General features: G+C 60.6%; 33 protein-coding genes and 8 pseudogenes. 5 read left to right on the top strand and 36 right to left on the bottom strand.

All coding sequences use genetic code 11. The features are described from left to right. Positions 1-132: 132 nt before the first annotated feature. Positions 133-723: pseudogene (locus tag ACESMT_RS18080) on the bottom strand (IS5 family transposase); the annotation flags it as partial. Here ACESMT_RS18080 and ACESMT_RS18085 point away from each other — a divergent pair. Beyond that, positions 723-899 (top strand): annotated as a pseudogene (locus tag ACESMT_RS18085) (transposase domain-containing protein); the annotation flags it as partial. The pseudogenes ACESMT_RS18080 and ACESMT_RS18085 overlap by 1 nt on opposite strands. Positions 900-1211: 312 nt before the next feature. On the opposite strand, the gene ACESMT_RS18090 reads toward ACESMT_RS18085, so the two are convergent. From ACESMT_RS18090 to avs1c, 14 genes and pseudogenes are all read right to left on the bottom strand, one after another. Continuing rightward, positions 1212-2216 (bottom strand): phosphotransferase family protein, encoded by a 1005-nt coding sequence (locus ACESMT_RS18090; RefSeq protein ID WP_372827988.1) that lies wholly within the window; start codon positions 2214-2216, stop codon positions 1212-1214. Positions 2217-2247: 31 nt separating this feature from the next. Continuing rightward, positions 2248-3588, bottom strand: coding sequence for a phosphopyruvate hydratase (gene eno, locus ACESMT_RS18095; protein ID WP_372827989.1), 1341 nt, complete (start codon positions 3586-3588; stop codon positions 2248-2250). Beyond that, positions 3585-4505, bottom strand: a complete 921-nt coding sequence (locus tag ACESMT_RS18100) for a ketopantoate reductase family protein (RefSeq protein ID WP_372827990.1) — start codon at positions 4503-4505, stop codon at positions 3585-3587. Before ACESMT_RS18100 ends, eno begins: the two co-directional genes overlap by 4 nt. A gap of 190 nt (positions 4506-4695) precedes the next feature. Further along, a pseudogene (locus ACESMT_RS18105) lies at positions 4696-4866 on the bottom strand (aldehyde dehydrogenase family protein); the annotation flags it as partial. Between the two features lie 36 nt (positions 4867-4902). Further along, positions 4903-6429 (bottom strand): AMP-binding protein, encoded by a 1527-nt coding sequence (locus tag ACESMT_RS18110; RefSeq protein ID WP_372827991.1) that lies wholly within the window; start codon positions 6427-6429, stop codon positions 4903-4905. 20 nt (positions 6430-6449) lie between these two features. Then, positions 6450-7463, bottom strand: a complete 1014-nt coding sequence (locus tag ACESMT_RS18115) for an NAD(P)-dependent alcohol dehydrogenase (protein ID WP_372827992.1) — start codon at positions 7461-7463, stop codon at positions 6450-6452. Next, complete coding sequence (locus tag ACESMT_RS18120; RefSeq protein WP_372827993.1) at positions 7463-8677, bottom strand: acyl-CoA dehydrogenase family protein; 1215 nt, start codon at positions 8675-8677, stop codon at positions 7463-7465. The genes ACESMT_RS18115 and ACESMT_RS18120 overlap by 1 nt, the downstream gene beginning before the upstream one ends. Then, positions 8670-9656 (bottom strand): branched-chain amino acid ABC transporter permease, encoded by a 987-nt coding sequence (locus ACESMT_RS18125; protein ID WP_372827994.1) that lies wholly within the window; start codon positions 9654-9656, stop codon positions 8670-8672. Before ACESMT_RS18125 ends, ACESMT_RS18120 begins: the two co-directional genes overlap by 8 nt. Next, positions 9653-10510 carry a branched-chain amino acid ABC transporter permease gene (locus ACESMT_RS18130; RefSeq protein ID WP_372827995.1) on the bottom strand — a complete coding sequence of 286 codons (858 nt, stop codon included), beginning with the start codon at positions 10508-10510 and terminating at the stop codon, positions 9653-9655. Before ACESMT_RS18130 ends, ACESMT_RS18125 begins: the two co-directional genes overlap by 4 nt. 48 nt (positions 10511-10558) lie before the next feature. Beyond that, the gene (locus tag ACESMT_RS18135; RefSeq protein WP_372827996.1) at positions 10559-11785 is read right to left on the bottom strand and encodes an ABC transporter substrate-binding protein; all 1227 of its coding nucleotides are present in this window, start codon (positions 11783-11785) and stop codon (positions 10559-10561) included. A 49-nt stretch (positions 11786-11834) separates the two neighbouring features. Further along, a complete protein-coding gene (locus tag ACESMT_RS18140) occupies positions 11835-12536 on the bottom strand; it encodes an ABC transporter ATP-binding protein (RefSeq protein WP_372827997.1) in 702 nt (233 codons plus the stop codon). Next, positions 12536-13303: an ABC transporter ATP-binding protein gene (locus ACESMT_RS18145; protein ID WP_372827998.1), complete on the bottom strand. Its 768-nt coding sequence runs from the start codon at positions 13301-13303 to the stop codon at positions 12536-12538. The genes ACESMT_RS18140 and ACESMT_RS18145 overlap by 1 nt, the downstream gene beginning before the upstream one ends. Before the next feature lie 215 nt (positions 13304-13518). Beyond that, entirely contained in the window at positions 13519-14169 is a 651-nt protein-coding gene (locus ACESMT_RS18150) for a TetR/AcrR family transcriptional regulator (RefSeq protein WP_372827999.1), read from the bottom strand. Between the two features lie 611 nt (positions 14170-14780). Beyond that, positions 14781-15032: an AVAST type 1 anti-phage system protein Avs1c gene (avs1c, locus tag ACESMT_RS18155; protein ID WP_372828000.1), complete on the bottom strand. Its 252-nt coding sequence runs from the start codon at positions 15030-15032 to the stop codon at positions 14781-14783. Positions 15033-15483: 451 nt separating this feature from the next. On the opposite strand from avs1c, the pseudogene ACESMT_RS18160 reads away from it, so the two are divergent. Then, positions 15484-16179: pseudogene (locus tag ACESMT_RS18160) on the top strand (IS5 family transposase); the annotation flags it as partial. On the opposite strand, the pseudogene ACESMT_RS18165 reads toward ACESMT_RS18160, so the two are convergent. From ACESMT_RS18165 to ACESMT_RS18255, 19 genes and pseudogenes are all read right to left on the bottom strand, one after another. Beyond that, positions 16164-16544 (bottom strand): annotated as a pseudogene (locus ACESMT_RS18165) (transposase); the annotation flags it as partial. The pseudogenes ACESMT_RS18160 and ACESMT_RS18165 sit on opposite strands and share 16 nt — an antisense overlap. Positions 16545-16600: 56 nt before the next feature. Beyond that, positions 16601-18011: pseudogene (locus tag ACESMT_RS18170) on the bottom strand (IS701 family transposase). A gap of 235 nt (positions 18012-18246) precedes the next feature. After that, positions 18247-19032 (bottom strand): enoyl-CoA hydratase/isomerase family protein, encoded by a 786-nt coding sequence (locus ACESMT_RS18175; protein ID WP_372828001.1) that lies wholly within the window; start codon positions 19030-19032, stop codon positions 18247-18249. 37 nt (positions 19033-19069) lie between these two features. Next, positions 19070-19675: a 2-hydroxychromene-2-carboxylate isomerase gene (locus ACESMT_RS18180; RefSeq protein WP_372828002.1), complete on the bottom strand. Its 606-nt coding sequence runs from the start codon at positions 19673-19675 to the stop codon at positions 19070-19072. 30 nt (positions 19676-19705) lie between these two features. Further along, a complete protein-coding gene (locus ACESMT_RS18185) occupies positions 19706-20689 on the bottom strand; it encodes an NAD(P)H-dependent flavin oxidoreductase (protein WP_372828003.1) in 984 nt (327 codons plus the stop codon). Positions 20690-20701: 12 nt separating this feature from the next. Further along, positions 20702-22366, bottom strand: coding sequence for an AMP-binding protein (locus ACESMT_RS18190; RefSeq protein ID WP_372828004.1), 1665 nt, complete (start codon positions 22364-22366; stop codon positions 20702-20704). Positions 22367-22395: 29 nt separating this feature from the next. Continuing rightward, positions 22396-24003: an acyl-CoA carboxylase subunit beta gene (locus ACESMT_RS18195; RefSeq protein WP_372828005.1), complete on the bottom strand. Its 1608-nt coding sequence runs from the start codon at positions 24001-24003 to the stop codon at positions 22396-22398. After that, complete coding sequence (locus ACESMT_RS18200) at positions 24000-24512, bottom strand: acetyl-CoA carboxylase biotin carboxyl carrier protein subunit (protein WP_372828006.1); 513 nt, start codon at positions 24510-24512, stop codon at positions 24000-24002. The genes ACESMT_RS18195 and ACESMT_RS18200 overlap by 4 nt, the downstream gene beginning before the upstream one ends. After that, a complete protein-coding gene (locus tag ACESMT_RS18205; RefSeq protein ID WP_372828007.1) occupies positions 24500-25972 on the bottom strand; it encodes an acetyl/propionyl/methylcrotonyl-CoA carboxylase subunit alpha in 1473 nt (490 codons plus the stop codon). The genes ACESMT_RS18200 and ACESMT_RS18205 overlap by 13 nt, the downstream gene beginning before the upstream one ends. Then, positions 25956-26771, bottom strand: coding sequence for a TetR/AcrR family transcriptional regulator (locus tag ACESMT_RS18210; RefSeq protein ID WP_372828008.1), 816 nt, complete (start codon positions 26769-26771; stop codon positions 25956-25958). The genes ACESMT_RS18205 and ACESMT_RS18210 overlap by 17 nt, the downstream gene beginning before the upstream one ends. Then, positions 26768-28576 (bottom strand): acyclic terpene utilization AtuA family protein, encoded by a 1809-nt coding sequence (locus tag ACESMT_RS18215; RefSeq protein WP_372828009.1) that lies wholly within the window; start codon positions 28574-28576, stop codon positions 26768-26770. Before ACESMT_RS18215 ends, ACESMT_RS18210 begins: the two co-directional genes overlap by 4 nt. Before the next feature lie 19 nt (positions 28577-28595). Beyond that, entirely contained in the window at positions 28596-29387 is a 792-nt protein-coding gene (locus ACESMT_RS18220) for an enoyl-CoA hydratase-related protein (RefSeq protein WP_372828010.1), read from the bottom strand. A 2-nt stretch (positions 29388-29389) separates the two neighbouring features. After that, entirely contained in the window at positions 29390-30343 is a 954-nt protein-coding gene (locus ACESMT_RS18225) for an SDR family oxidoreductase (RefSeq protein ID WP_372828011.1), read from the bottom strand. A gap of 15 nt (positions 30344-30358) precedes the next feature. Then, positions 30359-31561 carry an ABC transporter substrate-binding protein gene (locus ACESMT_RS18230; protein ID WP_372828012.1) on the bottom strand — a complete coding sequence of 401 codons (1203 nt, stop codon included), beginning with the start codon at positions 31559-31561 and terminating at the stop codon, positions 30359-30361. Positions 31562-31637: 76 nt separating this feature from the next. Then, a complete protein-coding gene (locus ACESMT_RS18235) occupies positions 31638-32684 on the bottom strand; it encodes a branched-chain amino acid ABC transporter permease (protein ID WP_372828013.1) in 1047 nt (348 codons plus the stop codon). After that, positions 32684-33556: a branched-chain amino acid ABC transporter permease gene (locus ACESMT_RS18240; RefSeq protein WP_372828014.1), complete on the bottom strand. Its 873-nt coding sequence runs from the start codon at positions 33554-33556 to the stop codon at positions 32684-32686. The genes ACESMT_RS18235 and ACESMT_RS18240 overlap by 1 nt, the downstream gene beginning before the upstream one ends. Then, positions 33553-35454, bottom strand: a complete 1902-nt coding sequence (locus tag ACESMT_RS18245) for a long-chain fatty acid--CoA ligase (protein WP_372828015.1) — start codon at positions 35452-35454, stop codon at positions 33553-33555. The genes ACESMT_RS18240 and ACESMT_RS18245 overlap by 4 nt, the downstream gene beginning before the upstream one ends. Beyond that, on the bottom strand, positions 35451-36257 hold the full coding sequence (locus ACESMT_RS18250) for an ABC transporter ATP-binding protein (protein WP_372828016.1): 807 nt from the start codon (positions 36255-36257) through the stop codon (positions 35451-35453). The genes ACESMT_RS18245 and ACESMT_RS18250 overlap by 4 nt, the downstream gene beginning before the upstream one ends. Further along, the gene (locus ACESMT_RS18255; RefSeq protein ID WP_372828017.1) at positions 36254-37045 is read right to left on the bottom strand and encodes an ABC transporter ATP-binding protein; all 792 of its coding nucleotides are present in this window, start codon (positions 37043-37045) and stop codon (positions 36254-36256) included. Before ACESMT_RS18255 ends, ACESMT_RS18250 begins: the two co-directional genes overlap by 4 nt. A gap of 140 nt (positions 37046-37185) precedes the next feature. Between ACESMT_RS18255 and ACESMT_RS18260 the strand changes: the two genes are divergently transcribed. The 3 genes from ACESMT_RS18260 to ACESMT_RS18270 are packed head-to-tail and all read left to right on the top strand — an operon-like array spanning position 37186 to position 39431. Then, positions 37186-37380, top strand: coding sequence for a hypothetical protein (locus ACESMT_RS18260; protein WP_372828018.1), 195 nt, complete (start codon positions 37186-37188; stop codon positions 37378-37380). Further along, the gene (locus ACESMT_RS18265; RefSeq protein ID WP_372828019.1) at positions 37377-38162 is read left to right on the top strand and encodes an enoyl-CoA hydratase/isomerase family protein; all 786 of its coding nucleotides are present in this window, start codon (positions 37377-37379) and stop codon (positions 38160-38162) included. The genes ACESMT_RS18260 and ACESMT_RS18265 overlap by 4 nt, the downstream gene beginning before the upstream one ends. Positions 38163-38213: 51 nt before the next feature. Next, on the top strand, positions 38214-39431 hold the full coding sequence (locus ACESMT_RS18270) for an acyl-CoA dehydrogenase family protein (RefSeq protein ID WP_372828020.1): 1218 nt from the start codon (positions 38214-38216) through the stop codon (positions 39429-39431). Positions 39432-39838: 407 nt separating this feature from the next. Here the strand turns inward: ACESMT_RS18270 and ACESMT_RS18275 are convergent. Both ACESMT_RS18275 and ACESMT_RS18280 read right to left on the bottom strand, forming a co-directional pair. Further along, positions 39839-41121 (bottom strand): annotated as a pseudogene (locus ACESMT_RS18275) (Y-family DNA polymerase). Positions 41122-41141: 20 nt separating this feature from the next. Continuing rightward, positions 41142-41226 (bottom strand): annotated as a pseudogene (locus ACESMT_RS18280) (IS6 family transposase); the annotation flags it as partial.

Genomic DNA, 41226 nt, shown 5'->3' on the forward strand with positions numbered 1-41226 from the left:
ACGCTGAATAAGCCCCGTTTTTGAAACGGCACTTTTCGGTATGGCCCATCGATTGAAGATTTTTGCCCGAGTTGGACCAGATTTGCGGCTCTGAGAGCCGCATTGCCGGGCTTCTTCGCCCACTTTGCACCTTCATGGACGCACCTGTGCCAAGAGCCTTTGTCGGCCCAGGTAGATATTGGCCAGCGCCAACGCAGTAAATGCCCGCGTTGCATTCTTGGCCAGCCCCCGGTAGCGCACCTTGCCAAAGCCCCACAGCCGCTTGACCACACCAAAGACATGCTCCACCCGAGCACGGATGCTGGACTTGGTGCGGTTCTTCGCCTTGGCCACTTCGTCGATCTCGCCTTTGCGCTTGACTCGCTGATTGGTGAAGTCTTTGGCCTTGGCCGCCTTACTGTGAATCAACGCCTTCTGGCTGGCATAGGCCGAGTCGCCATAGACGCGTTGCTCGTTGCCGTGCAGCAGGTCCGGCAAAGGATGTTTGTCGTGCACGTTGGCTGCAGTCACCACGGCGCTGTGGGCCAGCCCGCTTTGGCTGTCTACGCCGATATGCAGCTTCATGCCAAAGTACCACTGCTTGCCTTTGCGCGTCTGGTGCATCTCGGGGTCGCGCGCCTTGTCTGCGTTCTTCGTGGAGCTGGGCGCGCCGATGATGGTGGCGTCCACGATGGTGCCGGTGTTGACCTTGAAGCCCCGGGCCTGCAGCTCATGGCCCACCTTCGGTGGCCGGAGCCAACGCCAGTGGCAACCTGTACTCGTTGCTGCAGACCTGCCTGGCCAATGGCATTAACGGCTACTGGTATCTACGCACGCTGCTCACTGCGCTGCCAACGGCGCAGACAGCCGATGATTACGAGGCCTTGCTGCCTTGGCGTATCAAACTACCCAGCCGCTAGGCCTGCCGCCCATCCCAATCCGATTCGCGGCATCGCCGCAAGGAACGCAGTCTATTGAGCGCTTACGAAATGTCCTCGGACTCCAAGCCACTTGCTTTGAGTTCGCTGCCCACCACGTGCCGGAGGCTGTACGCGGTGATCGACGTCCTGTTTTTGGCCATGCTCGCCTCGCTGCGGCTGTAATGGCATTGCTGTACGCAGCTGCCAGCGGTTCTGTCGCATTAAGCATTTTTCGTTTTCGCGACACACCAGGGGTAGCGAATTCGCAAGGTTGAGACGCTACAGGTATTTGGTCGATTTTGGGAAATTTGCTTAATGCGACTCAACCGCCTTGCTCCAGGCCTGTGCCACATCCGCCAGACCTTGCGGACTGGCCGCCACCAGCGGTCTGGCAACGCGGCGCACCAGATCCCTGGTGTGGTCATCGCGCACATATTCCACCGGCGACTTGCCATCCACGCGCGCCAGCAGCAGCGCCGGCAACAAGGCGGCCGCGCGTGCCTCGATGTCGGCGCGCGGTTCCCACTGCACGGCAGCCAGATAGCTTGCCGCGAAGGCCTCGAACGCGGCCAGATACTGCGCGCGCAGTTCCGGATGCACCAGGCACTTGAGCAGCAGATGGTTGAGGCAGAAGGCGATGTCGAAGGCCGGGTCGCCGTACCAGGCGCACTCGGCGTCGAGCAGGATGGGCGAGGCCGGGCCAAGCAGAATGTTTTTCGGACTCACGTCGCCGTGCACCAGCGCGATCTGCGCAGCGCCGGTGCGCTCGGCCAGCGCATTCAAGCGTTCGGCCAGATCGGGGTGCCGGCGTCCGGTGGCCACCAGATAGGGCTCCAACCGCAAGGCGAAGAAGTTGTCGCGCGTGGCGAATTCGCGCGCTACTGCCGGGTCGCCAGCACTGGCGTTGTGCACCGCGACCACGATGCGGGCCACCGCTGCGGCGGTGGCGGAATCGACTTGGCCGGCCATCAGTTGCGCCTTCCACACCGGATGCCGCTCCGGGGCGAGAAATTCCATTGCGAACAGGCCGGCGCTGGCGTCGTGCGCCACCGGCTTGGGCACGGCCTGCGGCACATGGCGTGCGGCGAACTGCAACCATTTCCATTCAAAGGCATTGCGCTCGGTCGGTGCGAACCAGTCGGCCGCCACCTTGAGCTTCGGTAACGCGCGCTTTATGCAGAGTGTGCGCGTCGGCAGATCGACGCGCCAGATGTCAGACGATACGCCGCCGGCCAGCGGCGTCCAGCGCGCATCCTCGCGCGAGGCGGCCAGCCCCTGGCCGAGCAGAAAGTCCTCCAGTTCGGGCGCGGGCTTCATGCCTTGCTGCCGCGCCAGGATACCAATCCCTTCATGGAGAAACCTGCGCGTTGCGCGCTGTGGTATTCGCCTTGGGAACGGCCCAGCGGCTCATGCCGGCAAAGCGTGCGCCGCTCATCTCCTCGATACGCAGCAACTGGTTGTACTTGGCCAGGCGGTCGGAACAGCGCAGCGAGCCGATCTTGATCTGGCCGGCGCCGGTGCCTACCGCGAGGTCGGCCAGGAAGTCGTCCTCGGTCTCGCCCGAACGCGCCGACACCACTGGCGCGTAGCCGGCGCGGCGCGCCAGCGCCAGTACGTCCAGCGTGCCGGTGAGCGTGCCGTTCTGGTTGAGTTTGATCAGCACGCTGTTGGCCGCGTGCGCCTCGATGCCGCGCTGCAGCCGCGCCAGATTGGTGGTGAAGAAATCGTCACCGACCAGTTGCACGCGGCTGCCGAGTTCAGAAGTGAGCGTGGTCCAGTCGCCCCAGGCATTTTCGTCCAGCGCGTCCTCCACTGAGACCACCGGGAACTCGTCCACCCACGAACGCACCATGTCCATCATCGCGCGCGCACTGGCCTGTCGTCCCTCACGTGCAAGTCTGTAACTGCCATCCGGCCCTTTGAGCGAGCTGGCCGCCACGTCGATGGCGATCACGATGTCCTCGCCCGGGCGCAGGCCAGCGCGCTCGGTGGCCTCAACCATCAATTGCAGCGCTTCGCGCCCGGTTGCGAAACCCGGGCTCAGGCCCCCCTCGTCGGCCAGCAGCGTGGGCAAGCCGCGTTCGGCCATCACGTCGGTGGCGGCGCTGCGGATCCGTGCGATGTGATGCAGCGCTTCCTCGGTGTTGCGGGCGCTGGCGGGAATGGCGAGAAAGTCCTGCACGTCCATGCCGCGCCCGGCATGCAGGCCGCCGCTCAGGATGTTGACCATAGGCATGGGCATCAGCAGCTCGCCCGTCCCGCCAGTTTCGCCGCTGAGCTCGGCGATGCGCCGGTACAGCGGCTGCTTGCACGCGGCAGCGGCCGCGCGGCAGGCGGCGAGCGAAACCCCCAGCACCGCGTTGGCGCCCAGGCGGCTGAGTTGCTCGCTCCCATCGAGCGCGCGCAGCCGCTCGTCCAGGCCGCGCTGGTCGGCAGCATCCACGCCCTGCAATGCGCGCGCGATCTCGCCGTTGACGTTGGCCACCGCCTGGCGCACGCCAAGGCCCCGGTACTGCGCGGGATCGCCGTCGCGCAACTCGTGCGCCTCGGCCGCGCCGGTGGAGGCACCCGACGGCACCGAGGCGCGGCCCATGACGCCGCCAGAGAGATGCACATCGACCTCGACGGTGGGGCGCCCGCGCGAGTCGAGAATCTGACGCGCGTGCAGCGATTGGATGGTGGTTGTCATGGTTGTTGTATCTCAAATTTCTTGGGTATCTGTTTGCTTTCCAGCGTTTTCACCAGGGCGAGCAGCATGCGGTTCGCCGGCGTCGGGATACCCAGCTGATCGCCCTTGCGCACCACATGGCCGTTGAGGTAGTCAATCTCGCTGCGCTTGCCGCGCGCCAGGTCTTGCGCGGTGGAGGAATACTGCGTGGCCATCGCGCGCGCAATCGCCTGCACGGCGCCCCAGGCATCACCCGGCACCTGCACGCCGCAGGCCTGCGCCACGGCCAGGCATTCATCCACCACGTCGCGCATCACGGCTTCGATGCCCTGCCCCTGCACCAGGCGACCGTAGGGGAGCTGCGTGATGGCCGAGAGCGCGTTGTAGGCGCAGTTGATGATCAGCTTGACCCACAGCGCGCCGGCCACGTTGTCGGAAATCTGCACCGGCACGCCAGCGCGGGCGAACTCGGCCACCAGCGCCTCGCTGCGCAGTGAAGGGCCGATCACCAGCTCGCCACGCCCGTTGTGCTTCACATGGCCGGGCCCGGCCATGCCGGTGGCGACGTACACCACCGTGGGCACCACGGTCTGCGCCAGCACCGCTTGCGCGCGCTCGGCGTTGTCGACACCGTTTTGCAAACTCAGCACCACGGCATCGGCGTCGAGATGCGGCGCGATGGCGGTCGCGGCACTTTCGGTGTCGGTGGATTTGACGCAAAACAGCACGCACTGCGTGCCGCGCACGGCAGCCGGGTCGCTACTGGCTTGCAACGCCACGTGTTCCGTGAAGGTCTGCGTGTCGAGCAGCAGGCCATGCTGCTGCACCGCCTCCACATGCTGCGGCCGCGCGATCAGCATCACTTCATGGCCGGCGCGCGCCAGCATGCCGCCGTAGAAGCAACCGACCGCCCCCGCCCCCATGACTGCGAATTTCATTCACTCACTCCAAGCCAATACAAGTCTGTGTGCCCTCGTCATCATGAACGATTTGAGCAAACAATCAAAAGATTTCAATTATTGCGGAGGGAAGCAGGCTACTGCCAAGCACCAGGCCTCCAGCAATAGTCCACTTGCGGACACGCACGTAAACCTCTCGTCAGCATGAACGGTATCACCATGGGCAAACTCAGACGTTCATCACCGCCACCGAGCGCACGTTGAGAAAGGCCTCCAGCGCTTCGTGTCCGCCTTCGGAGCCGTAGCCTGAGTCCTTGATGCCGCCGAACGGCATTTCGGCCGAAGGCATGGCGGGCATATTGATCCACAGCATGCCGACTTCGACGCGGCGCGCCAGCAGATCGATTTTCAGAAATCGGTCATTATGGAAAGCTTTTCATAACAACCAGTATCGGTCGCGCAATTGCTTCTTGTAGAGCTTTCCAGTGGGGTGGCGCGGCAACTGCGGATCAAAGTCCACGCTGCGCGGGCACTTGAAGCTGGCCAAGTGGGAGCGGCAGTAATCGATTAGCTCCTGCGCGAGGGCCGGTCCAGCGTCTTGCGGATCGACCAGCTGGACCACCGCCCTGACCTCCTCACCAAAATCTTCATTGGGTACGCCCACCACGGCGACATCCATCACCTTCGGGTGGCCGATCAGGATGTTTTCCGCTTCCTGAGGATAGATGTTGACACCCCCAGAGATGATCATGAAGTCGCGCCGGTCCAGCAGGTACAGGTAGCCGTCCTGGTCCATTCGCCCGATGTCGCCGAGCGTGGTCCAGCCCTGGGCGTTGCGGGTGTGTGCTGTGCGCTCGGTGTCGTTGTGGTAACTGAAAGTCGGTCCGTCCGAGAAATACACTAGACCCGACTCGCCTGCAGGCAGTTCTTGGCCGTCTTCATCGCAAATGTGGAGCTGCCCCTGTGTGGCGCGGCCGACCGAGCCCTGGTGTAGCAGCCACTCCTGCGGCGTGATCGAGCAAAAGCCGTTGTTCTCAGTGCCGGCGTAGTATTCCGTCAGGATCGGTCCCCACCAGTCCATCATCCGCAGTTTGACTTCTATCGGGCAAGGCGCGGCCGCGTGCACGGCCACCTTCATTGTCGATACGTCGAACTGCTCGCGCAGTTTGGTTGGCAGTTTGAGAATACGCACGAACATGGTCGGCACCCATTGGCTATGGGTCAATCGGTGGTTCTGGATCAGCGCCAGTGCGCGCTGTGCGTCGAAGCTTTCCATGACCATCACCATGCCACCGAGTTTGATCACCGTCATGCTGTGGCGCAGCGGCGCGGCATGGTACAGCGGCGCCGGGGACAGGTAGCGGCAATCCGGCCCATAACCGAACAAAGGCTGCAGCAGATTGACCAGCATGGTGCGCCCACCAGCACGCTGGCGTTGCATCGGCCACTTCACGCCCTTGGGCCGGCCGGTCGTGCCAGACGAGTACAGCATGTCCAGGCCCTGCAGCGGATCATCTTGCGGCAGATCATTTGCCTGGTCCACCCGCTGCGTCCATGACGGCAGGTCAGACAATGACAGGTCAACCTCGAAGCATTGCAGTTGAGCGGGCAACTGGTCCAGAAACTGCGCGTCGACGCAGGCAACGTCGCACGAAATCAGCAGCACTTTGGCGCCGCAGTCGGCCACAATGTGCGCGACCTCGGCCGCGGTGAGCCTGGTGCTGATGGTGGTGTAGTAGACGCCTGCGCGGTCCATGCCGAAGCAGGCTTCCAAAAAACGGCGGCTGTTATTCATCAACAGCGCAACGTGCTCTCCAGGCGCAACGCCACACTCGCGCAACACCCGGGCCACCTGATTGGCCCGCTGCTCGAGCTGGCCAAAGCTGACCTGCTCGCCGCTCTCGGCCATCATGAAGGCGATCTTGTCCGGGTCCGTGCCCGGACTGTCCAAGGGAAGCATCATGCTGCGCGTTCCGCCGTCCATCAGTGCGCCAGGCAGACTTTGCCGAACTGCACGCCACTCTTGAGGTAAGCCATGGCTTCCTTGAGTTCGGCAAACTCAAACACTCGGTCCACGATCGGCTGGACCTGGTGCTGCTCCATGGCGCGCAGCATGGCTTCAAATCCGTCGCGGTGGCCCACGGTCACGCCCTGCAGGCGCACCTGCCGGGTGATGATGTGACCCAGCGAGGTCGCCATCGTCGAGCCCGACAAAATGCCGATCATCGCAATGGTGCCGCCAGGACGGATGCAGCGCAGCGACTGGGGTAGGGTTTTTTCCCCGCCAAGTTCGACGATCAAGTCGTAGCCGCGACCGCCGGTGAACTCTCGTGTGGCCTTGGCCCATTCGGGCACGGTGCGGTAATTAAGCACTGCGTCCGCACCGAGCTTTTTCACCTTGTCCATGCGCTCTTCACTGGAGGTGATCACCGTCACGTGGGCACCCAGCAGCTTGGCAAACTGCAAGGCAAACAGCGCCACGCCGCCGCAGCCCTGCACCAACACGCGGTCGCCAAGGCGGCAGCCACCGGCCGAGGTCAAAGCGCTCCAGGCGGTGAGCGCCGCGCAAGGCAGGCTGGCGGCCTGGGTGTCCGACAGATGGGCCGGCACTTTGACAACGCCCTGCTCGGACAGGCACATCAGCTCGGTCATGGTCCCGTCAACCGGTCCGCCAAGGGATTGCGTAAGCCGCTCCAGATCGGGCTCACCCCCAGTCCAGCTTTGGAAGTAGGTCGGGCAGACGCGGTCGCCCACCGCCACACGGCTCACGCCCGCACCAACGGCGTCAACCACGCCCACACCGTCAGACACGGGAATCAGCGGCAGCGTGCCAGTGTAGCTGCCATAACCGCGCTCCGGCACCACAAGATCGCGGTAATTGAGCGATGAGGCCTTCATCCGCACCAGCACCTGACCTGGCCCGGCTACAGGCTCTGGCCTGGACGAGAGCTTTAGATGCTCCATGCCCCAATCGCCTTCTATTTGAAATACCCGCATTACTGATCCTTTGTCTGTTGTGTTGAATGTATGGTCAGGCCCACGGCAGTGTCAGCCTGCCCCTGGACATCGCGCGCGATGCGCTCAAGCAGCATCTCGGTCGAGCCATCGACTAGGGTCGCCACCTGCGCCGCTGCCAGATGTCGCGTCAGCGGGTGTTGCTCACTGAGGCCCTGCGCGCCCATGGCATGCAGCAACTCGGCCAAATGGCGCTGGGCCATTCGCGTGGCAAACACCTTGGCCTTGGCTGCGGCCACTTGGGCGCGCAAATGGTCCCCATCATCGACCAAGACGCTCGCATGGTCCACCAGCAAGTTGGCGGCCTCCAGGTCGATGGCCGCGTCAGCCAGGCGCCAGCGCCAGCCCTGGTGCGCGTGCAAGCTGGCGCCAAAAGTCTGTCTGAAAACGCCGTACTCACTGGCCAAGGCTAACGCCCGATCTACCATGCCACAGCACATTGCCGCCACATAGACACGTGCGCCGTTGATTGAATTGAGAATGTCCTTGAAGGCCACGCCGGGCGCTGCCAGCATGTCCTGTCCGTCACACTGATATTGCGCCAGCTTGAAGCTGCCGCTTCCAATGCTGGAAACTGGTCCCTGCGGTGGTTGCGCCGCGCGCTCGAAGCCAGTTGCCTGTGCATCCACTACGAAAGCGGCGATACCGGCCGCGCCGCCGCCCGGCTGGGTCTGTGCATAAACGATTAGAACGTCCGCATGGACGGCATTGGTGATCCAGCTCTTGGCCCCATCGAGCCGCCAGCCGCCGTCCACCGCCTGCGCCTGGGTGAGCATGGCAGCGGCGTCTGAACCGGCTTGAGGTTCAGTCAACGCCGTGCAACCAGTCATCTCACCAGTGAGCAACCGGGGTACCCAGCGGCTTATGTGATCAGAACAGCCCATGCGTGCCAAGTGCTCCACTACGTTGTGGCTGTTGACCACGGCCATCGCGACGCCAAAATCCGCAGCAGCGAGCAGCCTTGTCAGTTTGACTTTGCTGCTGAAAGGCAAGCCGAGCCCGCCCAAACTGCGCGGTATCTGCACGCCAATCAGGCCCAGGCGCCCAGCCTCGCGCATCAGCGCCTGACTGCTGGCGCCCTGTCGGCTTCGCTCACTTGCCTTTGGCTCCACATGCTCATCGACAAAGGTGCGCGCTCGCTTCAACAAAGCAGCTTCGGCCGACGCAAGGTCGGCGTCGGCAAGGCCTTCAGCCACGGCGTAGCCCCAGTGCACCAGCCAGACGCAGCCACAGCCCATGGAAGACCGGCACAAGCCCACGTGGCAGGAAAATGGTTGCAAGTACCAGAATGAGCCCGTACGTCACCAGCCTGTAGCTGTCCGCAATGCGCAGGTACTCCGGCAGGAAAGTGATGGCAAAGGCGCCGACTACTGGGCCGGCCAGCGTGCCACTTCCACCCAGAATCACCGCTAAAATCGCGTTGAGCGACTGGTCCACGCTGAATGGCTCGGGATTAAGAAAGCCGATGTAGTGGGCATACAGCGCGCCAGCCAGACCCGCCAGCGCGGCACTGACTACGAAGGCCAGCAGCTTGTAGCGAAAGGTGCGCACGCCAATCGCTTCGCTGAGGCTTTCATTCTGGCGAATTGACAGCAAAATCCGGCCCACCCGCGAGTGCAGTATGAGCGCGCACAGGCCGGTACTGAGCGCAGCCATTAGAAGTGCCAGCAAATAATAGTTGGTGTTACTGCGGCCTTCAAAATTGAACGTCCAACCCAGCAGAGAAAGCTCGGACGGGCGCGGTATGTTCGAAATGCCGGCCTCCCCGCCCGTCAGTGAACTGTAGGTCAGCAGCACCGTAAAAATCACCATGTTGTAGGCCAAGGTGACAATGGCAAAGTAGTGTCCCTTCACCCGCAGGCTGGGGTAGCCCACCAGCACAGAAACAAGCCCGGTGAACAGTGGTGCCAGCCACATCGTCATCCAGACCGACCAACCGAACTTGACCGTAAGCAGTGTAGAAAAATAAGCGCCTATCCCCATGAAACCAGCCTGCGCAATCGAGACATAGCCGACCAATCCCTGAATCAAGTTCTGGCCTTGCGCGAGCACAATCCAGACCAACGCAAGAATGATAAGGTGGATAAAGTACGGAACCTTGATCAACGCAGGCATAGCTGCTGCGACCAGGATCAACACCACCCAAGCGGTCAGGTGTGTGAGAAGTTTTTTCACCGTTTGCCCAGCAGGCCTTCAGGCCTAAATAACAGCACCACGATCATCACCAAAAAGGCAATGACATCCTTGTAGGCCGACGAGATGAAGCCAGCGGCCATGGACTCGCTCACCCCCAGGATCAACCCCCCCACGATGGCCCCGGGTATGGAGCCAAGCCCGCCCAGGATCAGCACCGCAAAACCCTTGACCGCCAGCCCTTCGCCAACGCCGGGTGCTATGGCCAACAAAGCACCGATAAGCGCACCAGCGGCCACGCCCAGAGACGAAGAAATACCGAACACCACCAGCGAGACCAGGTTGACGTTGACACCCATCAGAACGGCTGCTTGGCGGTTTTGGGCAACCGCACGTATTGACTTGCCGGTCTTGGTGCGGCTCATCAGCAACGCGATCACGCCAACCAGCGCGCAGGCCGTGAGAATCACCAAAAGGCGCAGTTCAGCCACCGCTACGCCACCCACATTGAATACGCTGCGGTAAGGCGTCTGGATCACCACCTGATCTGCGCCGAAGGTCAACAGATTCAAGCCTTCGATCATCATGGTCAGACCCAGCGCAATGATGAAGGCGTTAATGTGCGGCGCATCGCGCACCGGCCGGTAGGCTAGCCGCTCGATCAGCAAGCCGACCACCGCGCCAGCCACCATGGCCAGCGCCATGGCCGCGAAAAACGGCAGGCCGAACCGCTCAACGAAGGTGAATGTCAGGTAGCCGCCGAACATCGCCACCGAGCCGTGCGCGAAATGCGCGATGCCAAGAATGCCGAACACCACCGTCAGGCCCAGCGCGATCAGCACATAGACCGAGCCGATGGCCAAGCCGTTGATGCCTTGTTGAAGAACTTCGATCATGGTCCGTCCTGGTGTTAAGTGCACCGCGCTTCGCGCGGTGCCTTCGCCTTATTTGTAGAGACTGCGCAGGAAGGTGGAATAGGCCACAGTGTCCGAAGGCAACTCGGCGACATACACCCACTTGCCCTTTTGCCACTGGAATGCGCCGTTGGAGGTGTAGGCCTGGCCATTGACATCGAACATGGTGCCGTTGGTGGGCAGGTACTTCATCACCGCCTCCTTGGGAATGGCCAGCTTCCGAATGGCTGCGGCCACCTTCTTCGCATCGCCTGCGCCACCGGCCGCTTCAATGGCGTTCTTCAGCACATAGACCTGGTCATATGCATACGGCGAGCTTGGGGCTGGCGCGCTGCCGTATTTCTTGGTGTAGTTGGCGACGTAGGTCTTGGCATTGGCGTCCAGGGCTTCGACAGTCAATTCAGTCGGGCGCAGGTCCCAGACGCCTTCCATCTGCTCGCTTGACGCCACGCGCAGAAACTGCTCTTCGCTGCCACTGGTAAAGCCATAGCGCGGCATCTTCATGCCCAGCTCGATGGCCTGGCGGTAAACAAAGGCAGCGGGCTCGACATAGCCGAGCACTAGCAGAGCGTCGGGATTGAGCGCCCGCACCTTTGTTAGCTGGGGCGTCATGTCCCGGTCTTTAAGAGCAAAAGTTTCCTTGGCAACGATCTTGCCACCGGCCTTGACCAGCTCGCGTTCGAAAGCTTCAAGGTATTGACCGTAAAACGACACTTCCAGCGAGCCGATCACGGCGATGTTACGAGCTCCGCGCTTGGCAACAAAGACACCGGCAGCTGCGCCTGTGAAGTCTGCTGGTGGACGGGTGCGGAATAGGTTGGGAATGCCCTTGGCGGTGATGGCGCGCTCGGCGGCATTGCCCACCAACATCACGGCATCTTCCTTATCAATGAACGATGCCACTGCGCTGGTCGGCCCAGAGCAGCAAAAGCCCAGCAGGTACTTGGCACCATCGCGGTCGATCAGCTTGCGCACGCTGTTGGTTGCCTCGGTCGGGTTCGCTTTGTCGTCGTAGTCGACGACCTTGATCCTGTAGGTGTCGCCCCCGGCCTTGATGCCACCCTTGGCATTGATGTCGTCTGCCGCCATCTTCACCGCATTGGCCTGCGGCAAGCCATAGACCGCGCCCGGCCCGGTCAGTGCGTCATTCACACCCAGCACCAGCACTTTGTCGGCCGCGTGTGCGGACCAGACCATACCCAAGCCCATTGCGGCAGACGCCGCCACCATCACCACTCGCCTGTTGAACCGTTTCATACTTGTCTCCTGTTGATTGACTGACAAAAATTGATTACTCTGGCTGCGCTCAATAGCCCAAGTAAGCGCGGCTGACTTCGGGGTGGTCCTGAAGTTCCTTGCCCGTTCCGTGCAGCACGATCTCTCCGGCTTCGAACACATAGGCCCGATCGGACAGTCGAAGTGCCATAGCGGCGTTTTGCTCGACCAGCAAGATCGTGGTGCCACGAGCCTTGATGCGGGCAATGGTCTGCTCGACCTCGGCGACGATCTTGGGCGCCAGGCCTAGCGAAGGTTCGTCAAAAATGCACAGCCGCGGGCGCGACATCAGCGCCCGCGCAATGGCCAACATCTCTTGCTCGCCGCCCGACAGCGTGCCCGCGCGCTGGCGCGCCCGCTGGCGCAGCACCGGAAACAGGTCCAGCATTTCGTCCAGATCAGCGCGCTGTTCACTATCGCGTCGGGTGTGCGCGCCCATCTCCAGGTTCTCGACCACCGACATCTCGGCAAACACCTGACGCCCTTCCGGACACATGGTGATGCCGCGCTGCACGATCTTGTGACCGGGCAACCCGTCGATGCGCTGGCCCTCAAACTTGATGGTGCCGCCGCGCACCTCGTTGAGACCGCAGATGCACTTGAGGGTGGTGCTTTTGCCGGCTCCATTGGCGCCCACCAGGGCCACGCACTCGGCGGCGTTAACTTCCAGCGTGATGCCATGCAGAACATCGACCTTGCCGTAACCGGCCCGCAACTGGCTGACTTTGAGCATCAGTGTGCCCCTCCCAGATAGGCGTCGATCACCACCGGATTAGTCCGAATTTCCGCTGGCGTACCCTCTGCAATCTTCTGCCCGAAGTTGAGCACCACGATACGCTCGCACACCTCCATGATTAAGCCCATGTGGTGTTCGATCACAAGCACCGCCACGCCGCGCGCCTGAATGCGCTTTATCAGGCCGGTGAGCTCCTTGCGCTCCTTGGCCACCATACCGGCAGCTGGCTCGTCCAGAAGCACCAGCGCGGGCTCACTCGCTAAGGCAGTGGCGATCATCAACAGTCGCTGCTGCACCGATGACAGTGACGACGCCAGCTCCTGCGCGACATCGCCCAGGCCGACAAATGCCAGAATCTCATCGGCCCGCTCCTGCTGGAGCGTCTCTTCCCTGCGCGCGGCCGGCAGCCGGAACACCGCCGCCCAGGGCGCGCTGCGAAAGCGGCTGTGGCAGGCCGCCAGCACCTGGTTGTGCACGCTGAATTCAGGAAACAGGCTCGTGGTCTGAAAAGTGCGGGCCAGCCCCAACGGCACCCTGGCGCTGATGGGCAGGTCGTTAACACTTTGCCCGTCGAATTCGATCGCGCCGCAGCTGACAGGCAAGGTGCCCGAGATCAAGTTGACCGAGGTGGATTTGCCCGACCCATTGGGCCCGATCAGGCCCAGCACCTGACCGCGCTGCACACTGAAGCTCAGGCCGCGCACCGCCTGCACGCCGCCAAAGTTCTTGCCAACCTCGCGCAGTTGCAACAAAGGCGCGCTCATGCCTGTTGCTCCATGCTGCCGCCGCAAACGGAGCGCTCGCCGGCGCCATCGGCCATCGGAGCACCGCCGATCTCGCGAGGTTCAGGGGCAGGCGACTGGGACGGGCGACTTGCGAATCGACCGGGTACGTTCGAGGAATTCATGCGCTCATTGTTCACGTAGACCGGTCGTCTATAAAATAGGTGTTTACCCCCGATGCTTCTATTCAGCGGCCGTCAGACCGCGATTTTGGCGAAGTACAGGTCGACGAAGTGGTCGATAGGGGCGAGGCTGCGCATCAGCTTGGAGCGCAGGATCGCGCCTTCCCATCCAATCCAGAAAAAGCGCGACAACACATGGGCGTCATTGCTGCTGGCGATGTCGCCGGCGTCAATGGCATCTTGCAAACAAGTGGTCACGCGCTCCTCCCAGGACACCAGAACCGCTTCCAGCGTCTGGCGAAATGTACCATCAAGGCTGGCCAGTTCTTGGCCCAGATTGCCGATCAGGCAGCCACGGCGAAAGTCGAACTTGATCATGCCGTACTTGGCGTTGTCGACGAAGGCCTTGAGCCGCTCCAGTGGTGGGCGCGTCGGATCGTTGAAGATCCGGTCCATCTTGCGAGCGTAGTATTCGGTGTAGTTCTTGATGACGGCCGCGCCGAACTCGTCCTTGCTCTTGAAGAAGTGGTAGAACGAGCCTTTGGGCACCCCTACCCGTTTAAGCACTTCATCAATGCCGGTGATCTGAAAACCGCGCTCAGTCAATAGCTCAGTGCCGCACCACACCAGCGCACTCCGTGTGTCTGAGCGGGCTGCGCTGCGCTGCTGGCGATTTCGGGGCTCTAGGCGCCCGGCGGGATTAACATTGGATAAAGTGGCAGGCATGGACAAAATTAACGTTGCAACTCTTCAAGATTAGACCTGTCGTCTCAGAAAGTCAATACTTACACCCGCCAATGACAAATTGATCAGTCACGGGCGCGTTGTGCGTCAGTGGCATTCTTGTTGCAAAGCCCTGTTCCAAATGGAAAGTGGCTTCGCCGACTTCAGATCAGCGCAACCCGGTTTTGGCCTGCAGCGGCTCACACATCGCCCCGGGCGCCATCTCGGCGACCATGATTCCCTCGGGCGTCATGTCCCTCGTCTTTACCGATTCAACCCTGCGCCAACGCAGGATGGCCGGTGACATGTCGGTGCGAGAGATACATTGCAGGAGTGCAGTTGCATCGCGCGTTACGACGCTACCAGTTTCCGGCGCAGTAGAGCGCGCAGATCGCCGTTGCGTAAGGGAATAGCATCCTGAGCTGAAGCGTTTGCGAGCCGGTGGGCGGCGGGACCTGGCAGAAAGCGGTCATGAGGTCGCCCTAGTGTGTAAACAGAAATCTGCAACTAGCTTAACCCGCTATTCCCGCTCCGGCCAAGCAATTCGATTCTGTCCGCCATGACTAGACGAATGCGTGCGCAAGAGGCTGAGCACCACATCGAACCTGCCCTGCTCATTGCCCCTTGTCGTCCAAAAGCATCTTTCCGAAATCTGAGTTGCGCATCTGATTGCTCATGTTCGCGTTCAAGCGCGCCATCTCGTCGATACTGAGAAGGTCAATCCGTCGGTTGGGAAGGTAGCGGACATTGAGCAGGCGATCCGGGCCTCGGAGGCCCTTGGCGAAATGCATCATCCCGTTCCTCACTTGCTCGCGCGCGAAGTTCATGCGCTCCTCGAATTCGGCCCTGGTCGAGGGCGTCTGCATAGAAGTAACCATTGCGTAGTTGCTCTCTAGAACCTGACTCGGTGGGTGGGTGCATAGCTCCGCACGGCCAATAGCCGCTTAGCTGGAATCACAGTGATAAAACCGAGACCGGCATGCCGCTCGGTGGCAGGGCCACGCACTCCGCTATGAAGACACCGGATGGCCGGTCAGGCTCTAGGCCTTTCCGCGCGACGTCGCCCGCGCCTGCGCGGACTGGCATTAAAGATGGTGTGTCTTCCCGATTGAAAATCAGTGTAGGAGGTTTTTCGATGCTTGTGGCGGCGAATGGGGCGTTGGGGGGTGCAAAGATGGACGCTCCTGATGTGGTCAGCCGAGGTCGAAGCTCTTAAGTTTTCGCCCTCCCCCTCGCAGGCTGCTGAAATACCTCCCATCATGTCCACGGGCATAAATGCCCAACCGTTATAGAAGCTGCAACTACATAGATACAAAAATGCGCGGAGCCGACACATTCACCGAGAGGCTTTTTACGATGCGTCACCTGGGTGATTTCGTGCCAGCGAATCACCCGCTGCGCCCCATCCGAGTCATGGTCAATGCCTCGTTGCTCAAGATGGATGCCCTGCTCAGCGGCATGTACGAAGCAGGCATCAAGAGCTGACGCCCCAGCATTGCCCCCGAGAAGCTTCTACGCGCCATGCTCCTGCAAATCTTCTACGGCATCCGCTCGGAGCGCCAACTCATGGAGCAGACCCAATACAACCTGCTGTTCCGCTGGTTCATAGGCCTGGCCATGGACGATGCCGTCTGGGTGCCCACGGTCTTCACCAAGAACCGCGAACGCCTGATTGAACACGACGCCGTCATTGAACTCTTCAACCAGGTGCTGGAGATGGCCAGCAGACAAGACCTGCTCTCCGGCGAGCACTTCAGCGTGGACGGCACCGTCATCCAGGCTTGGGCTGGTCACAAGAGCTTTGTACGGAAAGACGGCAGCGATGAAGGTAATGGCGGCAGTGGCGGTAACTTCAAGGGCCAAACCCGTAGCAATGAAACCCACGAATCGACCACCGATGCTGATGCGCGGCTGTACCGCAAAGGCAAGACCGCCAGCGAGCTGCGCTACATGGGCCTCACACTGACAAACAACCGACATGGCTTGATTGCCAGTGCCTTGGCAAACAGGGCTTCGCCGAGCTTGTGCTCGTTGAGGAGCTTGCGAAACTTCAGCATCGTGGTCGCATCGGGCACGGCCTCGCGGCCCAGGTCAATGCCGGCAAAGCGGCGCAGGCTGGCGCTGTCGTAGAGGGCCTCCTCGCAGGACAGGTCTGCCAGATTGAACCAGTGCTGGATGAAGTGGATGCGCAGCATGCGCTCCAGACCTATGGGCGGTCGGCCATTGCCTGCTTTGGGGTAGTGCGGCTCAATCACCTCGCACAGTGCTGCCCACGGCACGCTGGCTTCCATGGTCTTGAGAAATTCATCGCGCCGCGTGGGCTTGCGGTAGTTCTCAAAGCTTTGATCGGCTGCCATGACGAGGGTTTGCTGTTTCATCTACTCATAACGCTTGGGACTGCAATGCCGTGGACTTGATCAGCGTAGTCCTAGTCTTACTGTGTCACAAACGCAGCCGTTGACTTATCCAGTTGCAATGAGGGCAATGACCCAGGGTGCTTACCAGTGCGATGCTCAACTGTAGGCGCAGCGTGGTGATCGAATCGGGAACGTGACGCTGCGCGCGCTGGGCTGCCCCGAGGAATGTAACCCGCGGGAACGGCAGGCACTTGGCGTATGACGGAGTTTTTTTTTACTGCCGGTGTTGCCCCCAGCTTTGAGTCGTTGCGCCATCAGGAATCCGTACGCGGCAATGCTCAGGCTGGCGTGATGGTGAAACCCACGCCAGCCTCGTCCTTCATAGTGCCCCAGCCCGAGATCCTGCTTCAAATCCTGGTAGTCCCGCTCGATGCGCCAGCGCATGTGGGCGGTGCGTACCAAGTCGTTCAGCGCCGCCGTCTCTGGCAGCGTGGACAGGTAATACTTTTCAGGCTCAGCCTGGTCGGCGGGCCACTCTATGAGCAGCCACTGCTGGGGCAGAAGGCGGGCCTTGCCAACGTTACCGCCGGCGCAGCGCACTCTCAATGCGGCAAAGCGACTGCTCAGGCGCTCATTGGTGCCCTCGCGCCAGCTGATGCTCTGCCAGGCGTTGCTCGGCAGGCAGTGGGCCAGGGCCTTGACGCTCACCGGCTGCCTCTTGGCGGTGCGTCTGGGCATAACCGGGGGGCGGCCCATGCCGCTGTAGGTCTTGGGCGGCAGCGGCTCAACCCCCGCAGGCCAGACCACCACGGCCGAGGTGACGCCCACCACATAGGCCAAGCCCAGATCGCTCAGACTTTGGCGAAACTGGTAGTCAATCCCATAGCCGGCGTCGGCCAGCACACAGTGCCTGGGCGCACCCTCCTCAATGAGCTTGCGCAACTGCTGCAGGGCGATTTGGGGCTTGGTCGCAAACTCGATGTCCTCGGGAATGCCGGCCTTGACTCTGCGCCCAGTGTCTTCGGCCCAGCTGCGAGGCAGGTACAGCTGCCAAGCCACGGGCAGGCTGCCCTGCTCGCAGGCCAGGGACACGCTGACAGCCACCTGGCAGTTGTCCTGTTTGCCCAGCACACCGCAGTATTGGCGTGTCACTCCCACCGAGTGAATGCCCTTCTTGGGAAAGCCGGTGTCATCAACGATCCAGAAACCACCTTCGCTCATGTCCATGTGGGGCACGATCCACTGGGCCACCAAGCGCAGCACCTGCTCGTCGCTCCAACGGGCCTTGGCAACAAAATGATGCAGCGCCTGGTGTTTGGCGCTGGCGTGCAGGGGGTCGACACGTGCCGCCATGGGCTCCACGCTCTTGCGTGACAGCGGTAGCATCAGGCCGGTGCAGTACCCCGTCAAGCCAGCGTGTCGGTCCGCGTGGCCCAGCCCTTGGGCCAGATGCGCTAAGTAGCACTCGAAATCCTTGGATAGGTCCATCACACCTCCCCAGTTCAATGATGAGCGCAATATACCACTTTGTGACACAGTAAGACTAGGAATTCGATGCTTGGCCGCAATGTCAGGAATGCTGCGTTAGCAGCCGTTCAATTAGTCTATAAGAATTGCGGATTGAGCCAAATCCAGATGATCATAAGAGTCAGCCAACCAGCAGGTATTTCCCCAAATACTTTAATGCCGTAGCGAAGCTTATATTTTTTACGGTGTTCTAGGGCTACTTACCATTGAAGACTGGGGTTCGCTTTTCAATAAACGCGCTGCAGCCTTCATGCGCGTCGTCGCTGTCGAACACGAGGGCGATGGTGGCCGCCTCGTGGGCCAGGGCGGCTGGCAGTGGCATATCGGCACCGTGCAGCATGGAGCTTTTTAAAAACTTCAGCGCCACCGGGGATTTTTCAGCGATGCGGGCGGCGAGCTTGAGCGTGTCGCCCAGCAGTTGCGCCCGCGGCACCGTCTGGTTCACGAGGCCCATGGCGACGGCCTCATCGGCATTGAGGAAGTCGCCGGTAAACATCAGCATCTTGGCCTGGCACAGCGGCAACTGGCGCATCAGGCGCTGCGAGCCGCCGCCACCGGGGAAGATGCCAAGCTTGATTTCGGGCAGGCCGATTTTGGCTTCATTGGCCATCAGTCGGATGTCTATGGTGAGCATGAACTCCATGCCTCCACCCAGCGCCCAGCCGTTGACGGCTGCAATCGTTGGCTTGTTGCAGACCTCAAAGCGCCGGAAGACGCGGTGCACGGTTTCAGAAAACTCGTTGTAGTGCTGCAGTCCGCGCCTGGCGTTCAAGTCCTTGATATTGCCGCCCGCAATAAAGGCCTTGTCATTTACGCCAGTGACGACGATCACACGCACTTCATTGTCACGCTCCAGCACGGTCAGCGCCTCTTCCATCGCCAGCATCATGGGCACATGCAGGGTGTTGAGCTCTTCGGGGTTGTTAAGGCGCATCAGGCCGACGTGGCCGATTTTTTCAGTGGTGACGAGGTCGGGTTTCATGCGTGTCTCCTAGGGTTGTGGTGCTTGCGTCGCGGGTTCAGGCGGTCGCGGCGAGCTTTTGGGCAATCTGTGGGAGGCGGTCGACGCCGAAAAACGGCTCGCCATCAATGACAACAAAAGGCGAGCCAAAAACCTTGTTCTCAACCGCTGCAGTGATCGCGTCCTGAAGCAGGGTTTTGGCGTCGGCACTTTGCAGGGCGTCACGCACGGCAGCTGCATCGCCCAGTGCCTCCGTCTGTTCGCAAACCATCTGCGCAACCATATCGTTGCTGGCGATATCCTGCCCGTCGCGAAAGTAAGCGCGCAGCGCCGCCTGCGCAAAAGGCACGGCATCCGCCGGTGCCTGGCGGTTCAGCAGGTAGAAGGCGCGCGCGGCTTGTTGGGTCAGCGCCGGAAAGGCGGGCGGCAGGCGGTAGCCCAACCCGAGGAAGCGGGCCGACCTTGCGAAGTCTGCCGTGATGTACTCAAGCTTGACGGGGTGCTCGAACGGAGGCGGCAAGCCTAGCGCGCGCAGCGCGGCAAACAGCAGGATGGGCCGCCATGTGACGCGGCGGCCACGCTCTGCAGCCAGCGCGTCGATTTTCTCCGACATGAAATAGCCGTAAGGCGAGGCAAAGTCGAAGTAAAAATCGATGGGTGGCATGGCTTGCTTATGACTGGCTAACTGGGTAGATCAGGCGGTGGCCGCCAGCTGGCGTATGGCGGGGCTGCGGCCCAGCTTGCAGGCTGCATCATATTCAGCGGCGATACGCCCGATCAGTTCAGCCACCGGGGGTGAATCGTGAATGGTCGCTATGCCCTGGCCGGCGCTCCATAAGTCCTTCCAGAGCTTCGCTGTGGTGTCGGTCAGCGATGACATGTCCGGTGTCTTGGGCGGGAGCTTGCTCACGTCAACGCCCCATTTTTCAAGCGATGGTTTCAGGAAGTTGGCATGCACACCCGAGAGCCTGTCGGTGTAGACCAGGTCTGACACATCGCTGTCGATCACCATCTGCTTGAATTCCTGCTGCGCATTGGACTCCTGTGTGGCGATGAATCGCGTGCCCATATAGACTAGGTCTGCGCCCAGTGCCTCGGCCGCGCGCATCTGGTGGCCGTCGTTGATGCCGCCGCCCAGGATCAGGCATCCGTCCCAGAACTCGCGGATCTCGCGCACCAGCGAGAACGCACTCTGGTTTGAAGCATGGCCGCCGGCTCCGGCACCCACGCAGATCAGGCCATCAACCCCTGCGTCCATCGATTTACGGGCATGCGCTGCGCTCGTCACGTCGCAAAAAACGGTGCCACCATAAGCGTGCACGGCCTCCACCACCTTGCCGGGGTGGCCCAGGCAGGTGATGACCACAGGCACCTTGTGTTTAACGACGATGGCAAGGTCAGGTTCAAAACGTGAATTGGTGCGGTGCACGATCAAGTTGACACCATAGGGCGCCACCACGGCTGATGGATGGGCTGCGCGGTGGGTCGCCAGTTCGGCAGCGATGTCGGTCAGCCACTGGTCGAACTGTTCCGAGGTACGTGCATTGACATGCGGGAAGCTGCCCACAATGCCAGCCTTGCACTGCGCAGTGACCAGCGGCGGAAACGACACCAAGAACATCGGTGAGCCGATGACGGGTAGGGACAGGGCGTTCTGCAAAAGGGGAGGCAGTGGCATGGTGTTGTTGTCTCAGGAAATCTTTGGAGGGGCAGATGCACCTCGCCGCGCGTCGCGCTTTTTGAGCGCGCGCAGGTCCTGCATGCCGGGCAAGGTGCGCGGGTCCAGTTCAGGTTCAAAAATCTGGTGCTTCTGGATTTTTTGTGTGGCTGTTGTAGGGATGCTGTCGGTTAGGTACAGCCAGCCCGGCGCCTTGTAATACGCGAGGTTGGAGTTGCAGTGCTCAAACAGTACCCTGCCAGCCATGGCGGCATCTGCGGTTTTGTCCTTGAGTACCACGCAGGCCAGCACTTCTTCCTCGCGTATTTCGTCCTTCACGGCCAGCACAGCCACGTTCTCGACCAGCGGGTGCGCCTGCAGCAGCGCTTCGACTTCAGCAGCGGCAATGTTTTCACCCGAGCGGCGAATGATGTTTTTTCGCCTGTCGATAAATCGCAGCAGGCCCGTGGTATCCCGCGTGACGATATCTCCGGTGTGAAACCAGCCACCGCGCCAGGATGTTTCAGTCGCAGCCTCATCATCCAGATAGCCACTGAAGAAGTGCTTGCGCGGTGTCGCGGCGCTGTGGCGCACCAGCATCTCGCCCTCCTGGCCGACCGGCATGTCCGCGTCGTTATCGTCGACCACACGCACCTCCACACCCGGTGTCACGCGGCCAAAGGCACGTGTGCCGACCTCGCGTGGCAACTGGTTGTCGATGATGGCGCGCACCATCTCGGTCATGCCCCAGATCTCGATCAGGGGAAAGCGAAAACGCTGTTCAAAAGCCCGGTGGCGCTGCGGCTCCACGCCCGCGCCGATGGCAAAACGCACGCAGTGGTCGTGCTCATGCGGGTGTTCGGGCTGGCCCAGCAGCATGGGCACCACGACGCCCAGGTAATGGACTACCGTCGCCTTCGACTCAAACACCTCGGTCCACCAGCGCGAAGGCTGGAAGCGGTCGGTTTGCACCTGGCAGTTGCCCTTCAGCAAGACGCAGTAAAAGGAAAAGATCGAGGCGTTGACGTGGAACAGCGGCAGCGGGTTGTAGATGCGGTCGCAGGCCTCGCCAAATGCCGAGAGGCCGCCGCGTGACGAATACCAGGCACCGGCCGCCAGCTCATAGCCATGCGAGAGCAGGCAGCCCTTGGGCCGGCCGGTCGTACCCGAGGTGTAGAGGACGCTGGCAGGTGTGGCCGCGTCCGGTGTGGTTGAGATGGCCTTTTGCGCAGCAGCTGGCACGCTGGCAGCGAAATTTTCAAACAGCACCACCTGGGGCTGGCTGCGTTCCGCCTGTGCTATTCCCATGCGCAATTGGGCTTCCAGTGAGGCCAGGACCACCACCAGGTCGACGCGGGCGTGGTCCAGCACATAGGCCATTTCGCGCGGCCGGTGGTCAGGGTTCAGCGGTACGCAGCACACGCCCAGCGCGTTCATCGCCAGCTTGTGCAGCATGTGCTCAGGCCGGTTTTCGATCAGCAGCGAGATGCGGTGGCCTGCGCCGTAACCTGCGTTGCCGTAAAGCTGCATCAGCGAGCGTACGGTCTTTTCCGCCTCGCCATAGGTGATCTCCCGTCCCGCAGGGTCGTAGGTGCGTGTGGCGTTGGCAGGGACCGCCAGGAAGGCGTTTCCGGCATACATTTCTGCAGCGCGGAAAAATGTTTCGCCTATGGTGGAGTGATCATCGACGGCAACCATGCGGGCTCCTGCAGACCTTTTCGGGCCGGTTACAGGCGCAGCACGCCGTAGCCCATGTCACCAAACGGCGCATTGAGCGAAGCCACGATGGCCATCCCCAGTGCGTTGCGGGTGTCAACCGGGTCCAGGATCCCGTCATCCCACAACTCGGACGTGGAGTAATAGGCATCGCTTTCGGCCTCGAAGCTGGCCAGCACCGGGTCGCGGATCGCCGCGATTTCCTCGGCATTGAGCTCGTGGCCCTGGCGCTGCAACTGGCGTATCTTGACATCGGCCAGCGTGTTGGCGGCCTGCTCTGCGCCCATCACCGCAATCTGCGACTGCGGCCACATCCACAGGAATCGGCCGTCAAAGGCGCGACCGCACATGCCGTAGTTGCCGGCCCCGAATGAGCCACCGACGATCACAGTGAACTTGGGCACCGTGCAGCCGACCTGCGTCATGATCATCTTGGCACCGTCCTTGGTGATGCCGCGCTCTTCGTATTCGCGTCCCACCATATAACCCGTAATGTTCTGCAAAAAAACCAGCGGTGTGCGGTCACGGTCGCAAAGGCGCATGAAGTGCGCTGCCTTGAGCGAGCTGTCGTTAAAGAGCACGCCGTTGTTGGCAAGGATGCCGACCTTGCAACCCCAAATACGTGCATAGCCGCAAATCATGGTTGTGCCATAGTCGGGCTGGTATTCATGGAAGTTGCTGCCGTCCACGATACGCGCAGCTACCTCGCGCATGTCGAAGCCGGTTTTCCAGTCGGTGGGAACGATACCGTAGAGCTCCATCGGGTCATAGAAAGGTGCTTCGGCCTCAATGCGGTCAATTGTTTGTTTGGGAATCGGCGAGGTGTTGGCAAAAATGTCACGCGCAATGGCCATCGCGTGTGGCTCGTCGTCGGCCGCATAGTCGCAGGTGCCCGACACAGTGGTGTGCATCGTTGCGCCGCCGAGCGCTTCGGCTGTAACTATCTCGCCGGTAGCGGCCTTTACCAGCGGCGGCCCACCCAGAAAGACACCGCCGTTACCGCGCACGATGACGCTGTAGTCGCACAGCGCCGGGATGTAGGCGCCGCCGGCTGTGCAATGACCCAGCACAACCGCAATCTGCGGCACGCCCATTTTAGACAGCGTGCACTGGTTGCGAAAGATACGGCCCGCCGCATGTTTGTCGGGGAACAGGTCAGACTGCAGCGGCAAAAAGCCGCCGGCACTGTCGCAAAGGTGGATGACGGGCAGCCGGTTCTCGATGGCAATGTCCAGCGTGCGGACAATCTTTTTGACCGACAGCGGGTACCAGGCACCGCCCTTGATGCTCGGATCGTCGGCATGGATGATGACCTCGCGCCCATGGATGATGCCTATGCCCGACACCTGGCCAGCGCCCTGCACCTCTCCGTCATAGGCCTTGTTCGCAGCCAGCGTACTTAGTTCCAGGAATGGCGTACCTGGGTCGAGCAACAGGTCAAGCCGCTCGCGCACCGTCAGTTTCTTCTGCCGGTGCAGCCGCTCAATGTCGCGCACAGGCCGCTCGAAGCGGGCCTTGTGCACTTTCGCCTGTAGGGCCTTGACCTTTTCGCTCATCGCCGCCTGGTTTTTTTTGTAGCCCGCAGAGGCGGTGTCTATCTTGCTGATAATGCGGCTCATGCGGCGTCTCCAGGAGTTGCCAGGAGCACCAGCATGTCGTTGCGCTGGAAGGTTTGACCGACGGCCAAGGGAAGTTCGGCTACTTCACCGTCCAGCGTGGCCGAAATTGTCATCTGAAGCTTCATGCTTTCAATCACTAGCAGTGCATCACCTGTTTTGACGTGCTGGCCAGCGGCGACCAACAGCGAGATCACCATACCCGGCATGGGCGCGTGTGATGCTCCGGCGCCACCTGCCGCACTGGTGGCAGAGGCACGCGTCGGATCGACCCGGTTGATCCAGACGCTGCGGCCGCGCAGTTGCACATACAGCGTATCGCCGTGGGCGACGCCCAGCAGGCGCTCGGTGCGCCCGTTCAGCGTGCCGATAAAAGTACCGGCTGCGGCCTTGCGGATCTGCATCGGCTTGCCGTCAACGTACACCGCATCTGTGCGCAATTGAACCTCGTGCCGCGTCTCGGGCGTGTCTGAAAACTGGAGTGTGGTCATCTTGGCAATCAGTTGCGCCATGCGCCCATTGAGGCGTAAGGTTCTGGAATACGGGTGGCAGACATGTCCGGCGCGGCACTGGCGGCAACGGCCAGCATCAGTTGCCGCTCGTCATCAGTGAATGCGACGGGCGCTAGGTCGGCCTTGTGCCGCTCCAGGAAACCTGTGTCGGTGTCGCCACGCGCGAAGGCCGGGTGGTGCAGCACACGCGACAGGAAGTCGTTGTTGATGGTCACGCCCAGCATGGCCGTGTCGGCCAGCGCGCTGCGCATGCGGGATATCGCCAGCGCGCGGTCTGCACCGTGAACCACCAGCTTGGCCAGCAGGGAGTCAAAATCTGCCGTCACAGGCGCGCCTTGCGTCACACCGCAATCAAAACGCACGCCGGGGCCGGTTGGTGCTCCCAGAAGCAGCACTTTGCCTGTATCTGGCACAAACCCCGCATCGGCATCCTCGGCCAAGATGCGGCATTCAATCGCATGGCCGCTGAACTGCACATCACCCTGGCTGAGCGGCAGTGGCTCGCCCTGCGCGACGCGCAGTTGCAGCTCTACGAGGTCCAGGCCGGTCACCATCTCAGTGACCGGGTGTTCGACCTGCAGGCGCGTGTTCATCTCGAGAAAGAAGAATTCACCATCAGGCGACACGATGCATTCCACCGTACCCGCGTTGACGTACTTTGCAGCTGCGGCGAGCTGGACCGCAGCAGTGCAGATGCGTTCGCGCAGGCCGTCAGGCAGCTTTGGCGCGGGTGACTCCTCAACCAGCTTCTGGAAACGCCGCTGGATGGAGCATTCCCGTTCGCCGAGGTGAATGACGTTGCCCTGTGTGTCGCCGAACACCTGTACCTCGATGTGGCGGGGTTGTTCGACAAAACGTTCGGCAAACAGCCGGCCGTCGCCGAAATAGCGCTGGCTTTCGGAACGGGCCACACTGATGGCGTGGGCGAGGTCTTCGGCGCAGCGCGCGATCTGCATGCCTTTGCCGCCACCGCCCGCCGCACCTTTGACCAGCAGCGGAAAGCCGACGGTCAACGCGCGTTTTTCAAAAGTCGCCGGGTCTTCTGCTTCGTCTGCAGACGGCGTGACCGGCATGCCTTGGGTGACGGCAAAGCGGCGCGCGGTGATCTTGTCACCCATTAGCTCGATCACAGGTGCAGGTGGGCCGACGAAGATCAGGCCGGCGTCTTTGACCGCTTTGGCGAAGGCAGCATTCTCCGACAGGAAGCCGTAGCCCGGGTGAATCGCATCGCAGCCGCTTTCGATGGCGGCGCGGATCATGCCGGGGATGTCCAGCCAAGCGGCAACGGCGGGCGTGCCGAAGACCTCAACGGTCTCATCCGCCTCGGCAAGCGCAGGGCCGAACTGGTCCTGGCTGTGCATGGGTACCACCGTGGCGATGCCCATGCGCCTCGCGGTACGGACGATGCGAAGGGCAATTTCCGCGCGGTTGGCGATGAATAGTTTATTGATGGTGGTCATGGGATTTTTTATGCCGTGGCGCTACCGGTGCAGCGGCTTGCTCTGCGCCTGCCACCACGATTCTTTCGAGGCGCTCAAGCCGGCGCTCGATATCGTCGCGGCTCCCGGTATCAGATGCGGTTGTGGCTGATACGCCAGCCTGACCGTCAGGAAGAATGCCGCGCAGCATCATGTCTGTAAAACGGTCTGCCGCAACCTCGACATTGACCGTGTCGCGCCCGAAGAGCACGCCCCACATGCGGTGTTCAATGCCGCCGTAGACCATGCCGCGCACCATTTCGCCGTCGGTGTCTGCGGGCAGCTCACCGCTGGCGATGGCATCGCGCACAGTACGTATCAAAAACGCGGTGTAACGCACGTGCAGTTCATGCAGCGCCGAGTTGAAATACTCGGGTCGGGTCCGCACTTCATGGAGCACCAGACGCGACAGGCCGGGGTCTTCAACATACACCCGCAGGTGGCGCCAGACCAGAAAACGCATGCGGCTGCGCAGGCCTTGCAGCCGGCTGAAGCCATCTTCCATTTCGCGTATCAGTGGCTCATACATGCCGCGCAACACTTCGTTGAGCAGGTCGCGTTTGGTCGGAAAGTAGGAGTACAGCAGGCCTTCGACCACGCCAACCTTGGCGGCGATCTCGCTTACGGAGGCGCACTCAAAGCCTTTTTCGAGAAAGGTCTCACGCGCTGCCACAATGATTTCTGCGGCGCGCCGCATACGCCGCGGCGTCTGTTTGCCGACCGCGTTGGTGGCCGGTGCTTCAATATCCTCGTCGAAAGAGGCTTCGGTTGCGGTTTTCATGGCAGATTTTCAAGAAGTACAAGGGGAATGCTGACGGGAATATCCAGCAACATCTGGGCCAGCGCCTTGCCCTGGGGGTCGTAGCGAAGCGAGGCCACGCCTCCGCCGCCGAGCGCATTTTCAAGTGTGAAGTTGAGTGCGTTAAACCCGGGCAGGCTGTAGCGCGAGACCTTGCCTTTGGCCACGTGTGCCAGATAGTCACGCACGATGTCGGCTGTCAACGCCTTCTGCAGCACTGCGTAAAGCGCATCGCTGCGCGCAATGATGCCAATGTTGGCCATGTCTCCCTTGTCGCCGCTTCGGCCATGCGCCACGCGCAACAACGGCACTGTCCGCAAGTCACCCTGACTAGAGGTGTCTTCGGCGACAGCCGGGGACGCATGTGCGGGTGTAAGTCCTGCAGGGCTGAAGCTTTCTTCAAACGGCAGGACATGCCCATCGACGGTGACCGAGGCCTTGACGCGTGTTCTGTCCGTCAGAAAGGAAAACAGTCGCACCACGGGGGATGGTGAGGCCCGCCCCGCAGCAAACCCGGTGATGCCTTGGGCCATTGCTGTGGCTGACGGCGCAATCTCGCGTGCCAGCAAATCAAGCGCGTCGCGTGAAGCGTGTCGCGCAGCGATCTTGAGGATGACCTCGCGCGTTCCGTGGGTGCGTGCATGCGGGCCGTAGGTGCTTTCGGCGCCAAGCACTTCCAGGCTGGTTTCGCTGTAGTCGCCCCAACCGCGCTCTGAAAACATGCGGCGTGTGCGCTGCAGGATGGAGTCGCCCACACGCTGCGCCTTGCGTGCAGCGTCGGTGCCGCCAATCATCAGCGTGGTGAACAGACGCCAGCCCTCGCCATAGGTGGCGCTGACCTTGTAGCTGAGGGGCGCTGCCGTTCCGCGCGCACCGCTGACCCGTACACGGTGCGGGCCGTCCTGTTCCAGCTTGACATGCCTGAAGTCGCAGACCACGTCGGGTAGCAGGTAGGCCGCAGGGTCGCCTATTTCGTAGACGACCTGTTCGGCCACGCATGCGGGCTCCACCAAGCCGCCTGTGTTTTCGGGTTTGGTCAGTACAAAACTGTCACCGGATGCATTGCACTCAGCAATGGGGAAGCCCATGTCATCCCAGCCGGGTACACGCTCCCAGTCGGTAAAAAGGCCGCCGGTGGCCTGCGTTCCGCATTCGATCACATGACCCGCGAGGCTACCGATGGCCAGCCTGTCCCAGTCGTTCCATGACCAGCCGAATTCATGCACCAGCGGGCCTAGGGTCACGGCGCTGTCCACCACGCGGCCGGTAATGACTATGTCTGCGCCGGCATTCAGCGCGGCGGCAATGGGTTGTGCGCCTAGGTAAGCGTTGACGCTCAGGAATTGAGCCGGCATGACCGCGCCGTTGAACATCTCGCGCAGGTCAGCTGCCCTGAATTCACTGGCCCGTGCAAACAAGTCGTCACCTTCGATAACGGCCACCTTGAGGTCGATGCCGAGAGCCCGCAGCTCTTTGGTCAATGCCTCGCCGCAGGCTTTTGGATTGACGCCGCCGCCGTTGGACACGACCTTGATGCTGCGCGACTTCAGCTCCCCAGCCAGCGACGCGATGATGCGCACAAAGTCAGGGGCATAACCGGCATCAGCTGATTTGGCGCGCGCACGCGCCAGCAGTGACATTGTGATCTCGGCCAGGAAGTCAAATACCAGGTAGTCAATACCGCCGTGCATCACCAGCTGCGTGGCACCGGCTTCCGAGTCGCCCCAGAATCCTGTGGCGCAACCTATGCGCAAGGGTTTTGTCCGTAACGGCTTTAGGGTTGTCATGGATTGGGTGTTAAGTGATCTAGCGGCCAGGCCAGACGGGCGCGCGGCGTTCGGCAAAAGCCTTCATGCCTTCTTTGGTGTCTTCGCTCTGCGACAGGATGGGAAGCACCGCTTGCGTCAGGTTGAGTGCATCCGCAAACGACAGGTCAGTGACGGCCGAGAAAGCGCGCCGCCCGATGCGAAGGGCGACGGGTGAATTGGCGGACAGTTTGTCCACCATTGCGTTGACAGCGTTGTCCAGCTCTGCAGCTGCAACCACTTCGTTGACAATATCGAAAGTTTGCGCTTCAGCGGCTGAAAAACGGTGCGCAAAAAAGCACATTTCCAGCAGGCGACGGCGTGGTATCACACGCATCAACACTGGCAAAATCATCATCGGAAAGACGCCGACTTTGGCTTCGGTTGTGCCGAACTTTGCGGTATCGACGGCAACGGCAAAGTCGCAGGCGCAAATCAGGCCCAGGCCACCGCCGAATGCACCGCCGTTGACGCGTGCAATGATGGGGAGGTTACAACGATCCATGGCCTTGAACATGTCGGCAATCGGGTTGTCAAAGCGGCCCGGCTCCAGCGCGAAGGGCGAGCCGTCCGCAGTCGGTTTCAATTTGCCGCCAGCACAGAAGGTCTGCTCGCCCGCACCGGTCAGGACAATGGCGCGAACACCCGGCATGCCCTCGGCGTCGCGCAGCGCGCGCGTCAGCTCTTCCATCACCACGTCGCTCATGGTGTTGTGTTCGGCGGCACGGTTGATCGTGATGTGGCAGGCCGCACCGCGCTGGGCCACGACCAGTTGGGTAAATTCATGCGCCATTTTCATTCTTTTGCGGCTTTGGGGCTATCGTCAAAGGTGGCAGGCGGCTGATATTGCGGAAAGCCGTTGTAGGGGAAACTGCGCTCCGCCGGCTGCAGCTTCCAGCTGTGCCGTGCTGTTGGCACGCCGCCATCAACGCGTATCACGCTACCATTGATAAAGCCTGCGGCTTCGGACAACAGGTACACCGCCGCCGAAGACAACTCGGCTTCAGTACCGAAACGCTGTAACGGTACCTTGGTACGCAGGCCACGCACCACATTGCGATAGTCCTCGTCGTAGGTGTCTATACCGGCGGAGGCTATCCAGCCGGGCGCCACCGCGTTGACGCGAACACCGGCATAACCCCATTCGCACGCTGCCGTTTCGGTGAAGGTCAACACGCCGCCGCGGGCAGCGCCTGAATGCCCCATTCCGGGCAGGCCGCCCCAGATATCGGCCAGCATGTTGACGATGCTGCCACCGTGATGTTCCATCCACTGGACAAAACACTCACGTGAAAAAAGGAATGTGCCGTGCAGGTTGTTACGCACCACCGCGTCCCAGCCCTTAAGCGAGATGTCGCGCAGCTTCGCAGGAAACTGCCCGCCGGCACAATTAAAAAGCCCATCGATGCGGCCATGCCTTTGCAGGATGGCGGCTACCGTGGCCCTGACTTGGACTTCGTCGCGAATATCACACACCGTAGTGGTGACATCGCAGGCACGCTCTGGGTAAATCGCTGCAATCTCCGCGGCTACAGACTCAAGTTTGGTGGCCTGCCTACCCACCAGTGCGACATGTGCGCCCAAACTCGCCAGCTCATGCGCCGTGCACCTGCCAAGCCCGCTTCCCCCGCCGGTAACGACGACGGTCTGGCCATGAAACAACCCCGGGCGGAAGGCTGACCGGTAAGGTGCTTTGCTAGCAGGACAGTCAGGCGCTGTTGCTACGGGGCTGGTACTTTGCAGGGTCATCTTGTCGAGCGCAGCTTAGTAGGCGATGAAATCCGTCACCGACTTCACGGTGCCGCTGGCCGGGTCTGTCTGAAACAGCTTGATCGGCAATACTGACTGAGCTTTCGGGTTGTTGAAGGACACCGGTCCGCTCAAGCCGCCAGTCTGGAAGTTCTGCAGCTTGTTCAGCTCATTGACCACACAGATGCGCGTCACGTTGACACCGCAGCGGCGAATGCCTTCGGCAAACACCAGCGTTCCAACGTAGCCGCTGACGGTATAGCGGTTGAAGTTAGCGAAGTCATCTGCACTTAGGAACTTTTTGGCTTTTTCCATCAGTGCGATGCCTGCAGGGTCATAGTTGGACGCGTAGTAGTCGGGAATCAGATATTGGTAACCTGAAGGCGCTGCCAGCTTGACGGCTACAGGCAATTGGCCAGCCCAGAGGGTGCCCAGCGTAACGTCCATATTCAGGCGGCGGAACTCCGACATGATGGCAGCCGACTCGGTAGTGAGCGTGCCCAGGTAAACAGCGTTGGCACCCTTGTCTTTCAGCGTCAGCACTTCTGCTGAAAAATCCTTGGTGCCGCGCTTGAAGGGGATTTCACTGACACTGTTCAGACTGTACTCCTTGACAGCTTTCTGATAACCGGCCAGCAAAGCCTTTCCGAAGTCATCATCCTGATAAACGATGCCGTACTTGCCACCTTTTTTGTTCATCTTTTCAACCATGTAGCGGATCGGTACATAGCCGGCATAGTCGTAATCCGGGCCAATCATGAACACGGTGGGGCGGCGTGGGGAGACAACTGAGGGGTGAGGTGCCATGTGCACGATGGTAGGAATTTTGGCCTCTTCGATAGTCGGCAGCATGGCCAGCATGTGCGAACTACCGGTGGTGCCAGTCAGTCCGAACACCTTGTCCGAATCGATCAGCTTCTTGACCGACGACACCGACCGCGCCGGCACATAACCGTCATCTTCATAGATGGCGCGCAGCTTGCGGCCGTTGATCCCGCCATTGGCATTGATCTCTGCAATTGCCAGCTTGGAGCCAGCGGCGCCCGCCTTGCCGATAAGTGAAGCGGGCCCGGACATGGGCTGCACTTCACCAATCAGGATTTCAGTTGCCGTGACGCCCACGTCTTGCGCAGCAACCGTCATTGCAGCGCCTGCCGCCAGCGTGACGGCAGACCATCGTGCAAAGCGATTGATCGCTTTTTTAAATTTATTGCTCATGTTGTCTCCTTAGAAAAACGCTGGCGCCGGGGGATTCCTGCGTCATGCGAATGCGTTTACTGGCCCGCTTCGACCTTCATTTCGACAGCGGCCATTGAACCCAGAACCGTTTCAACTTTCGCCAGATGCCGGCCATACCCTCTGGCTCCAGCCGCAGGAAGAGCAGGATGACTATGCCGTACATCATTCCCTTGACCTCATAGATGCGGTCGGCCATCAGGGTCTTGAACCTGTCCCCCGCAGCCGAGAAGCCCAGGCTGAGTAGTTCGGGCAGGAAGATGATGAGCGCCGCGCCAAGAATGGCTCCGTGAATTCGTCCAATGCCCCCAACAATGACCATGGCCAGCGCCTCTATGCTGATCAGAACGCTGAACGTGTCAACGTTGATGAAACGTGTCTGTAGCGCCACCATTGCACCTGCCACGCCGGTGTAAAACGCACTGACCATAAAGGCTAGCAGCTTGTAGCGCATCAGGTCTATGCCCATGGCGCGTGCAGCAATGTCGTGGTCGCGCAGCGCCAGCCAGGCTCGGCCGATGCGGGAGCGCATCAGATTCATCGTGATGAACACAAACAGCACCAGCATCACCAGCGCGGCATAATAAAACCGCACATCGCCCTTGAGTGAAAAGCCCAGGACAGACAGCGCATCAACCGGCATGCCGGCCGAGCCTCGAGTTATGTTGTCGGCAAACAGAACGATGTGGCGCACGATAAAGGTAAAGGCCAGCGTAGTGATAGCAAGGTACAGGCCTTTAAGCCGCAGCGAAGGTATACCCACCACAAGGCTGGCAACCGCCGCCACCGCGCCCGAGACAAAGATCGCCAGCAGCGTCGGCACCTTGTAGTCAGTCGTCAAGATAGCCTGCGCGTAAGCGCCAATCAGCAGAAAACCGGCGTGCCCCAGCGAGATTTGGCCAGCCACGCCCGACAGCAGGTTTAGCCCCAGCACACCGACAGACGCAACAAAAATTGCTGTCAGCAAGTTCAGTCCGAAAGAGCCGAACAATGCGGGCATCAGCGCGAGCACAAGCACGCCGATAGCCGCCCAGACCCAGGTCGTTGGCTGGCTGGAAAGGGCTACCAGGCCAGCGTAAGAGTTCTGGTAGGTACGGCTACGCATCAGACACGCTCGATTTCACGTTGACCAAAAAGACCGTAGGGCTTAACCATCAGAACGATGATGATGAGGACAAAGCCCGCGATCTCTTTCAGCCCGCGACCCAGGTAGCCGCCAGCCAGGTTCTCGACCACGCCAATTACCAGCCCTCCGAAGGCACCACCGACAACCGAGTCGAGGCCGCCCAGGATGGTGGCCGGGAAGCCGCGCAGACCCATTTGCGAGATCTCGGGCTCCAGGCTGAACATCAGGCAAAAAGAGAGCCCGGAAAAGGCCGCAAACACCGCCGATATTGCCCAGGCAATCGCACTGATGCGTTTGACGTTGATACCCATCAGCAGCGCCGTTGTTTCGTTATTGGACGTGGCCCGCATCGCAATGCCGACGCGCGAGCGGCGAAAGAAAAGCCACATCGCCAATGACAGTACCGCCAGCGACACCAGTGCAAAGATCTGGCCCGGGTACAACGCCAGCTCGCCAAAACGAATCACGGCATTGCCGAAGGGCCTTGGAAAAGCTGCAGGCTCAACGCCCCAAATCAATATGACAACAGAACGTATAACCACCGCGAGGCCTATGGTCACCATAACCCGCGAGAACATAGACTCACCCAGCATGGGGCGTATGAATATCCACTCAATCAGAAGGCCGAGCACTATCGAGGATACCAACACGCAGGCCAGCATTGGCACAAAGGCCATACCCGGAATGGTGGCGAAGGTGTAGCTCATATAGGCGATCAGCATCATGATTTCGCCCTGCGCAAAGTTAACCATGCCGGTCGCGCGGTAAATGATGGCAAAGCCCATGGCGACCATTCCGTAGAGGCTGCCTATAACCAGACCCGACATCACGAGGTTCATGAAGTAGTTCATGCGGCTTCCTTTACGAGTCCATAGATCTCGCCGATTTCAGCAGCGAACTTCTTTTCAATCACATTGCGGCGTACCTTCATGGTGGCCGTAAGCTCGCCATCGTCATGGTCGAGCTGCTTCTTCAGGATCACAAACTTGCGGATGTTTTCGACACGTGAGAAGCGTCCATTCACGCGGTTCACGTCTTCGGCAATCAGCTCTTTCACTGCATCAAGGCGGGCCAGGGTCTCATAGGTGGTGTAGGCCATACCGCGCTCCTGCGCCCACTTGCCAACGGTGTCGAGGTCAATCTGTATGAGTGCCGCCACAAAATGCCTGCCATCGCCCAGCAACACGGCCTCGCTGATGTACAGGCTTTCTTTCAGGGTGTTTTCAATCAACGATGGCGTGATGTTCTTGCCGCCGCTGGTGATAAGAATTGCCTTCTTGCGGTCAATGATCTGTACCTGGCCTGTCGCCTCATCGAGCTCTACCACGTCGCCGGTACTGAGCCAGCCATCGGTAAATGCTGCTTTAGTCGCAGCTTCGTCATAGAGGTAGCCGTTGAAGACGATCTGCCCCCGCAACTGCAACTCGCCATCAGGGAGAATACGCTGCTCGACCACGCCCGGCAGAAGCGGACCGCACCAGCCAAGGCGCGACATGTTGTTTGATTGCGCGTGGCTGGCACCACTGCTCTCAGTCATGCCATAGATCTGGTAAATCGGCACGCCCATGGCGCGGAAGAACAGAATGACCGATGGCGAAATAGAGGCGCCGCCTGTCATAGAAATCCAGGTGCGGTCCAGGCCAATGCTGGCCAGCAGGTTGCTGAAGACGGTGGCGCGGAGCAGCCAGCCGACGAAGGCGTCGCGAGTATTCAGTGGTTTACCGCCGTTGATGATGGTGCGCTCGGCAATCGGTGTGCCTATGGCCAGCGCCTTTTTGAAGGCCCACTGCCCCAGCGGCCTGGCGTCGCGTGACTTGATAAGAATTTCGTATTGAAGTTTTTCCCAGATGCGCGGAACGCCAAAGAAAAAGCTGGGCCCGATCTCGCGCAGGTTCTGCGTCACCGTGTCTATGGACTCTGCAAAGTAAACCACGCTGCCGTAAGCCAGTTGAATCACGGGCGACATCAGGCGCTCGGCGACGTGGCACAAGGGCAAATAACAAACCACAGACATGGGACGACCCGCAAAGCCCTGCACCTGGCCCAGCGCCCAGGCATCTGACAGGATGCCGCGATGTGAGATGCGCGCGCCTTTTGGCATGCCAGTCGTTCCGGATGTGTAGACGATAAGCGCGTCCTGTTCGGATCGCAGGCTGTTTACGGCCTGCTCATATGCCGCTACCTGGGACGCATCGCCTGCCAGCCGCGAGCCTTCTGCAAGCGCATCGTTAAACGGCATCAGGCAACTTTCGGTGTATTGGCGCATACCCTTCCAGTCCACCGTCAGCACGCGCTGCATCTCGGGCAGGCCACCTTCGCGCTGCATCGCAGTCAGTACCTTGTCGGTCTGCTCCTGGTCACCGCAAACAGCGATCCTGGCGCGGCAGTGGCGCGCAATGTATTGCAGCTCGGGCCACGGGTTGGTCGGGTAGATGCCGACGGTGACGCCGCCCAGCGACTGCGCCGCCATGTCGGCAAAAAACCATTCTGGAGTGCCGTCAGACGCGATGATGAGTTTGTCGCCAGGCATAAAGCCCTGCGCTTTCAAAAAGAGTGCAAAAGCGCGCGCCTTCTCAAAGTAGCCCTTCCAGGTGGTGCCCTGCCAGACGCCGCGTGTCTTTTCACGCAGCGCGACTTGGTTTGGCATGCTGCGTGCCCGGTGCATTAGCAAGCCCGGCATGGTGGCATTGCCTTCAGCAAGGCCGGGCGGCAGTTGCAGATCGGCAAGAGCAGGGTCGGGGCGGCTCATGCGGTGGCCTCAACATCCTGGCCAAGATAGGCGCCAATAACGGCAGGGTCTTTGGAAACAGTGGCCGGTGTACCGTCAGCAATCTTGCGGCCGAAATTAAGCACACACACATGGTCTGAAATGTCCATCACGATGCCCATCTCATGCTCGATCATCATGATAGTGACATTACGTTCTTCGCGGATGTCAAGGATGAACCGCGCAATATCTTCGGTTTCTTCCTGGTTCATGCCAGAAACCATTTCATCGAGCAGCAAAAGCTTGGGCTGCATGGCCAGCGCGCGGCCCAGTTCAACTCGCTTTTGCAGGCCATACGAAAGCGTACCTACCGGCAGGTCGCGAATCGATTCGATTTCAAGAAACTCGACGATTTCTTCGGCTGTTTCACGCGCGCGGATTTCTGCATTGCGCGCTGCACCCCAAAACACCGCAGCACCAAAAATTCCAGTGTTCAGCTTTGAATGCATGCCGGTCAGGATGTTGTCGATGACGGTCTCATGCTTGAACACAGCCAGGTTCTGGAAGGTGCGTGCCAGGCCGCGCCTGGCCAGCTTGTGCGAAGGCAGGTCGGTGATGTCTTCACCGTCAAAAATGACGCGACCGGTCGTGGGCTTAAGCAAACACGATGCAAGGTTAAACAGTGTGGTCTTGCCCGCGCCGTTGGGGCCAATGACACTGCAGATCTCGCCAGGCATGACGCGCAGGTTGATGCCGCCCAGTGCCTTCAGCCCGCCGAAGTGTTTGGAGACATCAGCAAACTCAAGAATCGGCGCCGATGCTGCGGCGTGTACCGGGGCGTTCACGACAGCCACCTCTTGCGCCGCTTGTAGTGTTTGACGTCGCGCATGCTGCGGCGTTCGCCACCGTCCTGGACACCAAGGTAAAACTCTTTCACGTCGTCGTTCGCGAGCAGTTTTGGCGGCGTGTCGTCCAGCACGATGCGGCCGCGCTCCACGATGTAGCCGTAGTCGGCCACCGACAACGCCACCTGCGCATTTTGCTCGACCAGCAACACCGTCAGGCCGCGCTCGTCGCGCAACTTGCGGATCGCCTGGAAGATCTCAGTGATGATTTGTGGCGCCAGCCCGAGCGAAGGTTCGTCCAGCAACAGCAGCCTTGGCTGGCCCATCAGCGCGCGGCCAATGGCCACCATCTGCTGCTGTCCTCCCGAGAGATAACCCGACACGCGGTGGCGATGTGACTCAATTGCGGGGAAGAGTTTAAAAATGCGCGCCATTGACTCGGCCGATTCACCGGCAGGCCGGGCGTAGCCGCCCATCAGCAGGTTTTCTTCAACCGTCAGCGTGTCAAAGAGCCGACGGCCTTCGGGCACCTGTACGAGCCCCAACCTGACGATTTCATGAGGGGCGAGCTTGTTGATGGACTTGCCTTCACAAGAAATAACACCACCGGTGATTTCACCCTCTTCTGGATACAGCACACCGCTAATGGCCTTGAGCACAGTGGACTTGCCAGCCCCATTGCTGCCGAGCAAGGCAACGATGCGGCCGGCGCCAACTTCAAGCGACACGTCGCGCACGGCTTCCACCGCATGGTCGTAGAAGACCTGGAGGTTGGTGATACTCAGCATGCGTTGGGCTTGCTGGCACCGTGGCCTTGGGCTGTTGTTGTCATGTTTGTCTCCGTGGCACTTTTCAGTGCTCTGAAAATTCGCAAAGTTGGCAGATTATGACCCTGACTCAAAAATAATGATGCTTATGGATTTCCCTAATGAAAACCGTCTGGCAGCGTCATAAAGCTGGTTTTTTATTGAATAAATATGAAAATCTGGTAATTACCCTATTCATGCAGATGCGAAATGAGGATTACATATTGATCCTATTAAAGAAAAATTTGAAGATGGGTCAAATAGTTGAATTAAATGTTTTTTCCGTGGGTGTGTACGACATGGGTGTGCCCAAGTGAGCGGCGCTGATTCCGTCCTCTCTTCGCAGCAGGGCTCGGTTGTCACGCTTACCCTGAACCGCCCCGACAGGATGAATGCGCTGGACAGCGACATGGCCGGTGCCTTGCGCGACGCCATTGACGCTGTTGACAGCAATGCCAGTGCCCGCTTGCTTGTCTTGCGCGGCGAGGGCCGATCGTTTTGTGCCGGCGGTGATGTGGCAGCGATGCACGCGCACCGCGACAATCTTCCGGGGTTTATTGAAAAAACAATCAACCCCTTTCATGCCTGTGTGCTGGGACTGCGGCGGCTGCGCATGCCCGCGATGGCCTGTGCACACGGTGCGCTGGCGGGAGGTGGCTTTTCACTGGCCATGGCCTGCGACTTTGTGGTGGCGGCACGCTCGGCGCGCTTTGTGGTCGCCTACCCCAAGCTGGGCGCACCTTGCGATGGGGGCTTGAGCTTTTTCATGGTGCAGCGCCTCGGAAGTGCGCGCGGGCTGGAAGCGCTGACTACGGGCGGGCAGTTCACCGCAGAGCAGGCGCTACAGCTGGGCCTTGTCAATCGCGTGGCCGATGATGCCGATCTGCAGCAGGCCACAGATCAGTGGGCTGCCGAATTACTGGTGCTGGCACCACAGTCGCTGAGCGAACTCAAGGGGCTGGTCGCGGCGCAGTCGGCCGCCGCACTGGAGGTGCACCTGGACCGCGAGAAGGCGGCCTTCCTGCGTTGCGCAGAGACGCCGGATTTTGCGGCGCGAGTAGCCACGTTTGCAGAAAAAGCACAGAAGCGCCCGGTCTGAGCCGGTCGCCGTAGACAGATTCATCCATCCACAAGTACAGAACAACACTTCATGAACACTTCGACGATCTCCCTCCGTTCAGCATCCACCGGCTCTGCGATGCAGCGTTTTTCGGGCCTGTCCAATGACGAGCAGGGCATGCTCGACGAAGCCGACCGCTTCGCCCGGCAGGAGATGTACCCGTTGTCGCCGCGCATGGACAACGAGGAGTGGTGGCCGGATAAGGCTTTTCCCCTGATCGGCAAGACGGGTTACTTCGGCATCACCGTGCCGGAAACCTATGGCGGCGCCGGGCTGGACATGTTCACCAGCGGCCTGGTGCTGCAGGCCTTCTCGCGCTGGAATCATGCGCTGGCGCTGAGCTGGGTGGCGCATGAAAACCTTTGCCTCTACAACATCTACCGCAATTCCAATGAAGAGCAGCGGAGGCGTTACCTGCCAGGCTTGTGCAGCGGCAAAACCATTGGCGCCCTGGGCCTAACGGAGCCAGGCGCCGGCTCGGACGCGCTGGGGTCCATGCGCACCACCGCCACACGGGATGGCGAGCACTATGTGCTCAACGGCAGCAAGCTCTACATCACCAACGGCCCGGTGGCCGATGTGCTGCTGGTCTATGCCAAGACTAACCGCGAGAAGGGTGCCAAGGGCATCTCGGCGTTTATCGTCGAGAAGGATTTCCCCGGCTTTAAGGTGGCCCAGAAGCTCACCAAGATGGGTTTTCGGGGCAGCCAGACGGCAGAGCTGGTGTTTGACAACTGCAGGGTGCCAGCCGCCAACCGCGTTGGTGAAGAAGATACGGGCGTGAAGATCGTTATGAGCGGGCTGGACCTCGAGCGCGCCATGATCTCTCCCATCTGCCTGGGCATTTCAGAACGTGCCCTGGAGCTGTCGCTGGAATTTGCACAGACGCGCCAGCAGTTCGGCAAGCCGATTGGCAGCTTCCAGATGATCCAGTCCAAGCTGGCAGACATGTTTGTCTGGGTTGAGGCGATGCGCGTCTTCACCTACCAGGCGCTCCGCGCGGCCAACGACCTGGAAGTGGGCGGGGGCGGGCGCGGTGATGTCCACAAGATCACGGCGGCCTCTGTCATGTTTGCGGCCGAGACCATGAACAAGGTGCTCAATGAAGCCGTCCAGATACATGGCGGCACAGGCTACATCTGGGAGTCGGAAATCAACCGCCTTTACCGCGCCATCAAGTTGCTGGAGATCGGCGCCGGAACCACCGAGGTGCGCAAGATCATCATCAGCGGAGAGATGATGCGCTAACACTGTTCCAATTCATCCGTGGCCAATGCAACAGGATAGCCTGATGTCTACTTCTTGAGACTTAAATCAGGGTGTTCAGCCACAACTAAGTACCGGTTTTTGCCATTCGTGTATTTCCTCGTCGACCGTCAGCTTTCTGCCAACTGCTGACTGTCGCGGGACAGAAAAGGTATAACTGCTTCTGACCGGGAACTGCGTGACAGATTTGCTTTTAACCTTCATTGGCGCTTGTGGTTCACGGGTGCTGCTCGTAGCCTTCCCGGAACTATGGAAATTCGATGGTTAGGGATTCCTGCAAAGCCCGGTCAATTGGATCGGAATATGTTGTGCTACCGCGGCAGATCGCTTGATCGTTGCCCAAGACGCGGTCCCTATGAGCAAGGGTGAACAAAGCAAAACGCGAACCATCATGCCTTCGCCACCGGCAGATCCTCCCAACTGGTCGTGTACCGTGGTGTCAACAGATTCTGCTTCATCTCAAAATCCCGCTGCGGACCCTTCACACCGGCGCTGGCCAGCACCAATGTCCCACGCCCGAAGCGATCATTCAGTTTGTCCATCGTTCCCATCAACTGCCCGCGCGCAGCGGGTTCCTTCTCCAGGTCCAGTTCGCCCTGCTGCAAGCCACCATCCTGCAGGTCCAACAGCATCACCCCCGCTTGGCGAAATTGAAGCCGGGCTGGTAAATGGCCTCGATGGCTTTAACAGCCGCGTTCACCAGCGTCATCGTGTCGTCTGTAGGTCGGCGCAGAGGCATCACTACTCTGCGGCTGTACTTCGGTCCGGGTCGAAAAGCGCTCGTGTGCGCAAATACCTGAATCTGACCGGCCTTGCTCCCTTGGCTGCGCAGCTTCACCGCGGCGCCGCTGGCAAAGCGCGGCACGGCCGCCACCAGGTCCTCCAACTCAGTCACCGCGCCGCCGAAGCTGCGGGTGCAGGCAATTTCTTTTTTTGGCGCGGGCTGGTCCTCCAGCGTGATGCACGGCTGCCCCTGCAGCTCGCGTACCGTGCGCTCCAGTACCACACTCCAGCGCCGCCGCACGGTCGCCGGATCCAGCCGCACAAGGTCCAGCACCGTTGCGATAACGCCTTCGATCAACTGCTCGCTGATCCGCCGGCCGACGCCCCAGACTTCACAGACGGCCGTGGCCTGCAGCACTGCGTCGAGGTCGCTGGCAGGTAGGGCGGCAAGATTGCACACTCGTGCCAGTTCGGCGGGGTAGCTGCCAGGCTTGCGGTCCGCGCTTTTCGCGACGTGATTAGCCAGCTTCGCCAACGTCTTGGTAGTAGCGATGCCAATACCAATGGGAATACCTGTCCACTGCAGCACCCGCTCACGCACCCGCTGGGCGCGCTGGGTCAGGTCGCCCTTTACGCCGGTCAGCTCGATAAAGGACTCGTCAATGCTGTAGATTTCCTGCCCGGGACCCAGGCCGGCCGCCACGCTCATCATGCGGTCGCTCATGTCGCCGTAAAGCACGAAGTTGGCTGACAGCGCCACCACGCCGTGTTCTTCGGCCAGCTGCCTACATTCAAACCAAGGGGCACCCATGCGGATGCCCAAGGCCTTGGCTTCGTTGCTGCGCGCGATTGCGCAGCCGTCGTTGTTGCTCAGCACCACCACCGGGCGGTTCTTCAGGGCAGGGCGAAAGGCGGTTCTGTCGCAATAGTGAACAAGGGGCGTAGAAATGTGACAACGGCGCTTGGTGATCAGAAAGCCAGGCTGTAGAACTGCTCAGCTGCAGACATGGCTTGAACCTTGGGGCAGTGCAACTGCCCCTTCTTGATCATGTGC

This window comes from Polaromonas sp., from assembly GCF_041689105.1.
Classification (GTDB): domain Bacteria; phylum Pseudomonadota; class Gammaproteobacteria; order Burkholderiales; family Burkholderiaceae_C; genus Polaromonas.

Bases quoted from the DNA above. Each gene is read 5' to 3' on its own strand.
- ACESMT_RS18255 (WP_372828017.1), bottom strand. From the start codon at position 37,045: ATGCTGAGTATCACCAACCTCCAGGTCTTCTACGACCATGCGGTGGAA.
- ACESMT_RS18270 (WP_372828020.1), top strand. From the start codon at position 38,214: ATGAACACTTCGACGATCTCCCTCCGTTCAGCATCCACCGGCTCTGCG.
- ACESMT_RS18090 (WP_372827988.1), bottom strand. From the start codon at position 2,216: ATGAAGCCCGCGCCCGAACTGGAGGACTTTCTGCTCGGCCAGGGGCTG.
- ACESMT_RS18190 (WP_372828004.1), bottom strand. From the start codon at position 22,366: ATGGTTGCCGTCGATGATCACTCCACCATAGGCGAAACATTTTTCCGC.
- ACESMT_RS18240 (WP_372828014.1), bottom strand. From the start codon at position 33,556: ATGAACTACTTCATGAACCTCGTGATGTCGGGTCTGGTTATAGGCAGC.
- ACESMT_RS18140 (WP_372827997.1), bottom strand. From the start codon at position 12,536: ATGCTCAAAGTCAGCCAGTTGCGGGCCGGTTACGGCAAGGTCGATGTT.
- ACESMT_RS18200 (WP_372828006.1), bottom strand. From the start codon at position 24,512: ATGGCGCAACTGATTGCCAAGATGACCACACTCCAGTTTTCAGACACG.
- ACESMT_RS18260 (WP_372828018.1), top strand. From the start codon at position 37,186: ATGAAAACCGTCTGGCAGCGTCATAAAGCTGGTTTTTTATTGAATAAA.
- ACESMT_RS18135 (WP_372827996.1), bottom strand. From the start codon at position 11,785: ATGAAACGGTTCAACAGGCGAGTGGTGATGGTGGCGGCGTCTGCCGCA.
- ACESMT_RS18175 (WP_372828001.1), bottom strand. From the start codon at position 19,032: ATGAAACCCGACCTCGTCACCACTGAAAAAATCGGCCACGTCGGCCTG.
- ACESMT_RS18110 (WP_372827991.1), bottom strand. From the start codon at position 6,429: ATGATGCTTCCCTTGGACAGTCCGGGCACGGACCCGGACAAGATCGCC.
- ACESMT_RS18185 (WP_372828003.1), bottom strand. From the start codon at position 20,689: ATGCCACTGCCTCCCCTTTTGCAGAACGCCCTGTCCCTACCCGTCATC.
- ACESMT_RS18235 (WP_372828013.1), bottom strand. From the start codon at position 32,684: ATGCGTAGCCGTACCTACCAGAACTCTTACGCTGGCCTGGTAGCCCTT.
- eno (WP_372827989.1), bottom strand. From the start codon at position 3,588: ATGACAACCACCATCCAATCGCTGCACGCGCGTCAGATTCTCGACTCG.
- ACESMT_RS18195 (WP_372828005.1), bottom strand. From the start codon at position 24,003: ATGAGCCGCATTATCAGCAAGATAGACACCGCCTCTGCGGGCTACAAA.
- ACESMT_RS18230 (WP_372828012.1), bottom strand. From the start codon at position 31,561: ATGAGCAATAAATTTAAAAAAGCGATCAATCGCTTTGCACGATGGTCT.
- avs1c (WP_372828000.1), bottom strand. From the start codon at position 15,032: ATGCAGACGCCCTCGACCAGGGCCGAATTCGAGGAGCGCATGAACTTC.
- ACESMT_RS18220 (WP_372828010.1), bottom strand. From the start codon at position 29,387: ATGGCGCATGAATTTACCCAACTGGTCGTGGCCCAGCGCGGTGCGGCC.
- ACESMT_RS18180 (WP_372828002.1), bottom strand. From the start codon at position 19,675: ATGCCACCCATCGATTTTTACTTCGACTTTGCCTCGCCTTACGGCTAT.
- ACESMT_RS18210 (WP_372828008.1), bottom strand. From the start codon at position 26,771: ATGAAAACCGCAACCGAAGCCTCTTTCGACGAGGATATTGAAGCACCG.
- ACESMT_RS18100 (WP_372827990.1), bottom strand. From the start codon at position 4,505: ATGAAATTCGCAGTCATGGGGGCGGGGGCGGTCGGTTGCTTCTACGGC.
- ACESMT_RS18225 (WP_372828011.1), bottom strand. From the start codon at position 30,343: ATGACCCTGCAAAGTACCAGCCCCGTAGCAACAGCGCCTGACTGTCCT.
- ACESMT_RS18245 (WP_372828015.1), bottom strand. From the start codon at position 35,454: ATGAGCCGCCCCGACCCTGCTCTTGCCGATCTGCAACTGCCGCCCGGC.
- ACESMT_RS18150 (WP_372827999.1), bottom strand. From the start codon at position 14,169: ATGCCTGCCACTTTATCCAATGTTAATCCCGCCGGGCGCCTAGAGCCC.
- ACESMT_RS18145 (WP_372827998.1), bottom strand. From the start codon at position 13,303: ATGAGCGCGCCTTTGTTGCAACTGCGCGAGGTTGGCAAGAACTTTGGC.
- ACESMT_RS18130 (WP_372827995.1), bottom strand. From the start codon at position 10,510: ATGATCGAAGTTCTTCAACAAGGCATCAACGGCTTGGCCATCGGCTCG.
- ACESMT_RS18205 (WP_372828007.1), bottom strand. From the start codon at position 25,972: ATGACCACCATCAATAAACTATTCATCGCCAACCGCGCGGAAATTGCC.
- ACESMT_RS18115 (WP_372827992.1), bottom strand. From the start codon at position 7,463: ATGCGGGTATTTCAAATAGAAGGCGATTGGGGCATGGAGCATCTAAAG.
- ACESMT_RS18215 (WP_372828009.1), bottom strand. From the start codon at position 28,576: ATGACAACCCTAAAGCCGTTACGGACAAAACCCTTGCGCATAGGTTGC.